Consider the following 55,893-nt stretch of genomic DNA (forward strand, 5'->3'; position numbering starts at 1 on the left):
CGGCTGTTCATGCGCGGCAACCAGGACCGGCGGCCGGCCCGCACGACCAAGGTGGAGGTGCTGCGGCGGATCTCGCGGGGCCGGGAGGTGCGGATGCTCGTCGATGACGACGAGCTCGTCTGCCGGGCCGCGCGCGCCGCCGGCTTCCGGGTGGTGCTGGCCGACTGGGCCGCGGACGCGCCCGAGCTGGAGGCCGCCCAGGAGGTCGACGGCCGGACCTGACGCACCGCGGGCCGGGCCGGGTCGGGCCGGGCCGGGCAGGCCCGGGGGCGCAGGTCCCCGGGCTCAGTCCTCGCCCTCGAGGCGGAAGCCGACCTTGAGTCCCACCTGGTAGTGGGCGATCTCCCCGTTCTCGATGTGGCCGCGTACCTGAACCACCTCGAACCAGTCCAGATTCCGCACGGTCTGGCCCGCCCGGGCGATGCCGTTGCGGATGGCCTGATCGATGCCCTCGTGGGAGGTGCCGACGATCTCGGTCACCCGGTACGTGTGATTGGACATGGAGGTCTCCCGACAGTGGGTGGCTTTTGCCTGGTTCTACGGTGCCCCAGTAAGTCCGGCTCCGCGAACTTTGGGCGAACAGTCCCGAGGAAAAGACCCTTGACCGGCCTATTGGTCTATGCCAATTTCGAGCCATCTGAGTCCGAGCCCAGAAGGTGGCCCTCTTGAAGATGCGATTCCTCGCCGTGTGCACGGCCCTCGCGGCCGCAACCGCCCTCACGGGCTGCAGCCAGTCGGCCGACCCGGCCGGAGGGTCGCAGAAGGTGACGCTCTGGCTGATGAAGGGCAGCGCCTCGGAGGACTTCATCGGCAAGTTCACCGCGTCGTTCGAGAAGGAACACCCCGGCGTCGACCTGGACGTCAGGATCCAGGAATGGACGGGCATCGGCGACAAGGTCAACGCCGTCCTCGACGGCACGAGCAAGGAGAGCGCCGACGTCATCGAGGTCGGCAACACCCAGGTGGCGAAGTACATCGAGACCGGCGGCCTCGAGGAGCTCACCCTCGAAGGCCTGCGCGAGTGGGGCAGCAAGGACTGGCTCAAGGGCCTCGCCGAACCGGGAACCATCAACGGCGCCCAGTACGGCATTCCCTGGTATGCCGCCAACCGGGTGGTCATCTACAACAAGGACCTCTTCGCCACGGCCGGGATCAAGACCCCGCCCAGGAACCGCCAGGAGTGGATCCAGACCACCCAGAAACTCGACAAGGGCGACCAGCAGGGCATCTACCTCGCGGGCCAGAACTGGTACGTCCTCGCCGGCTTCATATGGGACGAGGGCGGCGAACTCGCCGTGGAGACCAGCGGCAAGTGGGTCGGCACCCTCGACGACGACAGGGCCCTGGCCGGCATGGACTTCTACAAGCAGCTCCAGGCCCTCGGCGACGGCCCCAAGGGCGCCGACGAGGAGACGCCCCCGCAGTCGCAGGCCTTCGCCCGCGGTGACGTCGCCCAGATCATCGCCCCGCCCGGCCAGGCAGCCGAGATCGAGGCGGCCAATCCCGCCCTGAAGGGCAAGCTCGGCTTCTTCCCGATCCCCGGCAAGACCTCCGACAAGGCGGGCGCCGTCTTCACCGGCGGCTCCGACCTGATCATCCCGCAGCGGACCCGGCAGCGTAAGGGCGCCGTGGACGTGATCACGGCCCTCGTCAGCGAGCAGTGGCAGACCGAACTCGCCCGCACGATGAGCTACGTCCCCAACAAGACCACCCTCGCGCACGTCGTCGAGGGCAACGAGGGCGCCGCCAACATGGCCCCCGGCGCGGCCCAGGGCCGGGCCACCCCCACTTCCGCCCGCTGGGCCGAGGTGGAGGCCAAGAACCCGATCAAGCCCTACATGACGGCCGTGCTCACCGGCCGGGACCCCAAGCAGGCGGCCCGGGCCGCCTCCGAGGAGATCGGCAAGGTGCTCAGCTCCGACCGCTGAGCGGGGGTACCGCCGAGTTCAGCGTCCGCACATGTGAGGGCCGCTGCGCGGTCATGTCGAATCCAGCCGGTCACGGAAGAAGTAAGGGAGCCGGGCCACGCACCTGCGGGCCCGGCCCTCCGTGCCCGGATCAGGAGCCGCCATGACCATCGCACCCCTGTCCCCGTCCCCCCTGTCCCCGTCCCCCGTCCCCGCCGCACTGCCGGCGCCCCCGTCCGCGCTTGCCACCCGCCTCGCCCCCGTCGGCGCCCCGGCGTCCGGCGCGCCGTCCGCAGGACCGCGCTACGCCGTCCGCCTCGCCCGCGACGAGGACGAGGTCCGCGCCGCCCAGCGGCTGCGCCACCAGGTCTTCGCCGGCGAGCTCGGCGCCCGCCTGGACGGGCCCGAGCCCGGCCTCGACGCCGACGCCTTCGACGCGTACTGCGACCACCTCCTCGTCATCGACGAGGAGGCCGAGCAGGTCGTCGGGACCTACCGGCTGCTGCCCCCGGAGCGCGCCGCCGTCGCCGGCCGCCTCTACTCCGAGGGGGAGTTCGACCTCTCGGCCCTCGCCCCCATCCGCCCCGACCTCGTCGAGGTCGGCCGCTCCTGCGTCCACCCCGACCACCGCAACGGCGCCGTCATCGCCCTCATCTGGGCCGGCCTCACCCACTACATGGACCGCTCCGGGCACAACTGGCTCGCCGGCTGCTGCTCGATACCGCTCGCCGACGGCGGGGTCCTGGCCGCCGCCACCCGGGAGACCGTCCTGGCCCGCAGCCTCGCCCCCCAGGAGTACCGGGTTACGCCCCACCTCCCCTGGAGCCCCGAAGGCATCACCTTCCCCGACCGCATGGAGCTGCCGCCGCTGCTGCGCGGCTACCTCCGCCTCGGCGCCTGGGTGTGCGGCGAACCCGCCCTCGACGCCGGGTTCGGCTGCGCCGACCTGTACGTGCTGCTCTCCCTGCGCCGGACCAACCCGCGCTACCTGAAGCACTTCCGCTCGCTCGTCCCGGGCGCATGAGCGTCTGGCTGCCCACCTCGCCCTGCACCCCCGAGGCCTGCGCGGGCCACGAGGGGAGCACCGCGAGCGTCCCGCACGCGCTGCTCAGACTCGCGGCGGCCGTCGCCCTGATCCTGCTGGGGATCCTGGGTGCCCCGCCGGTCCGGCTGCTGCCGGCCGGCCCCCGCCACCAGGTGGTACGGGCCTGGTCGGCCGCGCTCGTAGGCGCCTTCGGGATCCGGATCACCGTCCACGGCAGCCCGGGCCCGGGCGGCGGCCGCCTGCTGGTCGCCAACCACATCTCCTGGCTGGACATCCCGCTCGTCGCCGCGGCCCTGCCCTGCCGGATGCTGGCCAAGAGCGACATCAGGGCCTGGCCGGTCCTCGGCCGCCTCGCGGGACGGGCCGGCACGCTCTTCATCGAGCGCGACCGGATCCGCGCCCTGCCCGCCACCGTCGAGGCGATCACCGGGGCACTGCTGGCCGGGGACCGGGTCACCGTCTTCCCCGAGGGCTCCACCTGGTGCGGGCGCGCCCGGGGCACCTTCCGCCGGGCGGCCTTCCAGTCGGCACTGGACGCGCGGGTCCCCGTACAGCCCCTGCGGCTCACGTACCTGCGGGCCGACGGGCACCCGGCCGGGGCGCCCGCCTTCGTCGGGGACGACCCGCTGACCGCCTCGCTGTGGCGGATCGCGCGGGCCCGCGGGGTGCGGGCCGAGATCGGTCTGCTGCCGCGGATCCCGCCGGGCCGGTACGCGCACCGGCGGGACCTCGCGGCAGCGGCTCAGCGGGCGGTCGCCGGGCTCACCCCCACGACCCCGGACCCGCTACCGGGCATTCCCGCTCAGCCGGCCACGCCGTCGGCGACCGACAGGGACAGCGCGAACCGGCCCGCCGCGTCCGTCCACCACTGGGTCAGCTCCAGCCCGGCCGCCGCGAGCTCCTTGCGCACCCCCTCCTGACGGAACTTCGCGGAGATCTCCGTCAGGATCTCCTCACCCGCCGCGAACGGCACCACGAGATCCAGCGCCCGGACCTTCACCGTCAGCTCGGACCGGGCCCGCAGCCGCATCTCGATCCACTCCTGCTCCTTGTTCCACACCGCCACGTGCTCGAAGTCGGCGAGGTGGAAGTCGGCGTCCAGCTCCCGGTTGACGACCGCCAGCACGTTCTTGTTGAACTCGGCCGTCACCCCCCGCGCGTCGTCGTAGGCCGCCACCAGCACGGCCTCGTCCTTCACCAGGTCCGTCCCCATCAGCAGCGCATCCCCGGGCGACAGCATGGCCCGTACGGACGCCAGGAACACCGCCCGCTCCGGCGGCAGCAGATTCCCGATCGTGCCGCCCAGGAACACCACCAGCCGGGGCCCGGGGGAGTCCGGGAGGTGCAGCGCGCGGGTGAAGTCGGCCAGCAGGGCGTGCACCCGCAGGCCCGGGTGCTCCGCGATCAGCGACTCGGCCGCCCCCCGCAGGGCGCTCTCGCTCACGTCCACCGGGACGTAGGTGTCCAGGGCGGGCATCGCCTCGATGAGGTGCCGGGTCTTCTCCGAGGACCCGGAGCCCAGCTCCACCAGGGTGCGGGCGCCGCTCTCGGTGGCGATCTCCCGCGCCCGCTCCAGCAGGATCTCCCGCTCGGCGCGCGTCGGGTAGTACTCGGACAAGCGGGTGATCTCCTCGAAGAGCTCGCTGCCCCGCGCGTCGTAGAACCACTTGGGCGGCAGCACCTTCGGTGTGTGGGTCAGGCCGTGCAGCACATCCGTACGCAGCGCCGTCTCCGCGGCGTGCTCGTCGAGTGTCCGGGTCAACTGGAAGTCGTTCACGGGGAGTTCTCCTTGAGTGGGGTCAGTTCGACCCGCGTGCGGGTAGCGGTCAGCAGGGTCCGGTCGGGCACTTCGCGCCACCGGGTGTCGTCGTCGTACGGCTCGGAGGCCACCACGGTGCGCCGCATCCCCGCGTCGGCCAGGTACCAGAGCGAATCGCCCCAGGCCGTCGCGGCGATGGCGGCGCCGTCCGTCAGCAGCAGGTTCAGCCGGGAGCCGGGAGCTGCCGAGGCGAGTTCCCGGACCGGCTCGGCGAGCGCCGTGCCCAGATCGTCCCCGGCGCGCAGCCGGTGCAGGACCAGCGCCCAGATCAGTGCCGAGTCCGTGCGCGCGGCCAGCCGGAGCAGCTCCGCGGGCGGCAGCCCGGCCGCGAGCGGGGCGGCGGAGTCCGGCCAGCTCCGCACCGCGCCGTTGTGGCTGAACAGCCACGGCCCGTCCGCGAAGGGCGCGGCGGCAGCCTCCCCGTCGGCGCCGGGGTTCGTGGCGTCCCGTACGGCGGCCAGTGCGGCCCCGGTGCGGACCACCCGGGTGAGATCGGTGAAGGTCAGGTCGCTCCAGATCGGCCCGGAGCGCCGGTAGCGCGCGGGCACCGGGTCGCCCTCCGCGTACCATCCGATGCCGAAGCCGTCGGCGTTGACCGTCCCGGACCGCTGGCGGCGCGGCTCCCAGGACTGGCGCACCAGCGAGTGCACGGGCTCGCTCAGGAGCTCCTTGAGTGCCACCATCGGTCCCAGGTAGGCGAGATGACGGCACATCAGAGGTCCCTCGCGGTCCGGAAGCCGGAGAAGATCTGCCGCCGCACGGGAAGGTCCCAGTTGCGGAAGGTGCCCCGGCAGGCCACCGGGTCCACGGCGAAGGAGCCGCCGCGCAGCACCTTGTGCTCCGGGCCGAAGAACACCTCCGAGTACTCCCGGTAGGGGAAGGCCCGGAAGCCCGGGTAGGGCAGGAAATCCGAGGAGGTCCACTCCCACACGTCGCCGATGAGCTGGCGCACCCCGAGCGGGGAGGCCCCCGCCGGATAGCTGCCCGCGCGCGCCGGGCGCAGGTGCCGCTGCCCGAGGTTGGCGTGCGCGGGGGTCGGGTCGGCGTCGCCCCACGGGTAGCGGGTGGAGCGGCCGGTGGCCGGGTCGTGCCGGGCGGCCTTCTCCCACTCCGTCTCGGTGGGCAGCCGCCGCCCCGCCCACCGGGCGTAGGCGTCCGCCTCGTACCAGCTGACGTGCAGAACCGGTTCCTCGTCCGGTACCGGCTCGGTCACCCCGAAGCGGCGGCGCAGCCACTGGCCGGCCTCCCGGTGCCAGAACAGCGGGGCCTCGATGGAGTGCTCGCGGATCTGCTCCCATCCCGCCGCCGCCCACCAGCGGGGGTCGCGGTAGCCGCCGTCCGCGATGAACGCCAGGTAGGCCGCATTGGTCACCGGCACCGTGTCGATCCAGAAGGGCGCGGTTTCGCGGACGTGGGAGGGCCGTTCGTTGTCCAGCGACCACGGCTCGGCCGAGGTGCCCATCGTGAACGGCCCGCCGGGTACGAGGACTTCGGGGGCGAGCAGCGGATCGTAGGAGTCGTCCGGCTCCGGGGCGGTCAGCACGGGTGCCCCGCGTCGGAGCTGATGGGTGATCAGCATGGTCTCGTCGTGCTGCTGCTCGTGCTGCGCGATCATCCCGAAGGCGAAGCCGTCGTCGAGGAGCGTGCTGCCCTCCAGCGGGGTCTTCTCCAGCAGGTCGAAGACCCGGCCGCGCACGTCGGCCGCGTACCGGCGGGCCTCGGCCGGCCCCAGCAGCGGCAGCTTGGGCCGCTCGGCGCGAGGATGCTCGAAGGCGTCGTAGAGCGGGTTGATCTCGGGGCGCATCGACTCGCGTCCGGCGACCCGGCGGAGCAGCCAGAGCTCCTCCTGGTTCCCGATGTGCGCCAGGTCCCAGACCAGCGGGGACATGAGCGGGGAGTGCTGGGCTGTGAGGTCCTCGTCGGTCACGGCATCGGTGAGGCCGGCCGTCCGTATGCGCGCCGCGGTCAGGGCGGCGGCCGCCCGCTCCCGCAGTCCGGAGGAGGAACCGGTGGGTTCGGTGGGTTCGGTCGGTGCGGTGGGTTCGGTGGTGGTCATCGGCGGACCTCCTTCCCGGTGAGCACCTGCGTGGACTCGTCGTCGGCCGGACATCGGCCGCGCAGTACGTAGCGCTGGGTGAAGTCGGCCACCGCGTCCTGGACGTGCCGGCTCGCGCCCAGTCGGGGCAGCGCCTCGGCGGCGGCCAGGAAACAGGCCTTCGCGGCAGTCCGCAGCTCCGGATCGGCCAGTCCGTGCTCGGCGGCCGAGCGCCACAGTGGATTTCGGGGCGCGGGCTGCATGCCGTAGGAGTCGGCGAGCCCCTTGGCCACCCGGTACGCCGTCTCGGCGGCCTCCGGATCGTCGAACAGCGCGTGCACGACGGCCACCGGGACCAGCCAGCCGTCGTCGCCCGGCTGTGCGTCGATCATCCGCAGTTCCAGGTGGCCGCGCGGCCGCACCGGCGGGAAGAGGGTGGTCAGGTGGTAGTCCAGGTCCTCGGCCGTGGGCGCCCGCAGCGAGGGGTTTCCGCCCGTGCGCAGCCAGTCGCGGAAGGTCGTGCCGCGCGGGATCTCCCACATGCCGTCGCCCTCGTAGGACCGTACGCACATCACCTCGGTGTCCAGCGCCTGCCGCGTCCATCCGGCACGGGGATCCGCGTCCAGCGGCGGGGCGAGCGCGCGCCGGCTGTCCAGGTCGCTCCAGATCCCCTGGCGGGCACAGCGCCAGCCGGCGTACGGGCCCTCCTGCGCCCGGGAGTTGGCGAAGGCGGCCACCAGCACCGCACCCAGCAGGTGCGCCAGCCGCCAGCGGCGGCCGTGACCGAGTGCGCCCGGCTCCTGGTGCCCGGCGTCGACACAGACCTGCACGGAGGCGGAGGCGCACATCATGGCGCGCCCGGCCGGGCCGGTGCGGTCGAAGTAGGCCTCCATCGCGTCGTAGCGCGGGCTGTTCAGCAGCCGGCGGTACGGGAGGCGGGGATCGCGGCCGAGGCCGCGCAGGACCATGCCCCGGGCCAGCAGGGCCCCGCGTACGGCGGTGAGGTCGGCCTGCAGGTCGTCCACGCAGTCGGTGAGGGAGGTGGCGGGGGCCGAGCTGAGCTCGAGCTGGCCGCCCGGCTCGACGGTCACCCGGGAGTGCAGGGGCAGCGCGCGGGCCGCGGTGTGGGCGGCGCGCAGTCGTTCGGGGGGCAGGGGCCGGGCCGGGTGTTCGGCGTCCACGACCAGCCATTCGAGCTCGGCTCCGATGAAGCGCGGCGGGCCGGTCTTGAAACAGATGCCGTGGATCAGGTCCTCGGCCTGCGTCTCGCTGATCGAGGGTGGTGGGATCGGGTCGGGCGCGGGTGGGGGAGCGGATGAGTCCTGGGACATACCGGGTCCTCGTCTCCTGTCGTCGGCCGTGACATCACCCGTGCCTACCCCTCCTCGGGGCACAAATTCCTTTGCCGCCGGGAATTGCATTGCGGAGGATGGCGGCGTGAGCAGCAGATTGCGCGAGATCGCGCGGGAGAACGCGGCGATCCTGGCGGCCGGGGGGTACCGGACGCGGTCGGGACGGCAGGTTCCGCTTGCCGCCGCCCTGGCGGAAGCCAAGGCAGGAACCAGGATATATGGACCAAACCGGGCCATTCCAGATGGAGAGGTCCCTTCCGGTGGCGGCCGGACGGTCATCGAGGTCACGGGGGAGAGCAGCACGGTCGCCGCCCGCAGGCTCGCGACCGCGGCCCGGGCCGACGTGCAGCCGGCTCCGGTCGCGGTCCTGAACTTCGCCTCGGCCCGTAATCCCGGGGGCGGTTACGTCCGCGGGGCCAAGGCGCAGGAGGAGGCGCTCTGCCGCGCCTCGGCCCTGTACGAGACCCTGCTCGAGGCCCCCGAGTACTACGAGGTGCACCGCGCGGAGCGCAGCACCTTCTACACCGACCGGGTGATTCACTCGCCCGGCGTCCCGGTCTTCCGCGACGACCGGGGCGCGCTGCTGGAGACCCCGTTCGCGGTCGGCTTCCTCACCTCTCCGGCGCCGAACGCGGGCACGATCCGGCGGCAGGAGCCGGAGCGGACCGCCGAGATCCCGGCGGCGCTGGTGCGCCGCGCGGAGCTCGTCCTGGAGGTGGCCGCGCTGCACGGGTACCGGCAGCTGGTGCTGGGCGCGTGGGGCTGCGGGGTGTTCCAGAACGATCCGGCGCAGGTCGCCGAGGCCTTCCGGGGGCTGCTCGCGGCCCGGTTCGCCGGGGTCTTCGAGCGGGTCGTGTTCGGCATCCTCGACCGGGACCCCACGACCCGCGAGGCCTTCGAACGGGCCTTCCCGGCCTGACGGGGGCACCGCGGGCCCGACCGGGATCCCGGTCGGGCCCGCGGTGCTCAGAACGGCTTCGCCGCTGCCAGCAGGCTTTCCGGCAGGTAGGGCGAGGAGACGCGGATCCGCCAGCCCCGGCGGCGGGCGTGGCAGGCCAGGGCCAGGATGTCGAGATTGACCGCGGCTCCCGCGCCGATGGCCCGGTCGGCCACCGAGTAGTAGGCGCGATGGGCCTCCAGCGCGTCGGCCAGGGCCAGGTTGAAGCTCTCCTCGTCGCCCTCCACCAGCTGCGAGAAGAGCACGGCGGGCGCCGGGAGGAAGCCCCACTCCTGGGTCTGCGCGACATCGGCGACGGCCCGGTCGGTGGCGGGTTCCGGGTCCTCGCCCCGAAGGTAGTCGTGCAGGGCCCGCCGGTACGAGGCGTACGCGGAACGGTCCTCCTGCGGAGTGGGACCACTGACGACGAGCGGCGCGAGCTCCGCGCGGCTGCCCGTGATCAGGGCGTGGGTCAGGGCCACGGCCCACGAGCCGGGCTCGAGCGGACGGTACGCGCGCTCCGGGCCGTCGGAGCCGTCCGCTCCGTCCGGGCCGTCCCGGCGGACGGAGCCGGCCGGTGCGGCCCCCGCGCCGGTGGCCACGTACAGCAGCCCCGCCACCAGCTCGTCGGCCGCCGGGGTGCCCAGCGGCAGCTCGGGCCGCTCGACGACCAGGGGGCCCGTAGCCAGCGCCGCGACGGCGTCCGCCCGCCGCTCGCGGCCGTACGGCCCCACGCGCGGCGGCTCGGTCTCGAAACCGGTGACCAGCGCCCGCGGCAGGTAGCCGGAGTCGACGGGAGGCGGCCAGCCCTCGCGGCGGTGGCCGAGCGCGGCCAGCGCCAGCGGCAGCAGGGGCAGCAGGGTGCGGGGCTCGGCCCGCGGGTCCTCCAGGCGGGAATGCGGGAGCAGCAGCGCGGTCAGCTCGGCGCCGAAGGCCTCCCGGTCCCGGGCCGCCAGGGCGCGCAGCGCACGGAGCGCACCGGTGGCGGGGTCGGCCGCCTCGGCCGTCCCGGCGGCCTCGGGCTCAGCGGCCGCGGCCCGGGCTCCGGCCCGGCGGCCGGCCACCCGGCCGAGCGCGGCGTCCAGCGCGGCGAGCTTCTCCTGTGCGGAGGGCGGGAAGTTCTGGCCGTCGTCCCCGAGGTCCCCGCTGACGTACGCCAGCAGGCCGTTGATCAGCTCCACCGACGGGAGCCCGGGCCCGCCGGCCCGCTGCGGCGCCCGGCGGGCGAAGTGGAAGGCCTCGCCGTACCGTTCGGCCTTGTCGGCGAGGACCGCCACGCAGAACGCGTCGATCCAGCGGGCCGCGCTGACCGGCTGCGGGGAGCCCTCCGGGTCGGCGTCGTAGTCGAGTCCGAGATTGACGTAGTTGAGGAAGACGTGGAAGTACGCGTTCGGGTAGTACGCGGCGAACGACACGGCGCCGGCGGCCGCTTCGGCCGCGTCGCCCAGGATCGCCTTGGCCTCCGGAGTGTCGAGGTCGGGGGTCACCGCGGAGAACGCACCGAGACCGTCGAGGAACTGCAGGGTGATGTCCCACCAGTCGTAGGCGTCGATCCGGCCGCCCCGGGACCTGGAGTACACATCCGAGATCATCCGGTTCGCGAAGTCCTCGCGCGCCGCCGCCAGGGCGGCCTCGCTCACCCTGTGTCGTTCTATTCGCATGGCCGCTACTCCCTGTGTCTGCCTACGGGCCTCACCCTAGGAGATCGCCAGGACGCTCCGGACCAGGGACACGGGAGACCGGGCCCGTCCCGGACGGTGGCCGCGGGTGTGCGCGACCGCCGCCGGGCCGGTGCGGGCTACTGCCAGCCGTAGCGCTCGCGCAGCCGGTCCACGACCAGGCCGAAGCGGCCGCGGTCGAGCGCGCAGGCCTCGCGGCGCATCCCCGACTCGTGCACCCGCAGCACCCGGTCCACGTCCACCCACGATTCGCGCCCGGCGCTGTCCCAGGGGCCCGTCCCGATCGGCACCCACTCCCGGTCGTGGTCGTGCCGCTTACTCGAGAGCTGCACGGCGAGCAGGGTCCGCCCGCCCGCCTCCCGGGCCACGACCAGCACGGGACGGTCCTTGCCGCGCCCGTCGTTCTCCTCGAACGGCACCCAGGTCCAGACGATCTCGCCGGGGTCGGGATCGCCGTCGGGGTCCGGGGCGTACTCGGTCCGCACGGGGCCGATGGCGCGGGGATCGGCCTCCGTGGTCGCGGTGTCGCCGCCCTGCCCGGGCTGCTCGGTGTGGCCGTTGCTGTGGTGGGAGAGTGCCGTCATTTCGGGGAGATTACTCGCCTTCGCCGCCCGATTGCACGGACCTGACCGGCGGATTCAAGGATGCCCGCCGGACACGGTCCGTGACCTTCCGCTACCGGGCGGCCGGGCCGCTCCGTTGTCCGAAGGAGCAAAGAACGAGATTCCGCTTCGGGCCCGGACGTCCCGCCGCGGCGACGACGCCCCGTCACGCTCATGCCCGGAACGCCACCCGCACGGGGCTCACCCCGACCTCGCCGTTCACCGGACGCGGACCGGACACGATCGACATCCTGGCCCCGTGAAAACGGAACAGATCATTGCGCTGTGGGCCTTTTCGGTCGGCGCCGTCACCACGATCACCGCCACCGTTCTGGGAGCCCGGCTCAACGCCCGGGCCACCAGGAAGCGGGACGCACAGAAGACCCGCGAGGAACTCGAGACCCTGGCCGACGTGTTCGCCGGCGCCGCACTCGCCGTCCGCATCACCGGCTGCACCGACACCGCAGCCGGGCGGTGCTGGACCAGCGCCTGCGCCTGTTCCGCGAAGCCGTGCGCAATGCGGCGACCGCCCCGGATTCACGCCGGTCCCGCCTGCGCGCCGCCACCCGCAGGTCCCTCGCACGGACGGCCCGAGCCGTCCCGGGCCGTCTGCGCAGAAGCGTTCCGACCGGCCCCTGGGGAGGGAACGCCGCGCCGTCGTTCCGCGTACTCAACCACGGCGGCGCGGCGGGCCTTGACGAGTCCGGCCCCTGTTTGCGCATACCGATGAGCAGCCCGCCTCCGGATCCCTACGATGGTGACTCCTTCTCGGGGAGGTGGGATGCGATGACCATGAACAGTGCCGACCGGCGCCGCGTTTGGCTCGCGGCGATGGCGACATTGGCGGCGATCGCCGGAGTCCTGGCAACCCTGTGGGCCACGGAGACCATTGGCGGGGACAGGAACGAATGCAGAAACGGAGCGGTGTGCGGCCGCGACAACCAGACGAATTTCGGCGACGGTTCGAACGACTCGACCGGCGGGTCCGGTCGATGAAGTCCTACGGCGCCGCCGCCGTGACGCTGGCCCTGGGCGCAGGGGTCCTGATGACGGGCTGCTCCACGAACGAGTGCTCTGCCGGGTCGGTCTGCGGCAACAGCAACGCGGTCGGGCCGAAGGCGACGGGGGACGCCGGGGCCCAGGGCGACGCACCTCTGGCCTTTACGGTGGAGGAGGTGAATCCCTGGGACAACTGTGACGGCGGAGTGGGTGTCGTCTTCATGAAGCCGCCCACGCTCGACGCGGCAGCGGCCGAACTCAAGGGCAACGTGGCCGTCACCACCGCGGAGGAGTCGGCCGCGTTCTGGAAGCGGCTGGCGACCTTCGGGAACGCGCACGAGGCGGCCACCGCGGATCGCACGATCATTCGGCTCAACGTGCAGGGGAAGAGCGGGCGGGCCGTCACCGTCAAGAACATCGCCGTCAAGCCGCAGGAGGTGCAGCCGCTGCCCAAGCAGAGCCTTCGTCTGCAATACGCGGGCGGCTGCGGTGACGCCAACATGAGCCGGTTCGCGGCGAACCTCGACACCAAGTCCCCGAAGCTCGAGTTCAAGGACGGACAGAGCGACACGGGATCGATGCGTGTACGCGGTTTCCCCGTCACCGTGTCCGAGAGCGATCCCGAGAACTTCGTCATCGTCGCCTTCACCTCGTCCGGCCTGCACCGGTTCAGCCTCTCGATCGAGTGGTCCAGTGACGGAGTGTCCGGGACCACTGAAGTGAAGAGCGCGGACAAGAAGGAGTTCGCCGTGGCTTCCGGCATAGGGGGTCCGCAGTACACCTACGGCCAGGACGGAAAGTTTCGGCCCATCACCTTCCGGATGAACCCCGAGGACCCCTTCGCCGACGTCCTTCCGTTGGCGTCACCCTGACGACGACGCCGGGACGCCCCTTCACGCGCGGTCGTCCTGCATCGATCCGGCCCGTTCGACAGGACCCTCGGGGACCTGCCGGCGGTCCGGCCGCAGGGCCGCCCAGTTCTCCTCCGCCTCCAGCTGCGCAGCCAGGCCCAGCAGCAGCGGTTCCGAGTCGGCGGGGCCCAGGAGCTGGGCCCCCATCGGCAGCCCGGCGGCCGTGAGGCCCGCGGGGATGTTCACCCCCGGCCAGCCCAGGACGTTCCACGTCCAGGCGTACGGGCAGGCGGCGATCATCGCCCGGTCCGTGGCCATGGCCCCCAGCCCGGCCAGGGCGCCGATCCGCAGGGGCGGGGTGGCCGTCGTCGGGGTCAGCACCACGTCGAAGCGGTCGAAGATCTCGCCCACCCGCCACCGCAGGGCCGTCTCGGCCCGGCGGGACACCCGCAGGGCGAGCCCGCCCAGGACGCGGGCCGTCCGCACCGCCTCGTGCGTGCGCGGATCCAGCAGCGCGGGATCCGGCACCCGCGCCACCCAGTCCCGTACGCCGCTGGTCGCGCGGGGTACGAAGGTCAGGCCGATCGGGCCGTAACGGGGGTCCTCCGAGATCACCTCGTGGCCGAGCGACTCCAGCCGGGCCGCCAGCCGTTCCACCGCGGAACGGACCTCCGGGTCAAGGGACTTGGGCGTCGCGGTGAAGGCCATGGAGAAGGAGAGGGCGATCCGCAGCCGGCGCGGGGCGCGGCCGGCCGCCTCGACGGCGGAGATGCGGGCCGGGCGGTGCAGGTCCTCGGGGTGCGGGCCGCTCGCGGCGTCCAGCAGCAGCGCCGCGTCGGCGACCGTGCGGGCCAGCACCCCGTTGACCGTGAGCCCGTGGAAGGACTCCGGCTCCGGCCAGGTGGAGATGCGCCCGCGCTGGGGTTTCACCCCCACCAGATGGGTCCAGGCCGCGGGGATACGGACCGATCCGGCCCCGTCCGAGCCCAGCGCGGCCGGGACCAGGCCCGCCGCCACGGCGGCCGCCGAGCCGCCGGAGGAGCCGCCGGGCGTGCAGTGCGGGTTCCACGGGTTGCGGGTCGCACCGAAGGCCTCGCCCTCGGTGAACGGCCACTGCCCCAGCTCCGGCGTGTGGGTCTTGCCGACGATCACCGCGCCGGCCGCGCGCAGCCTCCGTACCGCCTCACTGTCGGCGGTCTTCGGGGCGAAGGGCCCCGCGCAGCCGAAAGCGGTCGGCTCCCCGGTGACGTCCATGTCGTCCTTGACCGCGAGCGGTACGCCCAGCAGCGGCAGCCGCTCGCCCGCCGCCAGCCGCCGGTCCGCCGCGTCCGCCTCGGCGAGCGCGGCGTCGGTGCGTACGGACCGGAAGGCGTTGAGCTCCGGCTGCGCCGCGGCGATCCGGCGCAGCGACTCCTCGGTCAACTGCCGCGCCGACACCGAGCCTTCGGCGAGCGCCGCGGCCATGTCGACCAGGCCTCCGGTCGTCGAAAGAGCTGAATCGGACATCGCGAACCACTCCCCATTACCGGTCGGTAGGGAGACCGTAATGGGGAGCGGCCGTCCAGTTCTAGAGCCAGCCGTCCAGGGAAGCCATGAATCCGTCGAAGTCGTCCCGGTGGATGGTGTGTCCGGCCCCGGCGACCGAACGCACCTCGAAGCCGCGGCTCTTGAGCAGCTGTGCCCGCTCCGGTGTGATCAGGGTGCTCGGGTCGGCGACCTGGACGAGCGAGGGGACCACCGGAGCCTGCGGCATCAGGTCGGCGCCGGCCAGCGGGGCGAGGCTCAGCGCGGTCCCTTCGTCCCATGCCGCCAGGGTCTCCAGCTCGATGTCGACGTCCACCTCCTCCCAGCGCGGGCTCATCGCCCGTATCTGCTCCTTCGTCGCCGTCTTGAACTGCGCGAGCAGCTCCGGACCGAAACCCTCGGACGGGGCGGCCAGGTGCCACGCGGGGTCGGAGAACACGGCCCGGGCAGGCCGCAGCCGGTCCACCGCGAGCGACAGGGTCAGTCCGCCGAGGGAGTGGCCGATGGCGAGTTCGGCGCCGGCCGGGAGGGTCTCGACCAGGTCGTCCGCGTAGTGCCCGGGGCTGTACTCGCCGCGGCCGCTGGCGCCGTGGCCCCGCAGGTCGACGGCGATGACCCGGTAGCCGTGGTCGGCGAGGGCGGGGCCGACCCGGCGCCAGGTCCGGTGGTCGGCCATGATGCCGTGGATCAGGAGCGCGACGCGGTCGCCCTCGCCCCAGGTCTGGGTGTACAGGTGCACGGTGATGCCTTTCTCGATGCCGGATGCCGGATGCCGGATGGCAGATGGCAGATGGCAGATGGCAGATGGCAGGTCGGAGGTCGGGGATCTGGATGCGCGCCGGTGCCGATGGTGCCCAGCGGCGGAAGTGCGGTCAGCGCACGCTGCGGATCGGCCTCACGGCCAGGGCGCCCGCCACGGCCAGTACGGCTGCGACGATGAACAGCGCGGTGTAGCCGCCGCTGACCGAGACGATCACCGAGGCGATGAAGGGCGCGATGATCTGCGGGCCGGCGTTGGCGATGTTGAGCACGCCCATGTCGCGGGCGGCGTCCTCGGCCCTGGGGAGCACCATCGTCACGAGGGCGGTGTCCACGGCCATGTAGCAGCCGAACGCCAGCCCGTTGACCACGGCGAAGGACAGCATCGCGGTCCAGCTGGCCGACACGGCCGGGATGACGAGCGCGACGGCCGACAGAAGCGCGGAGGCGCCGACGAACAGCTTGCGGCGGTCGAAGCGGTCGGAGAGATAGCCGCCGAGGACCGTGGAGACGACCATCGCCACGCTGGTCAGCGGCATCAGCACCGCCACCGCTGCCTCCGGCTTCATGCCGTCGGGCAGCACGGTGTGGTCCTGCAGGATGTAGAGCTGGTAGCCGCTCACGGCGAAGTACCCGAGGACGAGCAGGGCCCGCCCGATGAAGGCCCACCGGAAGTCGTGGTCGCGCAATGCGCTCGCGAAGGCGGCGAGCTGAGCCCTGACGGGCATCGGGGCGCGGGCCGGGAGCCGCTGCTCGCGGCCGCAGGCCGTGAAGAGGACCGCCGCGCCCGCCACGAGCGCGCCGAGGACGAGGTACCCGGTGCGGTAGTCCTCGGAGAAGGCCGCGCCGATGAGCGCGCCGAGGGTGGAGCCGAAGGGCAGGCCGAGGCCGACGGCGGCGGAGGCCTTGCCGCGGGCGTCCATGGGTACGCGGTCGGGCACCACGGAGGTGATGGCCGCCTGGTAGACGTTCATGACCGCCTGCCCGAGGCACCACGCGATCGTGATCAGCAGGATCGTGTCGGCCAGCCCGAGCAGGAACATCGCCGGTACGGCGGCGAGCCCACCGCCGAGGATCCAGGGGTTGCGCCGTCCGCTGCGGTCGGAGAGGGCGCCGGCGACGGGGTTGAAGACCGTGGCGAAGATCGCCGACACCCCTGCGATCAGGCCGAAGTTGGCGACCTTGTCCGCCGGATCGATGTCCTCGACCTGGAGCGCAAGCAGGACTCCGGCCACGCCGATGTAGAGGGCGTACATGGCGCTGTTGCCGACGAGCAGCAGGGGCAGCAGACCGCGCCGTGCGGGGCCGGGCCCGGGGGGCGCGTCGGTGGTGGCGGCGGTGGAGCCGGTGCCGGGGGAGGAAAGGGCCACGGTGCCCTCCTGGAGGTATGAGGGTGGACGCGGGGTGGTGTGACGGGCATGGGGGAGGGGCGGTGCGGGGTGCGCAGTGCACGCCGCCCGGTCGCGACGGCGGGGGTGCGTCGGAGCGCGACAGGGCGGCGGCACGGCGGGACACGGCGCTGACACATCGGCCCGAAAGGGGATGTGACGCCGTGGTTACACGTGTCAATGACTCGTGTAACCACTGTGTAGCATTCGTTTCCGGCCATCCGCTAGCCCCCGGGCGCAATCGGTCTGGAAAGATGCCACGGCAATGTCTCAGTCATCGAAATCGCCGAAGCCGCCGGCCCCGGTCGCCCCGGTCCCGGCCTCCGCGCCGGTCACCCCGCCGCCCCCCGTTCCGACGAGCGCCGACGTGGCCCGCCTCGCGGGTGTCTCGCGCGCGACGGTCTCGTACGTCCTGAACAACGCGGAGGCCGTACGCATCAGCGAACCGACCCGCCGCAAGGTCCGTGAGGCCGCCGAGGAGCTCGGGTACGTCCCGCACGCGGCCGCCCGCAGCCTGCGCGCCGGGCACACCAGGATCGTGCTGCTGCCCACCTCCCACGTGCCGATCGGGCCGCTCTACAGCACGTTCCTCAACGAACTCCAGTGGGCGCTGCGCCGCCTCGACTACACCGTGGTGCAGTACGGGAGCCTCGGACTCAGCGGTGACGAGGCCGTGCGGGCTTGGGCGGAGCTGCGTCCGGTGGCGGTGATCTCCCTCGGCGAGATCACCCTCTCCGCACGCAACGTCGACACCCTCAAGCGGGCCGGGGCCCGTGCGGTGATCACGATGGGGCCCGTCGGCGTGCCCGGGGCGCACGCGCTCGTCATGGACCAGCAGGAGGTCGGCGTCCGGGCCGCCGCCCATCTCGTCGAGCGGGGCCGCAGCCGGATCGGGGTGGTCGTCCCGGAGGAGGAGGGCCTGGAGCTGTTCTCCGTACCCCGGCTCACGGGCGCGCGCTCGGTCGAGGGCGCCGAGGTTTCGGCCCTCCCGATGGCCTACTCCGAGGAATCGGCCGCGGCCCTCGCGGCCCGCTGGCGCGGGCTCGGGCTGGACGCCGCGTTCGCGTACAACGACGAGTACGCGATGCTGCTGATGCGCGCCCTCCAGGACGAGGGGCTCCGCGTGCCCGAGGACGTCGCCGTGATCGGCGCCGACGACCTGCTCATAGGGCGGCTGCTGCGGCCCAGGCTGAGCACGGTACGGCTGGAGATGCCGACCGGGGCCCATCTGGCCTCGCTGGTGGACCACGCGGTGCGCGAGCCGTCGGAGGTCACGGAACGGCACGACCTGATGGCGGCCTCGGCCATCCAGCGGGAGTCGACCTGAGGGTGCCGCGTCCGCGGTCCGGGAGGCCGGCCCGGGCCCGGGCCGACGGTCGGGGCCCGGGTGCCGGTCCGGGTCCGGGCGGGGTGCCGTTGACAGGCGGTGACGTGCGGACGGAGACTGCGGGCGCGCCCCACCGGGCGTGCCCGGCGGCGTGCCCCGGTGCCCACACCGGCACCGCCGCGCCACCGCCCGTACGGATCCGCCCAGGAGCGACCCCATGAGCATCCGCACCGTCCGCGACGTCTACGTCGTCGACGCCGTCCGCACCCCGATCGGCAAGTTCGGCGGCGCCCTCGCCGGGGTCCGGCCGGACGACCTGGCCGCGCACGTCGTGCGCGCGCTCGTGGACCGTACGCCCGACCTCGATCCGGCCCGCATCGACGACGTCGTCTTCGGCGATGCCAACGGAGCGGGCGAGGACAACCGGGACGTGGCCCGGATGGCCGTGCTGCTGGCGGGGCTGCCCGTGAGCGTCCCCGGGGTCACCGTCAACCGCCTGTGCGGGTCCGGCCTCGAAGCCGTGATCCAGGCCGCCCGCGCCATCGCCCTCGGTGACGCCTCCGTGGCCATCGCGGGCGGCGTCGAGTCGATGAGCCGCGCACCCTGGGTGGTCCAGAAGCCCGAGCGGGCCTTCCCGGCCGGGCACCAGCAGATGTGGTCCACCACCCTCGGGTGGCGGATGACCAACCCGCGGATGCCCGAGGAGTGGACCGGCTCGCTCGGCGAGGGCGCCGAACTCATCGCCGACAAGCACGGCATCACCCGCGAGGCGCAGGACGCCTTCGCCCTGGAGAGCCACCGCAAGGCGGCGGCCGCCTGGAACGCCGGGCTGTACGACAACGAGGTCGTGCCGTACACCGGCGTGGACCTGGTGCGCGACGAGTGCATCCGGGAGGCTTCCACGCCCGACGCGCTGGCGCGGCTGAAGCCCGCCTTCCGGACGGACGGCACGGGTACGGTCACCGCCGGCAACGCCTCCCCGCTCAATGACGGCGCTGCCGCGCTGCTGCTGACCGACGAGGCGGGGCTGGCGGCCACCGGCCGCGAGCCGCTCGCCCGGATCAGCGCCTCCGCCGTCACCGGAATCGAGCCCCAGCTCTTCGGCCTGGGCCCGGTGGACGCCGTGCAGCGGGCGCTCGCCAAGTCCGGCCGCGGGTTCGCCGACCTCACCGCCTTCGAGCTCAACGAGGCTTTTGCCGCGCAGGCGTTGGGCTGCCTGGCGGCCTGGCCGGAGCTCGACCCGGCCGTGGTCAACCCGCGCGGCGGCGCCATCGCGATCGGTCATCCGCTCGGGGCCTCGGGCGCCCGGCTGGCCGGCTCGGTCGCGCATCAGCTGGCGGCGGCGGGCTCCGGAACGGGCATGGCGGCCCTGTGCATCGGGGTGGGGCAGGGCATCGCACTCGTCCTGGAGCGCTGACTCGTTGACCGGTTGACCGGCTGCCCCGCCCGCAGCCGGCGTCGATCATTTCCGGTCACCGCTCGGCGTCAACTGCCCAATAACTGAACAGAAGTGGAGCCTCCGGTCTGGCACGATGGCGCGTGCTGCCGCCCCCCGCCCCGCCCATCCCCACCCGGAGGCCCCGCGCCATGCCGCTCCTCGACCCGACGCTCTGGCAGGACGGACCCACCCTCACCGGCGGCGCCGCCCCGGTCGTCGAACCCGCCACCGGCCGCACCCTCGCCACCATCGACCTCGCCGCGCCCGCCGACGTCGCGGAGGCCGCCGTACGGGCCCGCGCGGCGCAGCGGGACTGGGCGCGCGCCACCCACCCGGAACGGGCGGCCGTGCTGCGCCGCGCCGGGGACCTGTTCACCGCCCACGCCGACGAGCTGCGGGAATGGCTGGTCCGCGAATCCGGCTCGATACCCGGCAAGGCCGACTTCGAACTGCACGTCGCCGCGCAGGAGTGCTACGAGGCCGCCGCGCTGGCCTCGCGCCCCACCGGCCACGTCCTGCCGAGCGAAGCGCCCCGGCTGTCCTTCACCCGCCGGGTGCCGGCCGGGGTGGTCGGGGTCGTGGCCCCCTTCAACGCCCCGCTGATCCTGGCGATCCGCTCGGTCGCTCCCGCGCTGGCGCTCGGCAACGCGGTGCTGCTCAAGCCGGACCGGCGCACCGCCGTCTGCGGCGGCCTCGCCCTCGCCGCGGTCCTCGCCGCCGCCGGCCTGCCGTGCGGGCTGCTGCAGGTCCTGCCCGGTGGCGCCGGGACGGGCGCCGCGGTGGTCGCCGACCCGGGGGTCCGGGTGGTGTCCTTCACCGGTTCCACCGCGGCGGGCCGGTCCGTCGGCGAGCTGGCGGGCCGTCACCTCAAGCGCGTGCACCTGGAGCTGGGCGGCAACTCGGCCCTCGTCGTGCTCCGCGACGCCGACGTCGAGGCCGCCGTCGCCCAGGCCTCCTGGGGCTCCTTCTTCCACCAGGGCCAGATCTGCATGACCGCCGGGCGGCACCTCGTGCACGCCTCGCTCTACGACGAGTACGTCGAGCGGCTCGCCGCGCGCGCCGAGGAGCTCGCCGTCGGAGACCCGTACCGCGAGCAGGTCCATCTGGGCCCGCTGATCGACCGCGCCCAGCTGGACCGCGTACACGCCCTGGTGGAGGCCAGCACCGAGCGGGGCGCCAAGCTCGTCGCGGGTGGCACCCACCGCGACCTCTTCTACCGGCCGACCGTCCTCGCGGGCGTCGCCGACGACACCCCCGCCTACGCCGAGGAGGTCTTCGGCCCGGTCGCGCCCGTACGGTCCTTCGCGACGGAGGAAGAGGCGGTGGCGCTGGCCTCGGCGGGCCCCTACGGCCTCTCCCTCGGGATCGTCACCGGGGACGCGGCGCGCGGGCTCGACCTGGCCGAGCGGATCCCGACCGGGATCGCGCACATCAACGACCAGACGGTCAACGACGAGGCCGTCGCCCCCTTCGGCGGAGTCGGCGCCTCCGGCACCGGCGCGCGCTTCGGGGGCGAGGCCAACCTGGACGCCTTCACGGAGCTGCGCTGGACCACGGCCCGCAGCACCCCCGCCGGTCACCCGTTCTAGGCCGGCCCCGTTGGGGGGCGGAATGCGCAGGGCAGGCTGTTCGTTCAAGGAGCAGACGGCTCAATCAGGAGGTCTGGAAACCGTGGCTACAGTCGAGCTCACCAAGGAAAACTTCGACCAGACGGTCAGCGAGAACCCGTTCGTGCTGATCGACTTCTGGGCGGGCTGGTGCCGGCCGTGCCTGCAGTTCGCGCCGGTCTACGAGCGGGCCTCCGAGGCCCACCCCGACCTGGTCTTCGCCAAGGTGGACACCGAGGCGCAGCAGGAGCTGGCCGGGGCCTTCCAGATCACCTCCATCCCGACGCTGATGATCGTCCGGGACCAGGTCGCCATCTTCGCCCAGCCCGGCGCCCTGCCGGAGGCGGCGCTGACGGACCTGATCCGCCAGGCCCGGGACCTCGACATGGACGAGGTGCGCGCCAAGATCGCCGCGGAGCAGAAGGGCGCCCAGGGCGCCGGCCCGGAAGGACCCGGCACGCCGGAGGCCTGATGTGTCTCCGCCGGGCCGGACCGGCGGAGACACTGGTCCGCATGACTGAAGCGGTGGAGTACGACGTAGTGGTCCTCGGCGGGGGCCCGGCCGGCGAGAACATCGTCGACCGGACCCGCGCCGCCGGACTGAGCACGGCGCTCGTCGAGAGCGAGCTGGTGGGCGGCGAGTGCTCGTACTGGGCCTGCATCCCCAGCAAGGCGCTGCTGCGCCCGGCGCTGGCCCGGGCCGACGCCCGCCGGGTTCCGGGCCTGGCGGGGGCCGTCCAGGGCCCCCTGGACACGGCGGCCGTCCTGGAGCACCGCGACTACTGGACCGGTGACTGGAAGGACCAGGGCCAGATCGACTGGATCGACTCGACCGGCGCCCATGTGTACCGGGGCCACGGCCGGCTCTACGGGGTCCGCAAGGTGGCCGTCACCAGCCCCGAGGGCGAGCACCACATCCTGTCGGCCCGGCACGCGGTGGTCGTCGCCACCGGAACCCGGGCCGTGATCCCCGACCTCCCCGGGATCGCCGGGGCCCGTCCCTGGACCAGCCGCGAGGCGACCTCCGCGAAGGAGGCCCCCGGGCGGCTGCTGATCGTGGGCGGCTCCGTGGTGGCCGTCGAGATGGCCACCGCCTGGCAGGCCCTCGGCTCACAGGTCACCGTCCTGGCGCGAGGCTCCGGGCTGCTGCCGCGGATGGAACCCTTCGCGGGAGAGCTCGTCGCCGACGCCCTGCGCGAGGCCGGGGCGGTGGTCCGTACCGGGGTGGCCGTCGAGGCGGTCGTACGGGACGGTTCGACCGGGCCCGTCAGTGTGGTCCTGGAGGGCGGGGAGACGCTGGAGGGCGACGAGCTCCTGATGGCGACGGGCCGCGCGCCGCGGACCGAGGACATCGGGCTGGAGACCGTCGGCCTCCCGGCCGGGAAGTGGATCGACGTCGACGACACCTGCCGGGTGCCCGGGCAGGACTGGCTGTACGCGGCCGGGGACGTCAACCACCGCGCGCTCCTCACCCACCAGGGCAAGTACCAGGCCCGCATCGTGGGCGCCGTGATCGCCGCCCGCGCGGCCGGCACCCCGCTGGACGCCGAGCCCTGGGGTGCGCACACCCCGACCGCCGACATCCGTGCGCTTCCGCAAGCGGTCTTCACCGACCCGGAGGCCGCCGCGGTGGGCCTGACCCTGGCCGAGGCCGAACGGGCCGGACACCGGGTGCGGGCGGTCGACTACGACATGTCCAAGGTCTCCGGCGCCGGGCTGTACGCCGACGGATACCGCGGCCGGGCCCGCATGGTCGTGGACCTGGACCGCGAGGTCCTCCTCGGGGTCACCTTCGTCGGCCCGGGCGCCGCCGAACTGATCCACGCGGCGACCGTCGCGGTCGCGGGTGAGGTCCCGATCCGGCGGCTGTGGCACGCGGTTCCGGCCTTCCCGACCATCAGCGAGATCTGGCTGCGGCTGCTGGAGACCTACCGGGGGTGAGGGGCCGGGCCCCCGGTCCCTTCGCCCCCGGCTCGCACACGGCCCGGCCGCGCCGCACGGCGCAGCCGGGCCGTCGTGCTGTCCTGTTGCCTTCCGGATGTCGGATCGGCCCATTCGGGAACGAAATTGACGGTCCGTCATGAACGGTGGGGTTGGCGTGAAGCAGACGTGCAACCTTGATCGATATTAGGTTAGCCTTACCTCAGTTCTTGCGACTTCCTGTGCCTGAAAGGTGTTCCAGTGATGCGTGCTGCCTCCCTGCCCCGTACCGCCGCCCGCGCGGCCGTCGCCGCCTCCGCTGCCGTCGCGCTCGCCGTCGGTGCGGCGGGCTCCGCCTCGGCCGCGACCTCGACGCGTACGGTCACCGACGGCGGGACCACCTTCAACCTGAGCCTGACCGCACCCTCGGCCGCCGCGGCGGCCGGTCAGAACGTCACGGTCACCGGCAGCGGCTACAACACCGCCAGGGGCGTATACGTGAGCCTCTGTGCGGTGAGCGGGGCGCCGGGCGCGAGCAAGCCCACCCCCTGCCTGGGCGGTTCGGACCAGTCGGGCACCACCGGCGCCTCGCACTGGATCAACAACACCTTCGGCGGAACCCTGGCCAACACCTCCACGTTCGGCCCGGGTGGCACCTTCAGCGTCACCATCCACGTCAAGGCCGACCTCGGCGGCGGCCAGATCTGCGGCGAGACGGTCGAGTGCGCCATCGTCACCCGCGCCGACCACTTCAACTCCTCGAACCGCAAGTACGACGTCCACGTGCCGGTGACCTTCAACTAGGCGGTTTCCCGGCCCGGTTCCCCGGCCCGTCGAGAAGGAAGCCACGACAAGGAAGCCACGACAAGGAAGCCATGACACCCCGACACCCCCTCACCCCCGGTCGTGCGGGCGCCGCGTCCGCCGCGCTCGCGCTCGTACTGGCCTCGGCCGCCACCGGAAGTCCCGTATCGGCCGCCGGGGGTGAGGCCGCCGAGGTGCCGCAGGGCACCGTCGCGTACCGGTCGGTGGCGCAGTTCACCACGGCGGGCAAACCCCGTGACCTGATGCTGCACCCGGAATCGAAGAAGCTGTACGTCGCATCGGAGGACCGGCCCGAGACCGCGGACGTCAACGAGAGCGGGCTGAACGTCCTGGACCCCGCCGACGGCAGGCTGCGCAGCACCGTCGGCCAGGCTCCCGGACCCACCGGCACGCTCGGCCGACGGGCGGTGCGGCAGCTCATCGCGCCGCTGCCGGGTGACGGGGCTGTCTTCTTCTATCCGCTGCGCGGCATCGGCACCGCCAAGGACGGCGACGCCGCCGCGGCCGGGGCGTGGGTGCCGGGTGCGGCCGTCACCCACGCCGCCGCGGGGCTCACCGCCGGGACGGTGCTGGTCGCGCAGGGCTCCGTGCTGTCGGAGGTGGACATCGCCACCGCGGCCGTCAAGCGCAGCGTCACGCTGGAGGGCGGCGACGGGTTCGCGGTCGACGCGGCGCGCGGCGCGGTGTGGTTCACGGACATCGGCAACCGCCGCATGTACCGGATCGACGCGGCCGCCTTCAAGGTCACCGCGACCGTCGAACTTCCGGCCGGTGAGGGGTTCGGCGGGTTCACGGAGGTGGATCCCGGGACCGGCGCGGTGTGGGTCGGGCTCGACTCCTCCGTGGTCGTCCACGACGCGACGGGCAAGCGGCTGGGCACCCTGCGGGGCGCCGGCACCGACATGCCCCGCGCGGTGAGCTTCGATGCCACCACGCACGAGGCGTACGTCGTGTGGCAGGACGCGGGGGACACCTCGCAGCCCGGCAGCGACAACGACGGAGCACTCACCGTCCACCGCACCCGGGACCTCCAGGAGGTCGTGAAACCGGTCATACTTCCCGGAACGCACGCGCAGTTGGGGAGTGCGGCCGTGGCCGTCGAGCCCGGTGGCGCGACAGTGTTCGTATCGGACCCGGTCGCCGCGAGGATCACCCGGCTTGAGCGGGCGACGTCCCCGCGCGTGATCAGGAGCCCGGCGGACCGGGCGGTCACGGCCGGGGCGAGGGTCTCGCTGACGGCGGAGGCCGAGGGGACCCCCCGGCCCGCCGTGGCCTGGCAGGTCAGCACGGACGCGGGGAAGACCTGGCGGGCCGTGGAGGGCGAGACCTCGCCGTCCTACACCTTCACGGCGGCGCTGTCCGACCACGGCCGCCGCTACCGGGCGGAGTTCAGCAACCACATCGGTGTCGCGCGTACGGCCCCGGCCGCCCTCACCGTCACCATCGCCGACAGCACGACGGGCGGAAGCGGCGACGGCGGCGCTGGCGGCGCCGGTACGGCGGGCGGCGGCACCGGGAGCACCGGCGGGTCGGGTTCCACCGGCTCGACGACCTCGACCGGAAGCGCGGCGGGGGGATCCGACGGCGGATCCCCCGGAATCTCCGGAACCCCCGGCAACGTCGGCGGCGGTTCGGCCGGCGCCACGGGCGGCGAAGCCACGGTCGGCGGCGGTACGCACACCGCCGGTGGTGCGCTCGCCTCCACCGGGCTCGCGGTGGCCTCGCTCGCCGGGAGCGCCGTCGTGCTCACCGCGGCCGGCTGGGTGCTGATGCGCCGGGCGCGGCCGCGTACCGAGGGCTGACCCGCACAACCTGCCGCAGGCGGACGGTGGTTCGGCGTGTTGAATGGGTGTCGCCCGTTCTCTCGACCGGAGACGAAGGAGACAGCGCACATGATCGTGATCGCCCACCTCAGCGACGTCCATCTCGACGGTGACCGGCGCGCGGCCGACCGCACCCGCTCCGTCATGGAGTACCTCGACGCACTGCCCCACGACCTGGACGCCGTGCTCGTCAGCGGGGACATAGCCGACCACGGCGAGGACGGCGAATACGAGGAGGCCGCCAAGCTGCTGCGCTCGCGCCACCCCTTGGTGGTCTGCCCCGGCAACCACGACGAGCGCGCCGCCTTCCGCCGCGGCCTGCTGGGGGAGCGGTCCCCCGGCGGGGCCGGCGCGACCGGGCCCGTCGACCAGGTGCTGCGCGGCGACGGCTTCGTGCTCGCCGTGTGCGACTCGTCCGTACCCGGCGCGCACCACGGCTTCCTGGAGGAGTCCACGCTGGTCTGGCTGGACGGCGTACTGGCCGACACCCCGCCGCAGACCCCGGTCCTGGTCGCCTTCCACCATCCGCCGGTCCCGCTGCACACTCCGTACGTGGACGAGATCCGCCAGTTCGGGGAGGAGCGGCTCGCCGCCCTCGTCGAGCGCCACCCGCACCTGACGGCCTTCCTGTGCGGGCACGCCCACACCGCCGCGGCCACCACCTTCGCGGGCCGTCCGGTGCTGGTCGCGCCAGGGGTGGTCTCCACGCTCCGGCTGCCGTGGGAGGCGCCGACCGGGTCCTCCGAACACGTCCACCTCGACGAACCGCCGGCGGTCGCCTTCCACCTGATCGGTGACGACGGCCGGCTGACGACCCACTACCGGGTGGTCGTCGACCGCCGGTAGGTACGGCCGTCGCGGGTCCGCGTGAGCAGGCCCGAGGTGATGAGGTAACGCCGCAGCGCCGAGCAGTCCTCGTGCACCGTGCGCAGCGCTTCGTTCACCTCGGGCTCCGTGTAGTCGCGGTCCACCGCGAAGAGGGTCTCGGCGAGGTGGACGAGCAACTGCTCGCGCCGGGCGGTCCTGCGAGGGATCGCGAGGAGGCGGCCGCCGGAGAAGAGGCCGGCCACGTCCCGCTCCGTTGGGCGCGGGGCAGGGGACTGCGGGAGCTGGTGGTGATCCGTGCTGTGAGACATGCTCGTGAGCTTTGTCCGTCCGCTCCGGACGGGCAACGCATTTTCGCCCCGGCAGGAAATGACGGTCACTCATCTCGCCGAGTGGTGGTCGCGCCGGTCCTCTCCGGGGTCCGCCGGGTCCCTGACATCTCGGGGACCCGGCGGACCGGGGACTGATCGGGCGGGTCAGGGACCGACGGTGATCTGCTGCGCCGGGTCGGTCGTGTCGGTCACTTTGTAGACCGCGTTGAAGGTGGACGTGGTCGCGCTCGTCGGGCAGCCGAACCCGCCGGTGACCGTGACCGGTACGGAGACGTTGGTGAAGGTCAGGGTCGACGGAGCACCGTTGACCCAGGTGCCGCCGACGTTCGCCGGGGCGGTGGGGGCGGCGGTGACCGTGCAGGAGGCGAGCCCGCTCGTCTGGACCACCAGACCGCCGACCGGCAGGCCCATGGTGCCGGTGACCGGGGCGCCGTTCTGCATCGACACCGACCAGGCACCGCTGGTGGTGACCGTGGGCGTCACTCCCCACATGCTCGACGTGCAGGAGCTGTACGTGGGAGCGGAGATCGGCGAGGACACGGCCCCGGCCGGGTTGCTGTTGCCGGGGGCTCCCGGCACGCTGCCGGTGGCGACGGAGACCGTACAGGTGACGGTGACCGAACCGGCCTTGAGCGTGGCCTTCCCGCTGAGGGTGGCCTGGAACGCGTGCCCGGCCGGGGTGACGGTGGTCGACCCGGCCAGCGGTAAGGGGGCGGCGGAGGCGGTGACCGAGGCGAGCGCGATGGCTCCGGCGACGGCCGTCCCGAGGGCGAGCGCGGTGCGCGTACGGCTCATGGCTGAGCTCCTTGGGGATCGTGGTGCGGGGTGGGGGGAGGGGGTGCGGCCGCGGCGGACTCCGCTTTTCCGGAGCGTCGGGCGGCGTACGGCTGCCAGGCGAACATCAGGCCGCCGCCGAGGATGCCGAGCAGGGTGCCGATCAGGAACCCGCCGAGGTTCGACAGGACCAGAGCGGCGGTGGCGATCAGGGTGGTGAGGACACCCGCGAGAGAACGCTGTGGGGGAGAGAACCACGCGGTGAGCCCGAGCACGATCATCACGATGCCCATCAGGACGGACGGGATCCCCGCCACGCCCTGCTGGAGCATGATCTTCAGCGGTGCCAGCGGCAGGACGCAGATCCACGATCCGGCCAGGATCGCGAACAGCCCGCCCCAGAAGGGCCGGCTGCGCCGCCACCGCCGCCAGCGCTGCCGACGGCTCAGAAGCATTCCTTCTTGCCCTTGCTGACGTTCATGCTGAGCCCGGTGAGCTTGAAGGTGCCGGCGTTCGTCGCCCACGCCGTCTGCTGGAGATCGGTGATGTGGACCGTGTCGGCCTGCTGGCCGAAGAGGTCCTGCATCCCCTGGGCGTCGGCCGGACCCTTGTCCAGCGTCGAGGCGTCGCGCCCGATCTCGATGTTGCTGAAGACGGCGTCGCCCGCGAGCTGGGTGGCGTCGACGAAGAGGTTGCTCGCCTCCACCGGGGCCTTGCGGCCGGCGCTGAGGTTGAGCGAGATGTCCCCGATCACCGGGAGCGAGGTGACCACGGACTGGCAGAGGCTGTGGAGCTTGGCCTCCCTGATGGCGGTGACGGCCACCGGGATCAGCTCCTGGCGGGCGTTGACGTCCACGCTGCCGTACTGCGCGAAGCCCTCGCCCTCCAGGCTGCTCGCCGACACCTTGAACTGCTGTCCCGACACGGCGAACGAGGCGGCGAGCGCGCCCTGCGCGAGGGCGATGCCGAGGCCGGCGGTCACGGCGACGGCGGGGAGGGTCAGGACGGCGAACCGGCGCCAGCGGACGCGGCCGGAAGCATCGTCGGACGGGTCGGATAAATGGGGAGAACCGGTCATGAGAACGTCCCTTATTTCGGCTGTGCACCGTTGTTACCGACGAGTTGAATGTAAGAGTGCCAATGGGCGTTGGCAAGGTTGTGCGAGCGCACCCTTTGAGCCGACTCCTACTGCTCCGTACGCAGGAGTTCGGCGACCTCCGCGTCCACCCGCCGGGCCATCGCCCGCGCGAACTCCGAGGTCACCACCTCGCCGGCCACCGGCCTCAGGGCCGCCACCGCCGCCGTGATGTGCTGCAGCTGCGTGGCCGAAAGCCGTTCGAGACCCTCCAGGCCTTCCACGTCGATCACATGGCGCCGGAACAGCCCCACGAACCGGTCCGCCACCGCCGCCGCCTGCGCCTGTACGAACTCCCCGGCGTCCAGGATCTCCGCGAGCGGCACCCCCTGCCGCACCAGCGTCAGCGTCGCCTCCAGCAGCCGGCGGTTCGGGTAGGTGACCAGATCCCCGTCGACCGTCACATAGCCGAGCTCGGCCGCGCGCCGCGTGTCCGCGGCCGTCGCCGTCGGGCCGAACAGCTTCCGCAGCTGGGTCCGGGTCATGGTCACCGGCTCCTCCTGCACCCAGTCACGGGTCATCTCCCGTTCCAGGCCCAGGAGTTGAGACAGGCCGCCGCCCTCCTCCCACGCCTGCAGCAGCTCGGCGATGCCGTTGACCGTGTAGCCGCGCCCCAGCAGGTCGCTGATCAGGCGCAGCCGGGTCAGGTGATCGTCGGAGTACCAGGCGATGCGGCCCTCCCGGCGGGGCGGCGGCAGCAGCCCGCGCTCCTGGTAGTAGCGCAGGTTGCGCACCTTGACGCCGGCCGCCCGGGCCACGTCCTCCCGGCGGTAGCGCCCGCCACCGCCGCCCGTGCCGCCGCTCCTGCCACCGTTCCCGTTCTCCACCTGGCTGCTCACGCGCCAGAGTGTAGGACGTACCGGCTGGTCACATGGGCCGCGGACGATCCTGCTTGACCGCCCGCAGGACCACGAACTTCGGCTCGCTCGCGACGACTTCGCTGTTGCCGAAGAGCCGGCGCAGATGGGTGTGGTAGCCCATGTGCCGGTTGGCGACGATCCACAGCTCGCCGCCCGGACGCAGCACCTTGCGCGACTGCGCGAACATCCGCAGGGCCGTCGCGTCCGTGGTGGCCTGGTGGGAGTGGAAGGGCGGGTTGCTCAGCACCAGGTCCACGGAGGCGGGAGAGAGCATCGCGACCCCGTCGCCGACGTGGAACTCGGCGGTGCGCCGGCCCTCGCGGACGTTCGCCCTGTACGTCTCCCGCGCCGAGGCGAGCGCCTGGTAGGACTCGTCGGTGAACACGACCTCGGCGTCCGGGTCGTGGACCTGGACGGCCGTGCCGACGATGCCGTTGCCGCAGCCGAGGTCCACGACCCGGGCCCCGTCGGTGTTGGTCGGCAGGTTCTGCAGGAAGAAGCGGGTGCCGACGTCGAGCCGGTCGGCGCAGAAGATCCCGGCGTGGTTGACGACGGACAGGCCGGAGGCCGAGCCGGCGTCCTCGTCCACCGTGTACGTCAGCGGCCACGGCCCGGCGGACGTGGGGCGGGTCGCCCCGGGGGTGCCCGGCGTGCAGAAGATCAGCCGGGCCTTCTTCTCCGCGAGCGAGGTCTTCGTGGGGCCGAGGATCTTCTCGAAGAGGCGCAGCGTGGAGGTGTGGATCTCCTTGACCATGCCCGTGCCGACCACGACCGTGCCCGCGTGCACGTGCGGGGCCAGCCGGTACAGCTGGTCCTCCAGCAGCGCCAGGCTCTTGGGCACGCGCACCAGCAGGACGTCGATCCGCTCGGGCGGCGGGTCCTGCGTGGTCAGCAGCGTGACCGTCGCCTTGGACGTCCCGATACCGGCCCGGTCCAGGTTCGCCGCGGTGGCGGCCCGGGTCAGCGCGGAGTCGGTGATCTGCGTCGGACGGTACGCGGCGAGCGCCGTCGTCAGCGTCCCCCAGCGGTCCCCGAGCACCGTGATCTGCCCGGCGGAGGCCAGGTCCACGGGGCCGCGCTCCCCGGTACCGGAGTCGAGGTGGCGCAGCAGGTACTCGTCGGCGGCGTCCCAGGCGCGGAGCCGGTCGCGCGGGTCCTCGGGGAAACGGGTGAGCTCGTAGGAGCCGAAGGGTGTGGTCAGACGGTTCATATGGGCCCCAGGCTATCCGAGCCGGAGGCCCGACCCCGCATGCGCGGGGCCGGGTGGCGCGCTACTCGGGGAACTCGCCCGCCATGGCCGCCGCCATCCGCAGGTGGGGACGGGCCTCGGTGGCCCGGCCCAGGCGCTCCAGGGTGCGGCCGAGCATCAGCTGCGCGTAGTCCTCGACCGGCCAGCGCTCCAGTACGGCGCGGAGCTCGTGCTCGGCGCGGGAGAGCTGGGCGGAGTGGTAGTAGGCGCGGGCCAGCAGCAGCCGCGGCGCCAGCTGCTCGGGGGCCTCGCCCGCCAGGGTCTGCAGGATGCGGGCGGCCGTCGCGTACTCCTTCGCGTCGAAGAAGAGCTGGGCGCGCGCCCAGCGCTCGGCCGCCGTCCCGTGCTCGAGGTACGTCGTCGGCGCGTTCATCGCTTCCCTTCCGCCGTTCAGGTGATCCGTCCGCTGCCTCCAACACGCCCCGGCGGTCGAACATTCCGCTCTCCGCCGCCACCGCCGCGGGGCTAGGTTGTCTGCATGAGCAATCTCGATCGCCAGCCCGCTCTCTCCGCCTGCGGCGGCCGCGGCTTCGTCGTGGCCGAACCGGTGCGCGAACTCCTCAGCCCGCGCACGGTCAAGCTCGGTGAGTCCACCGAGGTCCGCCGACTCCTGCCGAACCTGGGCCGCCGCATGGTGGGTGCCTGGTGCTTCGTGGACCACTACGGCCCGGACGACATCGCCGACGAGCCCGGCATGCAGGTCGCACCGCATCCGCACTCCGGGCTCCAGACGGTGAGCTGGCTGCACGAGGGCGAGGTGCTGCACCGCGACAGCGTCGGCAGCCTCGAGACGATCCGGCCCCGGGAGCTGGGCCTGATGACCTCCGGCCGCGGCATCAGCCACTCGGAGGAGAGCCCGCGCCCGCACGCCCGCTTCCTGCACGGCGCCCAGCTGTGGGTGGCCCTGCCGGACGCCCACCGCAACGTGGAGCCGCACTTCCAGCACCACGCCGACCTGCCGACGGTCACGGCCCCGGGCCTGACGGCGACGGTCATCCTGGGCACCCTGGACACGGCGACCTCGCCGGGCACGGCGTACACCCCGATCGTGGGCGCGGACCTGACCCTGACGTCGGGCACGGAAACCCGCCTCCCGCTGGACCCGGACTTCGAGTACGCGGTCCTGTCCATGTCGGGCGAGGCCCACGTGGACGGCGTCCCGGTCCTCCCGGGCTCGATGCTCTACCTGGGCTGCGGCCGCACGGAACTCCCCCTGCGGGCGACCTCGGACGCGAGCCTGATGCTCCTGGGCGGCGAGCCGTTCGAGGAGGAGATCGTGATGTTCTGGAACTGGATCGGCCGCTCCAACGAGGAGATCGTACAGGCGCGCAAGGACTGGATGGAAGGCACGAGGTACGGCGAAGTGAAGGGCTACGACGGCCCCCCGATCCCCGCTCCCGAACTCCCGCCGGTGCCCCTGAAGGCGCGCGGAAGGGTGCGCTGACCTGCGCTTTTGTAAAACAGATCGACCAGGCGAGATCAACCCGGGAGAGACCGCATTCCGTGCGGAGATCATCCCGGCCAGGCGGCCGACGGGAGGCTCGGGGATGCCTTCGCTGGGCCCTCGACGTTTCCCAGGTGTGACCAGCTGGGGCCGGCTTTGCCAGGACCAATGCTGACCCAATGCTGACTTTGGTGACGGTTCGTCAGCAGAGTGGGCTCTGTGCGCCCCCACTCGGGGAGCCGGAAGCACCCGGCTCCCCTTCGGTACAACACGCTGTACCGAACGGGTACGGGCTGCCGAATGCGGTGGCGGCGGTGAGGGTAACGGTGTGCCTACCAGGTACCTCCAGCGTCGGCATCTGCCAAGCAGGGCTCTTCGGCCCCGGATGCTTGGCCTCGTACCGTCAGAGGATCGACGGGGTGGCCACATCTCACCCGTCCCGGGCGGAACGATGGTGGGTAGATGGCGCGTTGTGGACGTCAGTCTTGGGCCTGGGAGAACCTCCGCCGCCGAGCAGGATCAGGCGAGGCGGCTTCCGTCGTCTGAAGCGCTGCTGAGACCTCTGGCGGGTGGAGCTCGGTCTGCGGCCGACGCGTCAGGGTGCGCAACGGCCGCAGCCATCGGCGGCGGGACCATCCCGGCCCGTTGCGCAGCTCGGCGTACCGGATGACCGCGTCGGGGGTCATCGTCCGGATCCACATGGGCCTTCCGACCATGATGCGTTCGGCGCCGGCCGACTCGCCTTCGAGGTTCCACCGCGTGGGATCGAGTACGACGTCGGTGTAGATCTCGGCGACGAACTCGCAATGGCCCGCGTGGCCGATGGTGAAGCCGCGGGTCTCAGGGTGGTTCCTGTGGTCGGTGGTGCTGGAGAATCCCTGGTCCAAAGCGATCTTCAATGCCTCCACGGAACGGGACTGCGGGTCGTCCCATTGGGAGGTGTTCTGCCTTCCCCTGGTGCGTAGAAGCTCCTCAATCGCAGGCGCCGCTGAGGAGGTCCAGCCGTCGGCGAAGCCGTCGCTCGGCCCGAAGCCGCGTAGGTTGTCCTTGCTTCCGAAGAGGCAGAGGTCGACCCGCTGGCCGTGCACATTTCCAAGCCGAACGTGCATGACTGCGGCCTCCCGGCCGTGCCATGCAGCGAACTCGGCGAACTCGACCTTGCCGACGCCTTTGACGTAGGAGGCCGCGGGTCCCAGGTCCAGGCTTTCCGTGGCCGCGGCGCCGAGGTGACTCTCGATTCGGCGCGCCTCCTCCAGCCGGTTCCGGGTCACGCGCTGCTGGGGCCCGATGCCTCCTTGGAGACCGATGAGCGAGAGGCCGAAGGTCCAGGTCCGTCGTCCTGCGAGCTCGATGCCGTTCTCCTCGGCAACCTGCTGGACTGCTCGATCTGACCAGTAGACGTATCTACCGACCTCGTGACGGGCTGCCATCCGACCTCGTATTCGTTGGTGGCTCCGTGTACCGGAGTGGGGTCATGCTGGCACGGCAGGACCTGGGCCGGGCGTGATCAGCCGGGTTCCCCCGCGGGGCAGCCCCGACCTGCTAAGAGGCAGAGTCGGCAGCGAATGTGTCGTGAGACCAGCACATTTCCGGTCCGGGCCCCTGTTCTGGCATTTGGGCTGTTAGCGCCCTGCGTGACAAGGGTGCAGGGACGGCTGCGCCATGTGGTGCGGCAGCTATGGGGCCAGCCCGTACGGGGGAACGAGGACTCGGCGAGGTCGCGCTGACTCGTGGCGGCGCTGCTCGCTGCGGCCACTTCATGGGGGCCAAAGAGATCGAGCCATGGCTGATGGGCGCCCTTACTGACGCGCGTCGCCTTACCCAGACTGCTGTCAGAGATGGGGAGGTACTGGGTGGCAATACGCAAAAGGCGCCGGTCGGCATTGCGGACGTGTCGGGAGGCCAGGCTCAAGGCCAGCGCGTCGGGCGGCGCCGTCCTCCTGGCGATACTCCTGTTGTTCTGGTCGGTGATCTGGCCTTACGTGGTAGGGGTGTTGCTCTTCGCTGCAGTCGGCGGTGGCAGTTGGTGGCTCTGGAAGACGGACCGCCGCATCCGGAGCAGCGACCGGCGGTTGCGACACGAAGAAGCGGTCAGCATCGGCCATCGAAGGCTGTCTGAGGTCGACCTGATGGACGGAACACAGTTCGAGGACTTCGTGGCCGACCTCTGCAGGCGGGACGGTTGTACGGAAGTCCGCCGAGTCGGCGGCAGGGGCGACGACGGCGCCGATGTACGGGGACGGCTGCCTGACGGCCGCACGATGGTGATCCAGTGCAAGCGGTACAACCCGAAGCGGAAGATCTCCAATGGTGAAGTCCGCGACCTCCTCGGCTCACAGGTGCATTTCAAAGCCGAGGTCGCCGTCTTCGTCACCACCTCGTACTTCAGCGGCCCCGCCGAACGCTGCGCCGTGCAGAACGGTGTCGTCGCTGTCCACCGTGACCACCTCGGCCTGTGGAACAACGGCGCGGCCCTCCTGTTACTCACGGAGGTGAACGGAGCCGGCCAGGGCGACCGACGACACCGTGCACTGAGGAAAAACACGTACGAGCGGTGAGTCGGTGGATGACCCGCTACGGGTGAGTGGATGCCGACAGGGGTGTGCCCCCTGCTCCTGGCGGTGGGGAGGGGGCACCGTCACGCGATGCCAGACGAGGGAGGGCAGTATGCCGCGGGGCCAGTGCCCGAGCCAGAACGCGGCGGCTGAGGGCTGGTCTTGGGCCTCGGTGGAACCGTCGTGCAGCAGGTACTCGGTGGGAGCTACGTAGCCCTCGCCCGGGTTGAGGCGGATGCGGACGATGCGGAGGGGGCGGCCGCTGGCGACGTGGTGGCGGTAGTCCTGGGTGTGCGGGTAGCGGTGCGTGTGGTCGTCGGGGTGGACTGCGCGGCAGACCGTTTGGGCGTCGATGGCACCGAGGATGATGTACCGGGTTCCGGGGCCGAGGTTGAGGCAGATCCTGCGGCGTCCGGTGTGCTTGTCGGCGTACGGGAGCTTGTCCCAGTTGTCGAGGTGCAGCCCGATCAGCCGGCCGTCCTCGAAGTTGTCGGTGGTCGTGGTCATGCCGGGCTTGGCGAGGGCTTGGCCGAGGTACACCGCCTTCGGATCGCCCAGCGGGCCGGTGAGCTCTTCGAGGGGGAGTCCTTCCCGATGCGTGAGCCGGACGATCTCCACGAGTGTGCTGTCCAGGGGCCGTCGAGGGGCTGTGACCGCCTTGACTTCCGCCTCGGTCATTGGACGCCACTGCCCGGCTGGGATGATCGCCCCCGGCTCATAGGTGGTCTCGTCGCGGCGGGTGGTCCGGACGGTGGCGGTCTCGCAGCGGGCTCGGAGGGTGGACGGGTCGCCGTAGGCGATGTGCAGGGGCACGGGGTCCTCCGAGATCAGTCGTCCCCGATGGTGATGTCGATTTCTTTCACGAGGGCTTCGGCCAGGTCGGACTGCTGGCCGGGGTCGATGCGGACCCTGGCGAGGTTCGCGACGCCGCGGATCGCCGACAGGTCGTTCTCGCGCAGGTCGGTGTTGCGGTAGCGCCCCGTGCCGAATTCGGTGAGCCGGAGCGTGCAATCGGTGAACACGACGTCGGACAGGTCGCAGTCGGTGAACGTGGCCTCTGTGAGGACGCAGCCGATGAAGGCAACGGGGCCGGTGACGCGGACCTTCTCGAAGGTGGCGAAGTCGAGCTTGCAGCCTTCGAACAGCACGTCGTCGAGCACCAGGCCGTCCAGGGCGGCGCCCATCAGCTTGCAGTCCTGGACGTGGACACGGGTCAGCTTGCTTCCGGTCCAGCGTGCCGAGCCGAGGTCGCTGTCGCTGATCTCGACGCCGTGGAGGTTGACCCCCTCGAACTCGACCTGCTTCGTGCGGACGCCCGCGATCCGGCCGGTGACGAGTTGCGTGTCCGTGAGATCGAGCGATCGGAGATCGGCGTCCCCGTACGCGAAGTCCTGGACGGTGCCGCGGGAGCTGTCGAGGCTGTCGACGTTGCTCAGGTAGAGGCCGGGCTCGTCCAGCTCCGGCAGGGTGATGGTGGCGTGGCCGAAGGTGCGGATGGCCATGGTGCTCCTTGTCGTTGGGGCGGGGCGGCCCCGCGCTGGTGGCGGGACCGACCCGGTGGCGGCGGGTGCTACTTGTTCTTCCAGTTGTCCCAGGTGGGCCGGTTGTCGAACGTGGCCGTGGGGTTGTCCCACGTCGGACGGTTGTCGAACGCGGCGAGGGGCATGCCGTGCACGGCCACCGAGGTGGGCTGGTTGCTCCAGGTGGCGTTGGTCCAGGCGTTCTCCCAGCGGGCGACGGCCGCGGTGCCAGCGGCCTCCAGGAGGGACTCGAATCCCTCCGCCGAGTCCATCACGAGCGTGGCGGCGTCAGTGGGCGTGTGCACGGACATGTCGCGTGACTCCTTCGAGTAGGGCGATTTTGGCAGTGGTGCAGTACCGGGTCCTGGTCCCGTCGAACCGGCCGGCGTGCTCGAAGTACCGGTTCGCGGCGTGGGCGCCCCCGCAGAAGGCGAAGGAGGGGCAGGTGGCACGGCACGCGTCCACGCCCTGCCAGAACTCGGGGATCCAGGGAGTGCGTTCCTCGGCCTCGGCTACGAGGACGTCCAGGCCCTCCTTGAGCACGTTGCCGGTGGTGAAATCACCGAACCGGGCGTCGGTGAACCCCGCCAGCTCTGGGGAGAGCATGACCACCCCGCCGTCGTAGGCGATGGTGGGCATCGGGTCCCAGGGCGCGGAGGTGGGTGTGGGGGCGGTGTCGTGGCTTCCGAGAACGGCACCGGCGAAGTGGAGCACCCGCTGGATCTCCCGGAGGTGGATGACAGGGTTGGCCCGCCAGGCGTCTGCGAGGGCGGCCCAGAACTCGGTCGCGCGCACGGGGTCGGAGTCCTTGGCCCCGCGGTTGACCCCTTCTTCCTCTTCGACGTTGACGCCGAGGGTGGTGACGCCCAGGTCGGCGAAGAAGTCGTAGAAGCGGGCCGCGTTCTCGGGGGCCGGGTCGGAGACGACCGCGATGGCGGAGAACGGGATGTCGTGGCGGCGCAGGCGCTCGATGCCGCGCATGGTGACGCGGAATCCGGGGTGGCCGGCAAGGGTGACGCGGTGGGTGTTCATGTCCTCGGGGCCGTCGACGCTGACTCCGACGTGCACCGCGCGCTCCAGCAGGAACTCGCACCAGGCGTAGTCCACCAGAGCCGCGTTCGTCTGGACACTGTGCTTCGCGCCCTTGAAGGGGGACATGAGCGCGGCCAGGTGCTCACGGCCGGTGGCCAGCGGCTCCCCGCCGTGCCACACGACCTCGAATGCCGGATCGTGAGCTGCCCACGGATTGACGGACGCGGCCACAGCCTCGGCAACCGTCACGGGCATCAAGTGGTTCATCTTGCGGAACGGCAGGTAGCAGTATGTGCAGTCCATGGGCAGGCACTTCGTGGTCGGCTGCATGATCACAGACCGAGGCCTGGCCGCGAGCCGTAATGCACTCTGCATCGTGCTCCTCTCGATTGGGTCCGAGCGGTGTATCCCGCCCAGGCAGTGGTGCTGTTTGGAGGCACCGGGCGGAGCGGCGGTGGGGTCAGCGAGGGTCGGCCTGGCGCAGGGCCTGGTGGTCGGCGACAACCCATTCGACGCCGCCGCCCTCGGGGCGCAGGAAGACGGCTTCGGGGATGAAGCGCCGGGTCATGGGGTCTTCCCAGTCGCCGATGAACTGGACGATCCCCTCGCGGTCTCCGGCGGGGTCCAGCACGCGGGCGCCCTCGTAGAGCCAGGAGGGCCGGCTGCTCATACCGCACCGTCCGTGTCGGCCGATTTCCTGAATCGCTCCATGCCGCGCTCGGCGCGGACCCTCAGGGAGGGACTGGGGTCCGGATTGCCGAACGGGTCGTCCCACGGGGCGTATTCGGGCCGGTGTTGCGTCGTGTCGCCGGGGGCCCTGCGGGGGAGCGGGACGGGGGTGTCCTCCGTGGGCACGAGCGTGTCGAGCGAGGCGTTCCAGCCGTCCTCGCCTCCGCCCTCGGGACACAGGTGGTAGACCGTGGTGCCGGTGTCCCCGGGTACGTCTATGACCACACCCGTGCGGGAGGTTGCAGTGTCGTACGCAAGGTCGCCGCGCAGCGGCCAGCGGGGATCAGCGTCCGCCTGCTGTCGTACGCGGTCATGGTCAGTGCGACGCGTCGAGGTCATGTAGCAGAACGTATGCGCTCTGCTACAGAGCAATATGAATCCGTGGAATGTCCCCAGCTCAGTCCAGCGAAAATCGTCCGGTCATGCCGCGCAGCCGCTGGCGCGTAGCAGCCCGCTCGGCGTAGATGATTTTCCTGAGGGTCGCGCGTGCGACAGGGTGATTGCGGACCAGCTGCGGGGCGATGCGTTCGGCGGTCTCCAGTTCGGTCAGGGCCTGGTCGCGGTTACCGTCCCACAGCCACGCGCGGGCGAGGTCCATGTGGTGGTGACCGAGCCGAGAGTTCGGCAGGACCGCGATGTGCGCGGGGTCCGCCTCGCGGTTGAGCCGGAGTGCCTTCGTCTGGTCACTCATCTCCAAGGCGGCGCTGACGCCGTGGATGACGACGTTGCCGAGGCTGAACGTGACCGAGTGCCGGTCGTGGATCTCGGGCCCGACGTAGGAGTTGACCCGCTCGCCGGCCGTTCGTGCCAGCGCGAGCCGCTCATCGGACCCGGCGGCGTTCCCGCCGCGCGCGGACGAGATCGCGGCCCGCAGGTGCAGGGCGCCCCACATACGCAGGGCGAGAGGGTCGCCTGATTCGTACTCGGCTTCGATGCTGGCGAGGGCCTTGTCACCGAGGGCGAGGGCATCGTCCCAGTCGGCCGACGCCCATGTGTCCCACATGCGCATCCACAGCGCCATTGCCGGCATCACCGGGTCACCTGAGAGCTGCGCGGACCAGGTGGCCCGTTCGCAGGCCATGGCAACCAGCTCGGGATGTCCGAGGGCATGGGCCGCGGTGTGGGCGAACTTGCAGGCCACCGCATAGATCGCGAACGCCTCTTCACGTTCGTGGCCGGTGGACGCCTCAGCGAGGGCTCGGGCCTCGCGCAGCGTGTCCGGCAGCTCTTTCAGTACGGCGGCGTTCGCCGCAGCGTCGCGCAGGCGGAGCAGGCGCTTCATGTCGTGCCACAGCACTTCGGACGGCCGAGGGGTGCCGTCAAAGACAGGAGCCAAGTCGTAGCGGCGCAGTTCCCTGATGATGGAGGCCGCTGAGACCTGCCACTTGGTCTCGGCGCCGCCGCCCGAGTAAGGGCGCTCGATCAAGACGTTCGGATGGCAATGGAGCGCGGCGGCAACGGCGTTGATCAGGCCGGCCCGGTCCAGCTCGATCCGCCCCTTCTCCAGTTTGGACACCCACCCCTGAGTCCGCCCCAGCGCGGCGGCAAGGTCGGCTTGAGTCATCCCGACCGAGAGTCGCTGGCGCCGGACCCGCTGTCCGATCCGCTCTTGCTCCTCGATGTACCCGCTCACACCCACCACCCCAATCTGCGACCGCTTCTGACGCGACGGTACCGCTGGGGCACTCCAGAAGGTGGGCGTTGGCCAAGGGATCTCAACATACGCCCATGCCCTCTCACCGCCTTCGAGCGCGGCGGGCGCCCCAGCATCGCGGCGAACGTCTATCTCACCGATCCTGGCGCCGTCCAGACCATGGTCGACCTCGTCCGCGCTGAGATCGGGCCCATCGACATCCTGGTGAACAACGCTGGCTCCTACCCCCGCGTCCCCTGGCAGGACACCGACGAGGCCGCCTGGAGCTACTCCCTCGACGTGAACCTCACTGCCCACTACCGCACCTGCCACGCCGTGACCCCCGGCATGATCGAACGCCGCTGGGGCCGGATCGTGAACATCGGCAGCGTCAACGCCCGCGCCGGCCGGACGAACCTCGTCGCGTACAGCACCGCGAAGCAGGGCTACTGGGCCTGACCCGCTCCCTCGCCCGCGAACTGGGCGTATGGGGTCTGCGTCAACACGGTCACGCCCGGCGCCATCCAGGTCGAGGCAGAGAAGACCATCCCTGCCCAGCACCGCGTCCGGAGGACCAGATCAAGCGCCGGTGCGTCCCTCGCCGTGGTCGGCCCGAAGACGTCGCGGCCCTGATGGCGTTCCTCGTGGGCCCCTCCGCATCGTTCATCACTGGGCAATCCGTCCACGTCGACGGTGGCTGGCTGCTGCACTGAGACGTCAGCGAGCAAGGAGACAGAACGAATGATCGAACGAGTCCGCGCCGTCCTCGTCACCGTTGACGACACGATGCTGGTCATCCGTCGTACCAAGCCCGGCATCCCGGTGTACTGGGTCCTGCCCGGTGGTGGTGTCGAGCCCAGCGACGAGTCCCGGGAGGCCGCCCTTCACCGGGAGATCCACGAGGAGATCGCGGGGAAGGCCGACATCGTCCGGCTCCTCCACACGATGGAGTCCGACGAGGAGCGTCAGCTCTTCTACCTCGCCCGCATCGCCACCTGGTCCTTCGAGGACCGCACCGGGCCCGAGTTCAGTGCCGAGGGCCGCGGCGAGTACGCGCTGGAGGAGATCCCGCTGACCGTGGAGGGGCTCGACGGCATCGACCTCCAGCCCGAGGAGATCGCCCACGTCCTCCGGGGCGCCATCGGCGCCGGCGCCCTTCGGGCAGAGGCTGCGAAGTAGCTGTCCGGCTGTGTGGACTTACCGTCGGGGCCGACGCTGAAGTGCGTCGGCCCCGACGGTGCCTACGGTGTGCTGCGGATGCTGGCAGGCCAGGTGGCGGGAACTGCTCGTACGCCGTCGGCTGCCTGGTGTACTGCCCGCATGGCAGATCAGAAGCAGTGCACGGTCGTGCGGACCGGCACGTATGAAGGCATCCAGGGTGGCACTTTCGGGGCGGGGATCAGCGCCCAGTCGGCGGGCGCGGAGCGGTTGTGTCTGCACCGGCTGGTGATGCCGGCGGGGACGCGGGGGCGCCCTCACCTGCACGAGGGGCACGAGTCGGCCATTTTCATCCAGTCCGGGCAGGTCGAGGTCTGGCACGGGGAAGACCTGGCCGAACACGTCGTACTGCGCGCGGGGGACTACATCCACATCCCCGCGGACACGCCCCACATGCCCGTCAATACCGGAGCCGAGGACATGGTGTGCCTGGTTGCACGCACCGATCCAGAAGAACAGGAAGGCGTCCGGCTGCTGGATCTGCCCTCCTGGCTGGAGGCCCGGATCGCCCCGATGCCGGTCGGGGCCGGCTGAGCCTCGAAGTGACGGGCGGCGTTCAGTGACGCATTTCAGGGCCGTGAAAGAGACAACGAATGCGGTGCTGGGTGCGGACGCGCAGCATGGAGGCATGGTGGTACTCCCGCGGCCGGAGAGGCGTGCGAGGGGCCCCGCGTCCGGCGTCGGACCGGGATCCCCGTCGAGCGGCTCCCGTATGGGTGCCGGCCAGGAGAGCTCCGGGATCCGTCGACGCCCGATGCCGCCCGGCCTGCGCCGAACGTCCTGTACGGCTCTCCCGGCCCTCCTGACGGCCGTTCTGGCCATCGTGCCGATCGGCCCCGCCCACGCCTTCACCGGTGACAATCACGAGGACATCACCCGGGTCGCACTGCCCTGGGAGCCCGTCACACTGACCGAGATGGCTGACGCCCGCGCCGGGGCGATCAACGCCAACGACCACCCCCCGTACTTCGACGTCGGCCCCCTGCACTGCGACAACGCCGACTATCTTGCGCCCCGCTACGCCTCCGACTACCCCCGTACCCGGGACGAGGCCACCACCGAGCTCCTCGCGTGTATCCGCACCTCCGTCACCCGCTTGCGCAACGCGGTCGAGGCCGCCGACGGCCTCGTCGACGCCGACGGCAAGGTGCGGGCCGACCAGAGCGACCTGTCCTCGCGCTGCACGTGGGACGGGAAGCCCGGGCGGGCCAAGTGCGCCGTCCTCGAACAGCTCGGCCGCGGCTGGCACCAGATCGAGGACTTCTATGCGCACTCCAACTGGAGCGACCGGCCCGCGCCCGGCCCGGTCGGCCTCGACAACCCGCCCGGTCTGGAGCGTACGGACGTCGCACCGTTCCTCGACATCCGCCGCTACAGCGGCATGAAGGACGCCGACTGGACCCGGGACGCGCGTGAGCGTGTCCCTGCGGACCTCGCCACCGGCTGCTACACCGACATCGATTCCACCGGGGTCAAGCCAGCCGACTGTGACGGGCGCGTCACCCACAACCGTGCCCTGAACAAGGACACCGCCGCATCGCCCCGCTCCAAGACGGGTGACAACTTCCGCCACGCGACGGCCGGCGCCACCGCCGAGATCACGCGCCAGTGGAACGACTTCAAGGCCGAGCTGCTCGCGAAGTACCCGGATCACCGGCGCGGCGCACAGATGGTCTGCGCCCTCGTCCACGATGAGCCGGCCGGAGCCTGCCCCTGACGGGGGAGGGAACGGTCGGATGCCTTGTGGCAGCGGGCCCAGGCTCGGGTTCCCGCAGTTGCATCGCGGCAGGTGCAGGCGGGTGGTAACAGAGGCTCACGGCCCTTTCGGCCTGAGCAAGTCGGGCTCTCTGGAACCTGGCCATGCATGGACTCGGCGGCGACCGGCGGGTCCACGGTACGGCCCGCTCACTGGCGGGCCATGTGCATGCGCATCTCGCTCTCGGCGTCGACGATGAGGTCGCCGGACAGGTCGACGGTGACGCTGTGGAGGGTGCCGGTGAAGCGGAACGGTGCCCGGTAGTCGGGGGTGACGGCCGATCCCGGGTTGGTGCCGCAGGTCATGCCGCCGGGATTGAACGTGACCGGGGTGGTGACCGGCATGTCGCTCTCGCCGACCAGGCGGCCGTCGATGTAGAGCTGTGCGCGGCCGGGCGCTCCCTTGCCGCGGGCGATGTCGGGGGCGCCGGTGGGCTCGAACTCGAAGCGCAGCGCGTGCCGCCCCTCGGGCACGGTTTCGGCGGAGGCGACGTGGTGCAGGGTTCGTTGGACGTAGTTGTGGGCGTAGTGGAGGTGGCCGTCCTTGACGTAGAGGGACCAGCCGCCGGCGTTGGTGCCCTGGCTGATCAGGACGCCCTCCGCGCCACCGGGCGGGATCTCGACGTCGGCGGTGACACTGTGCGGGCGGTTGAGGACACGGGGGGCGACCGCGGCGGGCAGGGACTGGGTGCCGGGGCGCAGGGTGTAGCTGGTCCGGTTCTCGGTGATCTGCGGGCGCTCGGTCAGCAGGCGCGCAAAGGCACTGCCGTCGATCGGCATCACGTTGTACTTGCCGGCCTCCATGTACCACAGGGCGATCATCTCGATGAGTTTGCTGCGGTGCTCCTGGGCGAGGTTCCGGGTTTCGGCGATGTCCTGGTCGACGTGGTAGAGCTCCCAGTGATGGGCGTCGAGGTCGTCGAGGTCCGCCATGGTGATCGGGGCGCCGAAAGGCCGCCCGGCCTCGGCGAAGGAGGGGCCGGGCCAGGGGCAGACCGCCCGCCACCCGTCGTGGTCGATCGCCCGGTGCCCGAACATCTCGTAGTACTGGGTGTGGTGGCGGCTCGTCGCCGCAGCGTCGTCGAAGGTGTGGGCGAAGCTGACCCCGTGCAGGGGCGACTGGGTGACACCCCGGATGGTCGCCGGCGCCTCGATGTCGAGGACGTCCAGGACGGTGGGCACCATGTCGATGATGTGCGCGAACTGACCGCGGACCTCACCGCGGGCCCGGATGCCGGCCGGCCAGTGGACGAGGAAGGGGTCGCTGACGCCGCCGCGGTAGGTCTCCCGCTTCCACCGCCGGAACGGGGTGTTGCCCGCCCACGTCCATCCCCACGGGTAGTGGTTGAACGTGGTCGGGCTGCCGATCTCGTCGATCCGCGACAAGCTCTCCTCCAGCGCCTCGGGCGCGTTGTTGAAGGCTTGCAGCTCGTTGGTGGTGCCGGTGACGCCGCCCTCGGGACTCGCACCGTTGTCGGAGACCACCATGATCAGCGTGTTGTCGAACTCGCCGGTCTCCTTCAGGAAGTCCAGCAGCCGCCCGAGGTGGTGGTCGGTGTGGGAGAGAAACCCGGCGTAGACCTCCATCATCCGTGCGGCCAGGCGCCGCGCGTCGGGCGTGAGCGCCTCCCACGCGGGCACGTCCGGATCGTGCGGGGACAGCTGCGTGTCCGCCGGCACCACTCCGAGCTCCTTCTGCCGGGCGAAGGTGCGCTCGCGGTAGGCGTCCCAGCCGTCGTCGAACCGGCCCCGGTAGCGGTCCGCCCACTCCTTCGGCACATGGTGCGGGGCATGCGCCGCACCCGTGCACAGGTTCATGAAGAACGGCTTGTCCGGGGCGACCTGCTTGGCGTCGGCGATGAACGAGATCGCCCGCTCGACCAGGTCCTCCGTCAGGTGGTAGCCCTCCTCCGGCGTGGCCGGCGGTTCGACCTGGTGGTTGTCGTACACCAGGTCCGGATACCACTGACTCGTGTCCCCGCCCAGGAACCCGTAGAACCGCTCGAAGCCCCGCCCCAGCGGCCACCGGTCGTACGGGCCCGCGGCCGACTCCTGCTCCGATTGCGTCAGGTGCCACTTGCCGACCATGTACGTGTTGTAGCCGTGCTGCAGCAGCATCTCCGACAGGAACCCGTTCTCGAACGGGATCTGCCCGTCGTAGCCCGGGTAGCCGGTGGCCAGCTCCGTGATCGCCGCCATGCCGTTCGCGTGGTGGTTGCGGCCCGTGATGATGCAGGAGCGCGACGGCGAGCACAGGGAGGTGGTGTGCATGTTGCTGTACAGCAGCCCGCCCGCGGCCAGCGCGTCCAGATGCGGTGTCTCGATCGGACTTCCGTAGCAGCCGAACTGCCCGAACCCCGTGTCGTCGAGCACGATGAACAGCACGTTCGGCGCACCCGCCACCGCCCGCACCGGCTGCGGCCACGCCGGACTCGACTCCTCGGTCGTCCGCCCGATCACCCCCGGGAACCGCTGCCCCGGCCGGTACTCACTCCACGACGACTGCGCCATGTGTCTCCGTCCCACCATCGGTGCGAGCACCGGTGCTGTGTGTGCGGCTGTGCGGCCGGCCCCGAGATCGAGCCGTGCCGCGGCACAGGATGACGGGGCAGACGACGCAGGCCGTCGGACCGGGGCAGGCCCGAACTCCTCCACGCTAAGACGCCACCGTCACCCCGGCGACCGGGCTGCGCCGTCCGGTCCCTGCCACGGGACGGCACCCTGATCGGCTACCGCATCTACGAAGCCGGCTCTCTCACCACGGCTCTCTCACCACGGCTCTCTCATTACGGCGCTCGCGCCGAATCTGCCGCTACTCCTGCTCGGCTGGGCGCTCCTCGAAGGTCGAGCACCGGGCCCGCATTCGGGCCCGCGCCCCTGAACCGACTCGGGGGCGGTGTGGGGGGCGGCCCCGGGTCGGTCCCCGATGTGGGGCGCGAGCACCGTCCATAGCGTCATGGGCATGTCGAAAAATGGGAACAACGGGGCCGGCGGCCAGCCTCGGATACCGCGCTGGAGGCGGACGCTGCTGATCCTCGGTGCGCTGTTCGTGGGCTTCGCCCTTGTCGTCGGAGCGCTCTTTACCCGGCTCTACACCGGAGCCAAGGTGTCCACCGTCGGCGCGGTGGATTTCCGCAACGCCCTTGTGGTGCCGCCCCTCGCCGGGTCCACCGTGGAGGCGGACGGGACCCGCGTCTTCGACCTGCGGATGCAGGCGGGGGAGACCGAGTTCACCGCCGGGACCAGGACCCCCACCTGGGGTTTCAATGGCAGCCACCTCGGCCCCACCCTCCGCGCGGCGAAGGGCGAGAAGGTCCGGGTGCGGGTGGTCAACACCCTGCCGGAGGAATCCACCGTCCACTGGCACGGCATGCATCTGCCCGCCGCGATGGACGGCGGCCCGCACCAGATGGTGCCGGCGGGCGGTAGCTGGGCCCCCGAGTGGACGATCGCGCAGCCGGCCGCAACCCTCTGGTACCACCCGCACCCGCACGGTGCGACCGAGACGCACGTCCGGCGCGGCCTCGCGGGCCTGTTCCTGCTGGACGACGCGGAGTCGGCGGCCCTGCCCCTGCCCAAGACGTACGGGGTCGACGACATCCCGGTCATCGTCCAGGACGTGACCTTCGACGGCGCGAAGCTCGACCACGACCACAAACTGATGCGCAACGTCGGCTTCCTCGGCGACCGGACGATGGTCAACGGCACGCTGGACCCGTACGTCGCCGTCCAGGACGAACTGGTCCGGCTGCGCCTGCTGAACGCCTCCACCGCCCGCGTCTACACCTTCGGCTTCGACGACGGCCGTGCGTTCCGGCAGATCGCCTCGGACGGCGGCCTCCTCGAAGCCCCGTACTCGACCGATCACCTGCGCCTGTCGCCGGGGGAGCGCGCGGAGATCGTCATACGGATGCAGCCGGGCGAGGAAAGGGTCCTTCGCTCCTACCCCCTGGACGCCGGACTGGACTTCTGGAACCAGCGCTTCGGTGGCGGCGACGACTCGTTCGACGTGATGCAGCTGCGCGCGGCGCCCACCCTGAGGCCGTCGACGGAGCTGCCGCGGGCACTGGTGGCAGCGGCGCTCCCCACCGGTGAGGAGTCGGCCCGCAGCCGCTTCTTCGAGCTCAAGATGTCCGGCATCAACGGCCGGAAGATGGACATGTCCAGGGTGGACGAGACGGTCACCCGCGGCACGGCCGAAACCTGGACCCTCCGCAACAACGACGGGATGCCGCACAACTTCCACGTCCACGACGTCCAGTTCCGCATCCTCGACATCAACGGCGCAGCCCCGCCCCCGCCGTTGCGCGGGCCGAAGGACACCGTCTTCATCCCGTCCGGTTCGACGGTCCGCATCGCACTGCGCTTCGACGGCCCCGCGGACCCGGATACCCCATACATGTACCACTGCCACCTGCTGTACCACGAGGACAAGGGCATGATGGGCCAGTTCGTGGTGGTCGACCCGGGCCGGCCGGCGGCCACCCCGAAGCCCGCGCCCGCATCCGGCTCACACCAGCACTAGGTCGTCTCTTTCGGATCTTGTCGGTCGGCCCACGTCGTCCGGTGCCGTGCATCGCAAGGCGGAGGAGCGCCGTTGCGGCGAGGTGCGGTGCCGGGCGACGCGGGCCTGGGGGCACCTCCCAGCGGTAGCTGGGGGAGCAAGATCCGAAAGAGACGACCTAGGGGTGTGGGAGAGGGGCAGTCGATCCCACCGCGTTCCGACGCAGCCCACGCAGAGCCCGGCCGGAGCCCGTAGTCACCCCGGCCGGGCTCTGTCAGGTCCAGGATGGTTCCGGCTGTTGTCGCCACGTGCGGTCCGCACTGGGGCGGTCCGGGCCCGCAGACATGCTCGGACGGCCCTCATCCTGACGACTGGCCCACTGATCGGTCGGCCCTCTCGGACGGTGCCTGAGTGGGCGGCACTCCTTGGCAGCGCGTCTGGCGGGCCTGTGCAGGTCCACGAGAAAGAGCCGATGAGGGTGCGTGGTGCCGACGGAGGAGCGGAGTGCCAGCCGGTCCTCGAAGGCTACGAAGTCCTGCAGGCCCGACTGCGCCGTCAGCTCGGGCATGACCCAGGAGCGGCGATCCGATCGCGAGTGGGTGCTGGACGAGGAATCCCTCGCCGTTCGGTGCCGGGTCTTCGGTTCCTTGGTTTTTGCCCCTTCCTATCTCCATTTCCTACGGTTACCAGTAGTGCTTGCGTCCGCCGACCGAGTGCCCGACGGCGCCCAGGATCCAGAGGATGACTCCGATGACGACGAGGATGGCGCCGATGGTCCACAGGATGCTGATTCCTGCGACGAAGCCGATGACCAGGAGAATGACGCCGAGGATGATCATGGGCACCTCCGATTTCGCTGTGACTCTCCTTTCAGCCTAGGCGCGTCCGGCACTGTTGGCGTGCTATGCCAGGGGGCGGCGTTACGCCGCACTGGCGGAGTCGCCCGCGGATGACCGGGACGCGGCCCCGGCCTGCCCGTTCGGCACGCGGTGGGAGCAGCGTGCGCAGGTACCGACCGGCACCGCGCGGCGGACCACGCCGTCCGAGGCCGTGGGCGAGAGCGGTGACCGTGAGGCCCGGCAGCAGGCGGACGATGCCGTTGTCCAGTGCTCGGGCACGGCGGAGGACGACACGGGTGCCGGGGGCCACCGTGCCAAGCGCCACCGTCCGGGCATCGGCCGTGAGGAACAGATCCACCCCGATGACGAGCTGCAGGAGAACTCCGAGGCCGCCGCCGTCAGCCTGAACCGGTCCCACCCGGGCGTGCGGGGCCCCCACCTCGGAGCACCCTCACAGACGAACTGCAGGCGAGGTGTGCCTGGCTGCTTCTGTCCCACACCGGCCGTCCCCGTCAGGGATGAACCCGGCGGACGGTGGCAGGGTAGAAGGTTCGGTTCTGCTATGGGCGGTGCCGGAGTGTGGGCGCCTTCCGGCACCGTGCGGGAGTCACAGGAACCGGCGGATGGGGGTGACCGCAAGCTCGCGCAGACGTTGCGCCGCAGAGCGCCCGTTCCAGCGTGCTGGATCCATCGGCTCACTGGCCTGCACGTCCTCGTCGAAGTGGCGGTCCAGCGTTGCGGTGAAGTCTTCGTCAAGGACAGCGAGCATGACCTCTTCGTCGTGGTCCAGGGAGCGACGGTTGAAATTGGTCGAGCCGATGAGTGCCGCGATCTGGTCGACGGTGATGACCTTGGCGTGCATCATCGTCGGCTGGTACTCGAATATCTTCACCCCGCAGGCGAGGAGGTCCGCGTAGAAGTTCTGACCGGCCAGCCGGCAGACGCGCTTGTCGGTGTGGGGGCCGGGCAGGAGTATCTCGACCTCGACGCCCCGGCGTGCTGCCGCGCACAGCAGCTCGATGAAGTAGACGTCCGGGGCGAAGTAGGCGGTGGACAGGCGGAAGCGATGCTGGGCGGATTCGATGGCGACCCGGATCAGGGTCTGCATGTCCTGCCAGCCGATACTGGCCGATCCCCGGACCACCTGCACCACCGCCCCGCCCTGCGGCGCGTGCTCGGTGAAGCGGTCCCGGTCGTCGAAGAGGGTGCCGTGGCACTCGGCCCAGTTCTGCGCGAAAGCGGCGGCAACGCCGTCCACGGCGGGGCCGCGCAGCCGGACGTGGGTGTCGCGCCACTCGTTCTCGTTGCGGGCGTTGCCGCACCATTCCTCGGCGATGCCGACTCCGCCGGTGAACGCCGTCTGTTCGTCGACTACGAGCACTTTGCGGTGGCAGCGGTGGTTCTGCTTGAGCGGGGAGAGGTAGAGGGGCTTGCGGAACCATGCGACGTCGACGCCGGCGTCCTCCATCAGATCGAGCAGGTCCTGCTCGATGAGCCGGCTGCCGAAGCCGTCCAGCAGCAGCCGCACCCGGACGCCCGCTCGGGCCCGGTCCGCCAGCGCCTGGGCGAACTGCCGGGCTATCGCGCCGCGCCAGTACACGAACGTCATCATGTCGACGGTGTGTTCGGCGGCGCGGACGCTGTCGAGCATCGCCGTGAAGATCTCGTCCCCGTTGCGCAGGGCGAGCAACGAGTTTCCTTCGGTGGCGGCGATGCCGATCAGCCGCTCGAGGCGGCGCCGCATCCGCTGCTTGCGCTCGGCCACCGACAGCGCCGGGGCGACCGTCGTTCCGCCGGGCAGTCGTGACCCGCTGGTTGCACTTGTCATGACTCCACCTGACCGGTCGGGGACGCCGCCCCACACGTCCGGCAGCCGCCGGGGCGAGCCGACTGTACACAGCCGCAGACCAGGAAGGGGTGCGGGTCTCCCCTCGTCGCGCGGTTACGGCGCTGAGCGGGCCGCGGTGCTGTCTCTCGCGGGCCGGTCCTCGCTGCCCGCGGCCCCGGTCCGGGCTTCCCGCCTGCCACCGTAGCTGTTCGAGACCGATTCCCTATCCGTCGAACACGCGAAAATCTATGTTGGCCAGAGTAGACATTGGGTGGTGACCTGGTTATGGTTTCTCTCGTAGCCCAGAGAGACAGCAGGGCCCGGCAGAGATGAACTGCCGGGCGTGGTACCCGCAAGCGCAGTTCGCAGGACGGTGCGGTGGTGGAGCTCCGAAGCCAGGGTTGTTGCAGCAGGGCGACGGGGCTGATACCGGACCGGGTGGCCCGCGGTGATCAGGGGCCGCCATGAGCAGTGCCGCAGTTGACGCAGCAAGCAGGTTGATCACCGAGGAAAGAACGGAGGAACCGCGCCATCAGGATCGCCCGGGCGGAAGTCCTGAGCCCGGGTACCGCAGGGCATCGACAGTGAGGTGGTCTCCGGTCAAGCAACCGCGATCCCCGCACCCCCGGCATCGTTCAAGTCGGGCATGCGGAAACAGAAGGCCGGCTCGGAACTGATGCCGGCAGATGGTGTAGAAGTTCCCTCGGGGCCCTGGTGCCGTACGGCACCAGGGCCCCTCCATGCGTTTCAGAGAGAGGTGCAATGACAGCAGAGAATCCGACAGGCCCGCTCGGCGGCCACCTGGACGACGACGACTACCCCGCCTACACCATGGGCCGTGCCGCAGAGATGCTCGGCACCACCCCGGGTTTCCTCCGTGCCATCGGCGAAGCCCGCTTGATCACGCCGCTCCGCTCCGAGGGCGGCCACCGCCGCTACTCCCGCTACCAGTTGCGCATCGCGGCCCGAGCCCGGGAACTCGTCGATCAGGGAACCCCCGTCGAAGCCGCCTGCCGCATCGTCATCCTCGAGGACCAGCTCGAGGAAGCCCAGCGCCTCAATGCCGTGTACCGCCGCGCCGCCGCGTCGTCCGGCCCGCCGACCGCGGTCTGAGGTGGGCGAGCCCGCCGGTCCCGGTGGGCCGCGCACCCCCGTGTGTCGGGGCGCGGTGGTGCTCGTATCCCTCTGTTCAAAAGAGCGTTGCGCCTGGGCTGCCAATATCTGTCACCGCGATGCAAGGATTTGGCGGTCCATGCGGAGAGGGTTTTTAGCGCGGCGACCACGGTGAATTGGTATTCGTACGCAGACCGCTACGGCATGCTATTGTCGATCTCAGTTGCAGTCGTGGTTCCCAAAACTTCAAGTGCCTCCAGCCGGTCTCCGGGCCCTATGGGAGTGCTTCGTATTTCCGGGTCATTTTCCGGGCGGGGCATCATCGCGGCGACACGGTGTCCGTGCAATGCGGATTCCGCTGTACTGCCCCAAAGGAGATCTGACATGGCATCTGGCACCGTGAAGTGGTTCAACGCGGCAAAGGGTTTCGGCTTCATCGAGCAGGACGGTGGCGGCGCCGACGTGTTCGCCCACTTCTCGAACATCGCCGCCCAGGGCTTCCGAGAGCTGGCTGAAGGCCAGAAGGTCACCTTCGACATCGCGCAGGGCCAGAAGGGTCCGACGGCCGAGAATATCGTTCCCGCCTGACGCTGACGCGCACTTCGTAGCTGGGGCCCGCATCCTTCGGGGTGCGGGCCCCAGCTGCAGGCATCTCCCGCAGTGGGTTCACCTGCGGGATGCCCCCTCACCACCCTGAGGCGCTGCTCCGGCACGCGGACCTCTTCGGACCTGCACCCGAGTCGATCTCGGGGATTTCACGTCCAGCGTCACCCATTTTCACAGCGGCGCCCGCACGGACTCCCTGCGGCCGGCTTCGCTTTCTCATCCCATTCGGCCCGTTCTTGCGATTCCCCGCGCTGTTCTTCTGCTGCCGGAATTCCTTGATGCGCGCCGTATCAAGGAAGGTTCTGAATGAACCCCGTACGTACGAACAACCGCTCCGCTCGTACCCGCAGCCGCACCGGTGGCCCCGCTTTCGGTTCCGCTGCCGGTTCAGGCCGGGGCAGCCGCTTCGGTACCTCCGCCCCGAGCCGTTCGGGCGGTCCGAGCCGTTCGGGCGGCTACAGCCGACGGCCCGCCGCGGTGCAGGGCGAGTTCGCCCCGCCGAAGACGATCACTCCTGCCCTCCCTGCCGCCGAGGCCTTCGCCGACCTCGACATGCCCGGGGAGTTGCTGGCCGCCCTTGGCGCGCAGGGTGTGAGCGTGCCGTTCCCGATCCAGGGAGCCACCCTGCCCAACACCCTCGCGGGCCGCGACGTGCTCGGCCGTGGCCGCACCGGCTCCGGCAAGACCCTGGCCTTCGGCCTCGCTCTGCTGGCCCGCACCGCCGGACAGCGCGCCGAGCCCGGCCAGCCCCTCGCCCTGGTCCTCGTACCGACGCGTGAGCTGGCGCAGCAGGTGACCGACGCGCTCACTCCGTACGCCCGCTCGGTGAAGCTGCGCCTGGCCACCGTCGTCGGCGGGATGCCGATCGGCAGGCAGGCGGGCGCGCTGCGTGCCGGCGCCGAGGTCGTCGTCGCCACGCCGGGCAGGCTGAAGGACCTCATCGACCGCGGGGACTGCCGGCTGAACCAGGTCGCGATCACCGTCCTGGACGAAGCCGACCAGATGGCCGACATGGGTTTCATGCCGCAGGTCACCGCGCTGCTCGACCAGGTGCGCCCCGAAGGCCAGCGGATGCTGTTCTCCGCCACCCTGGACCGCAACGTCGACCTGCTGGTGCGCCGCTACCTGACCGACCCCGTCGTGCACTCGGTGGATCCCTCGGCCGGTGCCGTCACCACGATGGAGCACCACGTGTTGCACGTGCACGGGGCTGACAAGCACCGCACGACGACGGAGATCGCGGCGCGCGAGGGCCGGGTGATCATGTTCCTGGACACCAAGCACGCCGTCGACAGGCTGACCCAGGACCTGCTGAACAGCGGTGTCCGGGCCGCCGCCCTGCACGGCGGGAAGTCGCAGCCGCAGCGCACCCGCACCCTTGCCCAGTTCAAGACCGGACACGTCACCGTCCTGGTCGCCACCAACGTCGCCGCCCGCGGCATCCACGTCGACCACCTCGACCTCGTGGTCAACGTGGACCCGCCGACCGACCACAAGGACTACCTCCACCGCGGTGGCCGTACCGCCCGCGCCGGGGAGTCCGGCAGTGTCGTCACCCTCGTGACGCCCCACCAGCGCCGCGACATGACCCGCCTCATGGCCGCCGCCGGCATCGTTCCGCAGACCACCCAGGTCCGCTCGGGTGAGGAAGCGCTGAGCCGGATCACCGGCGCCCAGACCCCCTCCGGCATCCCGGTCACCATCACCGCGCCGGTGTCCGAGCGGCCCAAGCGCAGCGCGGCCTCCCGCAGCCGACGCGGCCCCGCTTCGGCAGCCCGGCGCTTGAATGTGCGCCGGTCCGCCTTCAACGCGGCTGCGGCCTGAGAACCACGCGATCAGGAAACTGACCCATCTCTGCAGGAGGCACGTTTTGACGCTGGTCCAGATGCAGTTCCGCTCGGTGAGTGCCAACCCTGCGCACCAGGCGGTGGTCGATGCCATGCAGGCCGCCGGGCCGCAGGTCTGTGACGACATGACGGTCGAAGTGGCCTTGTCCGTCATGGCCAGTGCTCGCGCGGGACATCTGCTGGTCTGCGACGAGGACGGCCTGTGCGCCGGTCTGGTGACCCCGGCTCAGCTCGCGGCAGTCCGTGACGGCGACGCGTACACGGACCGAATCCGGCTGCGCGACGTTCTCGGTGACCGCGGACCGTCCACCTCGCCCCTCACCACGATGGCCGAAGCCGAGCACGCGATGCGCTACCGCCGGCTCGATGCCCTGCCTGTCGTCGACGAACAGGGCAGTGCCCTGGGCGTCCTCGCCCTTGCACGCTGAAGCGTCTCACCGCGGTCGGACCGTTCCCTCGGCGCCCCGCTGACCGACGGGACCGGCGCGGGCCCACCCCCGACTGTGTCGGCAGTGCTGACGCTCCAGACCGATGAACAGGATGACCGGATCGCCGACGACCTCGACCACGACCAGGCCTCCGCCTTCGACAGGCCGTGACAGAGCTCAGTCTGGAGCCAGGACAACGCCTCGTCCTGGACCTCTTGCGCATACGGTTCTGTGACTCCAGCGGCATCACCGCCCGCATCGTCGCCGCAACCACGCTGTCGCGGCCCAGGCGGACATCGCCCTGGCGGCGGTCCCCGACAACACGATCCGCATCCTGCGCATCGTCGGCCTCGACCGGATCTTCACCATCCACCCCGACGTCGGCACGGCCACAGCACACCGACCGGCCACCAGGCGTCCCTGACGGCGCCGGTGCCGTAGGAGGTGCCCGTTCGGGACGTGTGACCCGGCCGCCAACGTCACCGAGAGGATCCCGGCGGGTGCCCGGCAACCTTTCGGGCTCCGGCGGCAACTGAGGGGTGACCAGTGCACCTCACCCCAAGGAGCCACCGCCCATGTCCGCTGCCCCCCACCGCCGCCCCACCGGACGTCGAAGGCTCGCCCTGGCCGGAGCGGGCACCCTGGTCGCGGCCGGTCTCGGCGCCGTGCCGCTCGTCGTGAAGGCCGATGCCGTGGCACCCGCCGACCTCGCCCACGGCGTGCTGCCCGCCCGGGACGGCTGGGCCGCGAGCGGCTCGGGCACCACCGGCGGCAGTGCTGCGGACGCAGCTCAGGTCTTCACCGTCTCCACCCGCGCCGAGCTGGCGAGAGCCCTGGCCGCGGGCCCGGCCGGCGCCCCGCGGATCGTCCGGGTCAAGGGCCTGATCGACGCCAACACCGACGACAGCGGGAAGCCGCAGAGCTGCGCCGACCACGCCGCGGGCACCGGCTATTCGCTCGACTCCTACCTCAAGGCCTACGATCCCGCCGTCTGGGGTCGTGCCAAGGTGCCGTCCGGCGCCCAGGAGGACGCCCGCAGGGCGGCCCAGGCGAGGCAGGCCGCCCGCATGGTCTTCACGGTGCCGGCACGGACCACCGTCATCGGGGTGCCCGGCACCGGAGCGGGCATCACCGGCGGCAGCCTCGTGGTGAAGAACGCCGACAACGTGATCATCCGCAACCTGTCCCTCACCGACGTCCGGGACTGCTTCCCCCAGTGGGACCCGACCGACGGCTCCACCGGCAACTGGAACTCCGCCTACGACGCCGTCAGCCTGCGCGGCGCCACCCATGTCTGGGTCGACCACAACACCTTCTCCGACGCCCCGCACCCGGACTCCGCCAACCCGGTCCGCTTCGGCCGTGAGTACCAGGTCCACGACGGCGCCCTCGACATCACCAACTCCTCCGACCTGGTCACCGTCGGATACAACACGTTCAGCAACCACGACAAGACCATGCTGATCGGCAGCAGCGACAAGGACACCAAACTGCGGGTGACGCTCCACCACAACGTCTTCCGGGGCATCGTCCAGCGCGCCCCTCTCGCCCGCGTGGGCCAGATCCATCTGTACGACAACTACTACGACACCACGGAATCGGAGGGTTACGCGCACAGCTACAGCGTCAACTCCCGGGCCGGCGCCCAGGTCGTCGCGCAGAACAACTACTGGAAGCTCTCCCCCGACCGGAAGACCTCCCAGCTGCTCAGCGGCGACGGCACCGGAGCCATCGCGGGCAGCGGCAACCTCGTCGGCGGCGCCCCCGTGGACCTGGTCGCCGCCCACAACTCCGCCAACCCCGGGAAGAAGATCAAGACGGCCGTCGGCT

54 protein-coding genes and 2 pseudogenes (2 of these 56 cut by a window edge) are annotated in these 55,893 nt (G+C 71.4%); 28 read left to right on the forward strand and 28 right to left on the reverse strand.

The window, feature by feature from the left end; translation table 11 throughout:
• Positions 1-222 carry the final stretch of a hypothetical protein gene (locus OG753_RS34900; protein ID WP_327265645.1) on the forward strand. The gene continues 270 nt to the left of window position 1, outside the view, so only the last 222 of its 492 coding nucleotides appear in the window; its start codon lies beyond the left edge, outside the window; its stop codon occupies positions 220-222.
• Positions 223-285: 63 nt separating this feature from the next.
• Here the strand turns inward: OG753_RS34900 and OG753_RS34905 are convergent, their stop codons facing one another.
• Positions 286-501: a dodecin gene (locus tag OG753_RS34905; RefSeq protein WP_030663252.1), complete on the reverse strand. Its 216-nt coding sequence runs from the start codon at positions 499-501 to the stop codon at positions 286-288.
• A 164-nt stretch (positions 502-665) separates the two neighbouring features.
• Here OG753_RS34905 and OG753_RS34910 point away from each other — a divergent pair, with 164 nt between their 5' ends.
• The 3 genes from OG753_RS34910 (at position 666) to OG753_RS34920 (ending at position 3,872) form a co-directional block, all read left to right on the forward strand.
• A complete protein-coding gene (locus OG753_RS34910) occupies positions 666-1,928 on the forward strand; it encodes an extracellular solute-binding protein (protein ID WP_405791382.1) in 1,263 nt (420 codons plus the stop codon).
• Between the two features lie 142 nt (positions 1,929-2,070).
• Complete coding sequence (locus OG753_RS34915) at positions 2,071-2,931, forward strand: GNAT family N-acyltransferase (RefSeq protein WP_327265646.1); 861 nt, start codon at positions 2,071-2,073, stop codon at positions 2,929-2,931.
• A complete protein-coding gene (locus OG753_RS34920; protein WP_405791383.1) occupies positions 2,928-3,872 on the forward strand; it encodes a lysophospholipid acyltransferase family protein in 945 nt (314 codons plus the stop codon). Before OG753_RS34915 ends, OG753_RS34920 begins: the two co-directional genes overlap by 4 nt.
• Here OG753_RS34920 and egtD read toward each other — a convergent pair.
• Genes egtD through egtA form a run of 4 tightly spaced genes read right to left on the reverse strand, consistent with a single transcriptional unit; the run spans position 3,755 to position 8,137 of the window.
• Positions 3,755-4,729, reverse strand: coding sequence for an L-histidine N(alpha)-methyltransferase (gene egtD / locus OG753_RS34925; protein WP_327265648.1), 975 nt, complete (start codon positions 4,727-4,729; stop codon positions 3,755-3,757). The genes OG753_RS34920 and egtD overlap by 118 nt on opposite strands.
• Positions 4,726-5,484 carry an ergothioneine biosynthesis protein EgtC gene (gene egtC / locus OG753_RS34930; RefSeq protein WP_405791384.1) on the reverse strand — a complete coding sequence of 253 codons (759 nt, stop codon included), beginning with the start codon at positions 5,482-5,484 and terminating at the stop codon, positions 4,726-4,728. The genes egtD and egtC overlap by 4 nt, the downstream gene beginning before the upstream one ends.
• A complete protein-coding gene (egtB, locus tag OG753_RS34935; protein WP_405791385.1) occupies positions 5,484-6,827 on the reverse strand; it encodes an ergothioneine biosynthesis protein EgtB in 1,344 nt (447 codons plus the stop codon). Before egtB ends, egtC begins: the two co-directional genes overlap by 1 nt.
• Entirely contained in the window at positions 6,824-8,137 is a 1,314-nt protein-coding gene (gene egtA, locus OG753_RS34940; RefSeq protein WP_327265652.1) for an ergothioneine biosynthesis glutamate--cysteine ligase EgtA, read from the reverse strand. The genes egtB and egtA overlap by 4 nt, the downstream gene beginning before the upstream one ends.
• Positions 8,138-8,243: 106 nt before the next feature.
• Between egtA and OG753_RS34945 the strand changes: the two genes are divergently transcribed.
• Positions 8,244-9,077 carry a TIGR02452 family protein gene (locus tag OG753_RS34945; RefSeq protein ID WP_327265653.1) on the forward strand — a complete coding sequence of 278 codons (834 nt, stop codon included), beginning with the start codon at positions 8,244-8,246 and terminating at the stop codon, positions 9,075-9,077.
• Positions 9,078-9,124: 47 nt separating this feature from the next.
• Here the strand turns inward: OG753_RS34945 and OG753_RS34950 are convergent, their stop codons facing one another.
• On the reverse strand, positions 9,125-10,756 hold the full coding sequence (locus OG753_RS34950) for an immunity 49 family protein (protein ID WP_327265654.1): 1,632 nt from the start codon (positions 10,754-10,756) through the stop codon (positions 9,125-9,127).
• A 137-nt stretch (positions 10,757-10,893) separates the two neighbouring features.
• Complete coding sequence (locus OG753_RS34955; protein ID WP_327265655.1) at positions 10,894-11,358, reverse strand: type II toxin-antitoxin system PemK/MazF family toxin; 465 nt, start codon at positions 11,356-11,358, stop codon at positions 10,894-10,896.
• Positions 11,359-12,162: 804 nt separating this feature from the next.
• On the opposite strand from OG753_RS34955, the gene OG753_RS34960 reads away from it, so the two are divergent.
• Together OG753_RS34960 and OG753_RS34965 are read left to right on the forward strand one after the other, a co-directional pair.
• The gene (locus OG753_RS34960) at positions 12,163-12,372 is read left to right on the forward strand and encodes a hypothetical protein (RefSeq protein WP_327265656.1); all 210 of its coding nucleotides are present in this window, start codon (positions 12,163-12,165) and stop codon (positions 12,370-12,372) included.
• A complete protein-coding gene (locus OG753_RS34965; protein WP_327265657.1) occupies positions 12,369-13,247 on the forward strand; it encodes a hypothetical protein in 879 nt (292 codons plus the stop codon). The genes OG753_RS34960 and OG753_RS34965 overlap by 4 nt, the downstream gene beginning before the upstream one ends.
• A 21-nt stretch (positions 13,248-13,268) precedes the next feature.
• On the opposite strand, the gene OG753_RS34970 is transcribed toward OG753_RS34965, so the two are convergent.
• From OG753_RS34970 to OG753_RS34980, 3 genes are all read right to left on the reverse strand, one after another.
• The gene (locus tag OG753_RS34970) at positions 13,269-14,732 is read right to left on the reverse strand and encodes an amidase (RefSeq protein ID WP_405791386.1); all 1,464 of its coding nucleotides are present in this window, start codon (positions 14,730-14,732) and stop codon (positions 13,269-13,271) included.
• 61 nt (positions 14,733-14,793) lie between these two features.
• Complete coding sequence (locus OG753_RS34975) at positions 14,794-15,489, reverse strand: alpha/beta hydrolase (protein ID WP_327265659.1); 696 nt, start codon at positions 15,487-15,489, stop codon at positions 14,794-14,796.
• A 133-nt stretch (positions 15,490-15,622) separates the two neighbouring features.
• Entirely contained in the window at positions 15,623-16,879 is a 1,257-nt protein-coding gene (locus OG753_RS34980) for an MFS transporter (protein ID WP_327265660.1), read from the reverse strand.
• 283 nt (positions 16,880-17,162) lie between these two features.
• Here OG753_RS34980 and OG753_RS34985 point away from each other — a divergent pair, with 283 nt between their 5' ends.
• The 8 genes from OG753_RS34985 to OG753_RS35020 all read left to right on the forward strand — a co-directional run bounded on the left by OG753_RS34985 (position 17,163) and on the right by OG753_RS35020 (position 26,683).
• On the forward strand, positions 17,163-18,224 hold the full coding sequence (locus OG753_RS34985) for a LacI family DNA-binding transcriptional regulator (protein ID WP_327265661.1): 1,062 nt from the start codon (positions 17,163-17,165) through the stop codon (positions 18,222-18,224).
• Positions 18,225-18,441: 217 nt separating this feature from the next.
• Positions 18,442-19,641, forward strand: coding sequence for a thiolase family protein (locus OG753_RS34990; RefSeq protein ID WP_327265662.1), 1,200 nt, complete (start codon positions 18,442-18,444; stop codon positions 19,639-19,641).
• Between the two features lie 170 nt (positions 19,642-19,811).
• Positions 19,812-21,251 carry an aldehyde dehydrogenase family protein gene (locus OG753_RS34995; RefSeq protein WP_327265663.1) on the forward strand — a complete coding sequence of 480 codons (1,440 nt, stop codon included), beginning with the start codon at positions 19,812-19,814 and terminating at the stop codon, positions 21,249-21,251.
• A gap of 82 nt (positions 21,252-21,333) precedes the next feature.
• Positions 21,334-21,741, forward strand: a complete 408-nt coding sequence (locus OG753_RS35000) for a thioredoxin family protein (protein WP_327265664.1) — start codon at positions 21,334-21,336, stop codon at positions 21,739-21,741.
• 41 nt (positions 21,742-21,782) lie between these two features.
• Complete coding sequence (locus tag OG753_RS35005) at positions 21,783-23,210, forward strand: NAD(P)/FAD-dependent oxidoreductase (RefSeq protein ID WP_327265665.1); 1,428 nt, start codon at positions 21,783-21,785, stop codon at positions 23,208-23,210.
• Positions 23,211-23,453: 243 nt separating this feature from the next.
• On the forward strand, positions 23,454-23,993 hold the full coding sequence (locus OG753_RS35010) for a hypothetical protein (RefSeq protein WP_327265666.1): 540 nt from the start codon (positions 23,454-23,456) through the stop codon (positions 23,991-23,993).
• A 71-nt stretch (positions 23,994-24,064) separates the two neighbouring features.
• On the forward strand, positions 24,065-25,816 hold the full coding sequence (locus tag OG753_RS35015) for a hypothetical protein (protein WP_405791387.1): 1,752 nt from the start codon (positions 24,065-24,067) through the stop codon (positions 25,814-25,816).
• A gap of 90 nt (positions 25,817-25,906) precedes the next feature.
• Positions 25,907-26,683: a metallophosphoesterase gene (locus OG753_RS35020; RefSeq protein ID WP_405791388.1), complete on the forward strand. Its 777-nt coding sequence runs from the start codon at positions 25,907-25,909 to the stop codon at positions 26,681-26,683.
• On the opposite strand, the gene OG753_RS35025 is transcribed toward OG753_RS35020, so the two are convergent.
• From OG753_RS35025 to OG753_RS35055, 7 genes are all read right to left on the reverse strand, one after another.
• Positions 26,656-26,973, reverse strand: coding sequence for a DUF2087 domain-containing protein (locus OG753_RS35025; protein WP_405791389.1), 318 nt, complete (start codon positions 26,971-26,973; stop codon positions 26,656-26,658). The genes OG753_RS35020 and OG753_RS35025 overlap by 28 nt on opposite strands.
• 165 nt (positions 26,974-27,138) lie before the next feature.
• Positions 27,139-27,789: a hypothetical protein gene (locus OG753_RS35030; protein ID WP_327265670.1), complete on the reverse strand. Its 651-nt coding sequence runs from the start codon at positions 27,787-27,789 to the stop codon at positions 27,139-27,141.
• Entirely contained in the window at positions 27,786-28,223 is a 438-nt protein-coding gene (locus OG753_RS35035; protein ID WP_327265671.1) for a DUF6114 domain-containing protein, read from the reverse strand. Before OG753_RS35035 ends, OG753_RS35030 begins: the two co-directional genes overlap by 4 nt.
• Positions 28,214-28,846: a DUF6230 family protein gene (locus OG753_RS35040; protein ID WP_405791390.1), complete on the reverse strand. Its 633-nt coding sequence runs from the start codon at positions 28,844-28,846 to the stop codon at positions 28,214-28,216. Before OG753_RS35040 ends, OG753_RS35035 begins: the two co-directional genes overlap by 10 nt.
• Before the next feature lie 107 nt (positions 28,847-28,953).
• Positions 28,954-29,742, reverse strand: coding sequence for a MerR family transcriptional regulator (locus OG753_RS35045; protein ID WP_405791391.1), 789 nt, complete (start codon positions 29,740-29,742; stop codon positions 28,954-28,956).
• A 28-nt stretch (positions 29,743-29,770) separates the two neighbouring features.
• On the reverse strand, positions 29,771-30,964 hold the full coding sequence (locus OG753_RS35050; protein ID WP_405792920.1) for a methyltransferase: 1,194 nt from the start codon (positions 30,962-30,964) through the stop codon (positions 29,771-29,773).
• 70 nt (positions 30,965-31,034) lie between these two features.
• Positions 31,035-31,385: a tetratricopeptide repeat protein gene (locus OG753_RS35055; protein WP_327265675.1), complete on the reverse strand. Its 351-nt coding sequence runs from the start codon at positions 31,383-31,385 to the stop codon at positions 31,035-31,037.
• A 105-nt stretch (positions 31,386-31,490) separates the two neighbouring features.
• On the opposite strand from OG753_RS35055, the gene OG753_RS35060 reads away from it, so the two are divergent.
• Positions 31,491-32,456 (forward strand): pirin family protein, encoded by a 966-nt coding sequence (locus OG753_RS35060; protein WP_405791392.1) that lies wholly within the window; start codon positions 31,491-31,493, stop codon positions 32,454-32,456.
• 479 nt (positions 32,457-32,935) lie between these two features.
• Here OG753_RS35060 and OG753_RS35065 read toward each other — a convergent pair whose 3' ends face one another.
• The gene (locus tag OG753_RS35065; protein ID WP_405791393.1) at positions 32,936-33,886 is read right to left on the reverse strand and encodes a hypothetical protein; all 951 of its coding nucleotides are present in this window, start codon (positions 33,884-33,886) and stop codon (positions 32,936-32,938) included.
• A gap of 423 nt (positions 33,887-34,309) precedes the next feature.
• Between OG753_RS35065 and OG753_RS35070 the strand changes: the two genes are divergently transcribed.
• The gene (locus OG753_RS35070) at positions 34,310-35,014 is read left to right on the forward strand and encodes a restriction endonuclease (RefSeq protein ID WP_405791394.1); all 705 of its coding nucleotides are present in this window, start codon (positions 34,310-34,312) and stop codon (positions 35,012-35,014) included.
• Here the strand turns inward: OG753_RS35070 and OG753_RS35075 are convergent.
• The 7 genes from OG753_RS35075 to OG753_RS35105 form a co-directional block, all read right to left on the reverse strand.
• Positions 34,937-35,824, reverse strand: a complete 888-nt coding sequence (locus OG753_RS35075) for a hypothetical protein (protein ID WP_405791395.1) — start codon at positions 35,822-35,824, stop codon at positions 34,937-34,939. The two genes, OG753_RS35070 and OG753_RS35075, sit on opposite strands and share 78 nt — an antisense overlap.
• Positions 35,825-35,838: 14 nt before the next feature.
• Positions 35,839-36,513 carry a pentapeptide repeat-containing protein gene (locus OG753_RS35080; RefSeq protein ID WP_405791396.1) on the reverse strand — a complete coding sequence of 225 codons (675 nt, stop codon included), beginning with the start codon at positions 36,511-36,513 and terminating at the stop codon, positions 35,839-35,841.
• A gap of 68 nt (positions 36,514-36,581) precedes the next feature.
• Positions 36,582-36,842: a multiple cyclophane-containing RiPP AmcA gene (gene amcA, locus OG753_RS35085; RefSeq protein ID WP_405791397.1), complete on the reverse strand. Its 261-nt coding sequence runs from the start codon at positions 36,840-36,842 to the stop codon at positions 36,582-36,584.
• Positions 36,820-37,866: a radical SAM protein gene (locus OG753_RS35090; RefSeq protein ID WP_405791398.1), complete on the reverse strand. Its 1,047-nt coding sequence runs from the start codon at positions 37,864-37,866 to the stop codon at positions 36,820-36,822. Before OG753_RS35090 ends, amcA begins: the two co-directional genes overlap by 23 nt.
• Positions 37,867-38,023: 157 nt before the next feature.
• Positions 38,024-38,233 carry a hypothetical protein gene (locus OG753_RS35095; protein WP_405791399.1) on the reverse strand — a complete coding sequence of 70 codons (210 nt, stop codon included), beginning with the start codon at positions 38,231-38,233 and terminating at the stop codon, positions 38,024-38,026.
• Positions 38,230-38,631, reverse strand: coding sequence for a hypothetical protein (locus tag OG753_RS35100; RefSeq protein ID WP_405791400.1), 402 nt, complete (start codon positions 38,629-38,631; stop codon positions 38,230-38,232). Before OG753_RS35100 ends, OG753_RS35095 begins: the two co-directional genes overlap by 4 nt.
• Positions 38,632-38,689: 58 nt before the next feature.
• Positions 38,690-39,925: a helix-turn-helix domain-containing protein gene (locus tag OG753_RS35105; RefSeq protein WP_405791401.1), complete on the reverse strand. Its 1,236-nt coding sequence runs from the start codon at positions 39,923-39,925 to the stop codon at positions 38,690-38,692.
• Positions 39,926-40,105: 180 nt separating this feature from the next.
• Here OG753_RS35105 and OG753_RS35110 point away from each other — a divergent pair.
• The 4 genes and pseudogenes from OG753_RS35110 (at position 40,106) to OG753_RS35125 (ending at position 42,860) form a co-directional block, all read left to right on the forward strand.
• Positions 40,106-40,638: pseudogene (locus tag OG753_RS35110) on the forward strand (SDR family NAD(P)-dependent oxidoreductase).
• 28 nt (positions 40,639-40,666) lie between these two features.
• On the forward strand, positions 40,667-41,104 hold the full coding sequence (locus OG753_RS35115) for an NUDIX domain-containing protein (RefSeq protein ID WP_405791402.1): 438 nt from the start codon (positions 40,667-40,669) through the stop codon (positions 41,102-41,104).
• A gap of 141 nt (positions 41,105-41,245) precedes the next feature.
• On the forward strand, positions 41,246-41,677 hold the full coding sequence (locus tag OG753_RS35120; RefSeq protein ID WP_401254870.1) for a cupin domain-containing protein: 432 nt from the start codon (positions 41,246-41,248) through the stop codon (positions 41,675-41,677).
• Between the two features lie 289 nt (positions 41,678-41,966).
• Positions 41,967-42,860 (forward strand): hypothetical protein, encoded by an 894-nt coding sequence (locus OG753_RS35125; protein ID WP_405791403.1) that lies wholly within the window; start codon positions 41,967-41,969, stop codon positions 42,858-42,860.
• 188 nt (positions 42,861-43,048) lie between these two features.
• On the opposite strand, the gene OG753_RS35130 is transcribed toward OG753_RS35125, so the two are convergent.
• Positions 43,049-45,409: an arylsulfatase gene (locus OG753_RS35130; protein ID WP_405791404.1), complete on the reverse strand. Its 2,361-nt coding sequence runs from the start codon at positions 45,407-45,409 to the stop codon at positions 43,049-43,051.
• A 451-nt stretch (positions 45,410-45,860) separates the two neighbouring features.
• Between OG753_RS35130 and OG753_RS35135 the strand changes: the two genes are divergently transcribed.
• A complete protein-coding gene (locus OG753_RS35135) occupies positions 45,861-47,423 on the forward strand; it encodes a multicopper oxidase family protein (RefSeq protein ID WP_405791405.1) in 1,563 nt (520 codons plus the stop codon).
• Between the two features lie 662 nt (positions 47,424-48,085).
• On the opposite strand, the gene OG753_RS35140 is transcribed toward OG753_RS35135, so the two are convergent.
• Together OG753_RS35140 and OG753_RS35145 are read right to left on the reverse strand one after the other, a co-directional pair.
• On the reverse strand, positions 48,086-48,241 hold the full coding sequence (locus OG753_RS35140; RefSeq protein WP_327265820.1) for a DUF6131 family protein: 156 nt from the start codon (positions 48,239-48,241) through the stop codon (positions 48,086-48,088).
• A 607-nt stretch (positions 48,242-48,848) separates the two neighbouring features.
• Entirely contained in the window at positions 48,849-50,069 is a 1,221-nt protein-coding gene (locus OG753_RS35145) for a phospholipase D-like domain-containing protein (protein WP_405791406.1), read from the reverse strand.
• 762 nt (positions 50,070-50,831) lie between these two features.
• Between OG753_RS35145 and OG753_RS35150 the strand changes: the two genes are divergently transcribed.
• The 6 genes and pseudogenes from OG753_RS35150 to OG753_RS35175 all read left to right on the forward strand — a co-directional run.
• Positions 50,832-51,182 carry a MerR family transcriptional regulator gene (locus OG753_RS35150; RefSeq protein WP_327265821.1) on the forward strand — a complete coding sequence of 117 codons (351 nt, stop codon included), beginning with the start codon at positions 50,832-50,834 and terminating at the stop codon, positions 51,180-51,182.
• Positions 51,183-51,566: 384 nt separating this feature from the next.
• Positions 51,567-51,770: a cold-shock protein gene (locus OG753_RS35155; protein WP_030722003.1), complete on the forward strand. Its 204-nt coding sequence runs from the start codon at positions 51,567-51,569 to the stop codon at positions 51,768-51,770.
• Between the two features lie 324 nt (positions 51,771-52,094).
• On the forward strand, positions 52,095-53,612 hold the full coding sequence (locus tag OG753_RS35160) for a DEAD/DEAH box helicase (RefSeq protein WP_405791407.1): 1,518 nt from the start codon (positions 52,095-52,097) through the stop codon (positions 53,610-53,612).
• A 46-nt stretch (positions 53,613-53,658) separates the two neighbouring features.
• Complete coding sequence (locus tag OG753_RS35165) at positions 53,659-54,063, forward strand: CBS domain-containing protein (protein ID WP_327265823.1); 405 nt, start codon at positions 53,659-53,661, stop codon at positions 54,061-54,063.
• Between the two features lie 120 nt (positions 54,064-54,183).
• Positions 54,184-54,487, forward strand: a pseudogene (locus OG753_RS35170) (STAS domain-containing protein).
• Positions 54,488-54,638: 151 nt separating this feature from the next.
• Positions 54,639-55,893, forward strand: partial view of a pectinesterase family protein gene (locus tag OG753_RS35175; protein WP_405791408.1) — the 5' portion only. The gene runs 1,085 nt beyond the window's last position; the window shows 1,255 of its 2,340 coding nt (coding positions 1-1,255); the start codon lies at positions 54,639-54,641; the stop codon falls past the right edge of the window.

It is taken from the genome of Streptomyces sp. NBC_00029, assembly GCF_045160505.1.
Taxonomy (GTDB): domain Bacteria; phylum Actinomycetota; class Actinomycetes; order Streptomycetales; family Streptomycetaceae; genus Streptomyces.

What these genes read in the sequence shown, in the direction of transcription:
- OG753_RS35115 (WP_405791402.1), top strand. Translation starts at nt 40,667, where the DNA reads ATGATCGAACGAGTCCGCGCCGTCCTCGTCACCGTTGACGACACGATG.
- OG753_RS35060 (WP_405791392.1), top strand. Translation starts at nt 31,491, where the DNA reads ATGAGCAATCTCGATCGCCAGCCCGCTCTCTCCGCCTGCGGCGGCCGC.
- OG753_RS34970 (WP_405791386.1), bottom strand. Translation starts at nt 14,732, where the DNA reads ATGTCCGATTCAGCTCTTTCGACGACCGGAGGCCTGGTCGACATGGCC.
- OG753_RS35015 (WP_405791387.1), top strand. Translation starts at nt 24,065, where the DNA reads ATGACACCCCGACACCCCCTCACCCCCGGTCGTGCGGGCGCCGCGTCC.
- OG753_RS34905 (WP_030663252.1), bottom strand. Translation starts at nt 501, where the DNA reads ATGTCCAATCACACGTACCGGGTGACCGAGATCGTCGGCACCTCCCAC.
- OG753_RS34915 (WP_327265646.1), top strand. Translation starts at nt 2,071, where the DNA reads ATGACCATCGCACCCCTGTCCCCGTCCCCCCTGTCCCCGTCCCCCGTC.
- OG753_RS35080 (WP_405791396.1), bottom strand. Translation starts at nt 36,513, where the DNA reads ATGGCCATCCGCACCTTCGGCCACGCCACCATCACCCTGCCGGAGCTG.
- OG753_RS34920 (WP_405791383.1), top strand. Translation starts at nt 2,928, where the DNA reads ATGAGCGTCTGGCTGCCCACCTCGCCCTGCACCCCCGAGGCCTGCGCG.
- OG753_RS34990 (WP_327265662.1), top strand. Translation starts at nt 18,442, where the DNA reads ATGAGCATCCGCACCGTCCGCGACGTCTACGTCGTCGACGCCGTCCGC.
- OG753_RS35095 (WP_405791399.1), bottom strand. Translation starts at nt 38,233, where the DNA reads ATGAGCAGCCGGCCCTCCTGGCTCTACGAGGGCGCCCGCGTGCTGGAC.
- OG753_RS35135 (WP_405791405.1), top strand. Translation starts at nt 45,861, where the DNA reads ATGTCGAAAAATGGGAACAACGGGGCCGGCGGCCAGCCTCGGATACCG.
- egtC (WP_405791384.1), bottom strand. Translation starts at nt 5,484, where the DNA reads ATGTGCCGTCATCTCGCCTACCTGGGACCGATGGTGGCACTCAAGGAG.
- OG753_RS35065 (WP_405791393.1), bottom strand. Translation starts at nt 33,886, where the DNA reads ATGGCAGCCCGTCACGAGGTCGGTAGATACGTCTACTGGTCAGATCGA.
- OG753_RS35130 (WP_405791404.1), bottom strand. Translation starts at nt 45,409, where the DNA reads ATGGCGCAGTCGTCGTGGAGTGAGTACCGGCCGGGGCAGCGGTTCCCG.
- egtA (WP_327265652.1), bottom strand. Translation starts at nt 8,137, where the DNA reads ATGTCCCAGGACTCATCCGCTCCCCCACCCGCGCCCGACCCGATCCCA.
- OG753_RS34995 (WP_327265663.1), top strand. Translation starts at nt 19,812, where the DNA reads ATGCCGCTCCTCGACCCGACGCTCTGGCAGGACGGACCCACCCTCACC.
- OG753_RS35155 (WP_030722003.1), top strand. Translation starts at nt 51,567, where the DNA reads ATGGCATCTGGCACCGTGAAGTGGTTCAACGCGGCAAAGGGTTTCGGC.
- OG753_RS35025 (WP_405791389.1), bottom strand. Translation starts at nt 26,973, where the DNA reads ATGTCTCACAGCACGGATCACCACCAGCTCCCGCAGTCCCCTGCCCCG.
- OG753_RS35040 (WP_405791390.1), bottom strand. Translation starts at nt 28,846, where the DNA reads ATGACCGGTTCTCCCCATTTATCCGACCCGTCCGACGATGCTTCCGGC.
- OG753_RS34985 (WP_327265661.1), top strand. Translation starts at nt 17,163, where the DNA reads ATGTCTCAGTCATCGAAATCGCCGAAGCCGCCGGCCCCGGTCGCCCCG.
- OG753_RS34965 (WP_327265657.1), top strand. Translation starts at nt 12,369, where the DNA reads ATGAAGTCCTACGGCGCCGCCGCCGTGACGCTGGCCCTGGGCGCAGGG.
- OG753_RS35090 (WP_405791398.1), bottom strand. Translation starts at nt 37,866, where the DNA reads ATGGACTGCACATACTGCTACCTGCCGTTCCGCAAGATGAACCACTTG.
- OG753_RS35120 (WP_401254870.1), top strand. Translation starts at nt 41,246, where the DNA reads ATGGCAGATCAGAAGCAGTGCACGGTCGTGCGGACCGGCACGTATGAA.
- egtB (WP_405791385.1), bottom strand. Translation starts at nt 6,827, where the DNA reads ATGACCACCACCGAACCCACCGCACCGACCGAACCCACCGAACCCACC.
- OG753_RS34955 (WP_327265655.1), bottom strand. Translation starts at nt 11,358, where the DNA reads ATGACGGCACTCTCCCACCACAGCAACGGCCACACCGAGCAGCCCGGG.
- OG753_RS34950 (WP_327265654.1), bottom strand. Translation starts at nt 10,756, where the DNA reads ATGCGAATAGAACGACACAGGGTGAGCGAGGCCGCCCTGGCGGCGGCG.
- OG753_RS35055 (WP_327265675.1), bottom strand. Translation starts at nt 31,385, where the DNA reads ATGAACGCGCCGACGACGTACCTCGAGCACGGGACGGCGGCCGAGCGC.
- OG753_RS35140 (WP_327265820.1), bottom strand. Translation starts at nt 48,241, where the DNA reads ATGATCATCCTCGGCGTCATTCTCCTGGTCATCGGCTTCGTCGCAGGA.
- OG753_RS35005 (WP_327265665.1), top strand. Translation starts at nt 21,783, where the DNA reads ATGACTGAAGCGGTGGAGTACGACGTAGTGGTCCTCGGCGGGGGCCCG.
- OG753_RS35150 (WP_327265821.1), top strand. Translation starts at nt 50,832, where the DNA reads ATGACAGCAGAGAATCCGACAGGCCCGCTCGGCGGCCACCTGGACGAC.
- OG753_RS35160 (WP_405791407.1), top strand. Translation starts at nt 52,095, where the DNA reads ATGAACCCCGTACGTACGAACAACCGCTCCGCTCGTACCCGCAGCCGC.
- OG753_RS35020 (WP_405791388.1), top strand. Translation starts at nt 25,907, where the DNA reads ATGATCGTGATCGCCCACCTCAGCGACGTCCATCTCGACGGTGACCGG.
- amcA (WP_405791397.1), bottom strand. Translation starts at nt 36,842, where the DNA reads ATGTCCGTGCACACGCCCACTGACGCCGCCACGCTCGTGATGGACTCG.
- OG753_RS35010 (WP_327265666.1), top strand. Translation starts at nt 23,454, where the DNA reads ATGCGTGCTGCCTCCCTGCCCCGTACCGCCGCCCGCGCGGCCGTCGCC.
- OG753_RS35035 (WP_327265671.1), bottom strand. Translation starts at nt 28,223, where the DNA reads ATGCTTCTGAGCCGTCGGCAGCGCTGGCGGCGGTGGCGGCGCAGCCGG.
- OG753_RS35100 (WP_405791400.1), bottom strand. Translation starts at nt 38,631, where the DNA reads ATGACCTCGACGCGTCGCACTGACCATGACCGCGTACGACAGCAGGCG.
- OG753_RS35145 (WP_405791406.1), bottom strand. Translation starts at nt 50,069, where the DNA reads ATGACAAGTGCAACCAGCGGGTCACGACTGCCCGGCGGAACGACGGTC.
- OG753_RS35030 (WP_327265670.1), bottom strand. Translation starts at nt 27,789, where the DNA reads ATGAGCCGTACGCGCACCGCGCTCGCCCTCGGGACGGCCGTCGCCGGA.
- OG753_RS34960 (WP_327265656.1), top strand. Translation starts at nt 12,163, where the DNA reads ATGACCATGAACAGTGCCGACCGGCGCCGCGTTTGGCTCGCGGCGATG.